The following is a 54,752-nucleotide window of genomic DNA, read 5'->3' on the forward strand; positions in this document are numbered from 1 at the left end:
CGCGCAGGACGGTGGCGGTGAAGTAACGGTGCTGGGTGCCCTTGTCGTAGACCTTCGCCGTCAGGCCGCCGTCGAGCTCGACGGTGCGGACCAGGACGTCGGCGTCGGCCTCGGCGTCGGCCTCGGCGGCGGGGGCGGCCGTCGCCGGGGCCGTCGCCGCCGGGGCGGTGGTGGCCGGGGCGGGGGCGGCGGGGGCGGCGGTCGCGGGAGTCGTGGCGGCGGCCGCCGGCTTCGCGGCGCCCTTCGCGGGCGCGGCGGGCACGGCGGGCGCGGCGGGCGCGGCGCCCTTCGCGGGTGCGGCGGGCGCGGCGGTCGCGGCAGGCGCCGGGGTCGTACCGGCGGCGAAGGCGCTGCCGGCCGTGAGGACCGGGGCGGCGGCGACGCCTGCGACGAGCGCGGTGGCGAGGGCGGTGCGAAGGGCGGTGCGCATAACGACTCCCGAGAAGTTGCGTGGCGGATGAGGAAGAGCCGCATGCCTGGCTGATGTCTCGATCGGGGAGGGCCGGTGAGTTCTCGCTGGCTGCTGATAAAGAATCTAAAGATCTTGTATGGGGGACCGGTCCGCTCCGTGTCACGGGCGCGTGACAGCCGTCACGGCCCCCGACGGACCTTTCAGCTCCCCCTTCCGCGCCCTCCTTCCGCGCCCCGCCCGCGCCCGCGTGAAGCCCTTGTGCCGCCCGGGCACCACGCCGTCCCGGGGCCGTGACCTCGGCCTCCTCGGGCGCCCTCCCCTGTACAGGTCGCTACGCGCGTAGATATGCTCGACTGGTGACCATGCCCACCACCGCATCCGCAGCAGCGGCCTTCGCCGACGTGACCGCGTCCGAGAGCACGCTGCGCCGCTTCCTCCACGGGCTGCCCGGCGTCGACGCCGTGGGCCTGGAGGCGCGCGCCGCGTCCCTCGGCACCCGCTCGATCAAGACCACGTCCAAGGCGTACGCCATCGACCTGGCCATCTCCATGATCGACCTGACCACGCTCGAAGGCGCGGACACCCCGGGCAAGGTCCGGGCCCTCGCCGCCAAGGCCGTCCACCCCGACCCGACCGACCGCACGACCCCGACGACCGCCGCCGTCTGCGTCTACCCCGACATGGTGGCCACCGCCAAGGCCGCCCTCGCGGGCTCGGACGTCAAGGTCGCCTCGGTCGCCACCGCCTTCCCGGCGGGCCGCGCCGCCCTCCCGGTGAAGCTGGCCGACACCGCCGACGCGATCGCCGCGGGCGCCGACGAGATCGACATGGTCATCGACCGTGGCGCCTTCCTCGCCGGCCGCTACCTGGAGGTCTACGAGCAGATCGCCGCGATCAGGGCCGAGTGCGGCGACCGCGCCCGCCTCAAGGTGATCTTCGAGACCGGCGAGCTGTCCACGTACGACAACATCCGCCGCGCCTCCTGGCTCGGCATGATGGCCGGCGCCGACTTCATCAAGACCTCGACCGGCAAGGTCGCGGTCAACGCCACCCCGGCGAACACCCTGCTCATGCTGGAGGCGGTGCGCGACTTCCGCGCCCAGACCGGCGTGCAGATCGGCGTGAAGCCGGCCGGCGGCATCCGCAACACCAAGGAAGCCATCAAGTTCCTGGTGCTGGTCAACGAGACCGCGGGCGCGGACTGGCTGGACAGCCACTGGTTCCGCTTCGGCGCCTCCAGCCTGCTCAACGACCTGCTGATGCAGCGCCAGAAGATGGCGACCGGCCACTACTCCGGCCCCGATTACGTGACGGTGGACTGATCGACATGACCTCCCCCTTCGAGTACGCCCCCGCGCCCGAGTCGCGCGCGGTCGTCGACATCGCCCCGAGCTACGGCCTGTTCATCGACGGCGAGTTCACCGACGCGGCCGACGGCAAGGTCTTCAAGACCGTCTCCCCCTCCACCGAGGAGGTCCTGTCCGAGATCGCCCAGGCGGGCGAGGCGGACGTGGACCGCGCGGTGAAGGCCGCCCGCAAGGCCTTCGAGAAGTGGTCCGCGCTGCCCGGCGCCGAGCGCGCCAAGTACCTCTTCCGGATCGCCCGGATCATCCAGGAGCGCAGCCGCGAGCTGGCCGTCCTGGAGACCCTGGACAACGGCAAGCCGATCAAGGAGACCCGCGACGCGGACCTCCCCCTGGTCGCCGCCCACTTCTTCTACTACGCGGGCTGGGCCGACAAGCTCGACCACGCCGGCTACGGCGCGAACCCGCGCCCGCTCGGCGTCGCCGGCCAGGTCATCCCCTGGAACTTCCCGCTGCTGATGCTGGCGTGGAAGATCGCCCCGGCCCTCGCGACCGGCAACACGGTCGTCCTCAAGCCGGCCGAGACCACCCCGCTCTCCGCCCTCTTCTTCGCGGACGTCTGCCGCCAGGCGGGCCTGCCGAAGGGCGTCGTCAACATCCTCCCCGGGTACGGGGACACCGGCGCCGCGCTGGTCGCGCACCCGGACGTGAACAAGGTCGCCTTCACCGGCTCCACCGCCGTCGGCAAGCAGATCGCCCGCACGGTCGCCGGCACCGACAAGAAGGTCACCCTGGAGCTGGGCGGCAAGGGCGCCAACATCGTCTTCGACGACGCCCCCATCGACCAGGCCGTCGAGGGCATCGTCAACGGCATCTTCTTCAACCAGGGCCAGGTCTGCTGCGCGGGCTCCCGCCTGCTGGTCCAGGAGTCGATCCAGGAGGAGCTCCTGGACAGCCTCAAGCGCCGCCTGTCGACGCTCCGCCTCGGCGACCCGCTCGACAAGAACACCGACATCGGCGCCATCAACTCCGAGGAGCAGCTGACCCGCATCACCTCGCTGGTGGAGCGGGGCGAGGCGGAGGGCGCCGAGCGCTGGACCGCCGCCTGCGACCTCCCGGAGGCGGGCTACTGGTTCGCCCCGACGCTCTTCACGAACGTCACCCAGGCGCACACCATCGCCCGCGACGAGGTCTTCGGACCGGTCCTGTCGGTCCTCACCTTCCGCACCCCGGACGAGGCCGTCGCCAAGGCCAACAACAGCCAGTACGGCCTGTCCGCCGGCATCTGGACGGAGAAGGGCTCCCGCATCCTGGCGGTCGCGAACAAGCTCCGCGCCGGTGTCGTCTGGGCCAACACGTTCAACAAGTTCGACCCGACCTCGCCGTTCGGCGGCTACAAGGAGTCGGGCTTCGGCCGCGAGGGCGGCCGCCACGGTCTGGAGGCCTACCTCGATGTCTGAGCAGACCCGACTGAACGTCTTCAAGACCTACAAGCTGTACGTCGGGGGCAAGTTCCCCCGCTCCGAGAGCGGCCGGGTGTACGAGGTGAGCGACTCCAAGGGCAACTGGCTGGCGAACGCCCCCCTCTCCTCCCGCAAGGACGCCCGTGACGCGGTCGTCGCCGCCCGCAAGGCGCAGGGCGGCTGGGCGGGCGCGACCGCCTACCTGCGCGGCCAGATCCTCTACCGCGTCGCCGAGATGCTGGAGGGCCGCCGGGACCAGTTCGTCCGCGAGGTCGCGGACGCCGAGGGCCTGTCGAAGTCGAAGGCGGCCGCCCAGGTCGACGCGGCCGTCGACCGCTGGGTCTGGTACGCGGGCTGGACCGACAAGATCGCCCAGGTCGTCGGCGGCGCCAACCCGGTCGCCGGCCCCTACTTCAACCTCTCCACCCCGGAGCCGACCGGCGTCGTCACCGTGCTCGCCCCCCAGGAGTCGTCCTTCCTGGGCCTGGTCTCGGTGATCGCCCCGGTCATCGCGACCGGCAACACCGCCGTCGTCATCGCCTCGGAGAAGGCCCCGCTCCCCGCCCTCTCCCTGGGCGAGGTCCTGGCCACCTCCGACCTCCCCGGCGGCGTGGTCAACATCCTGTCCGGCAAGGCGTCCGAGATGGGCCCGCACCTCGCGGCCCACCTGGACGTCAACGCCATCGACCTGACGGGCGCGGACGCCGACCTGGCCCGCGAGCTGGAGGTCGCGGCGGCGGAGAACCTGAAGCGCGTCCTGCGCCCCCGTACCGAGGACTTCGCCGAGTCCCCCGGCACGGACCGCATGACCGCCTTCCTGGAGACGAAGACCGTCTGGCACCCCACGGGCTCGCTGGGCGCGAGCGGCTCCTCGTACTAGGCGCCGCCGTGCGGACGGCCCCCGACCGGCAGCACCGGTCGGGGGCCGTCGTCATGCCCTCGCTACGGCAGCAGCTTCTGCGTCAGCGGTCCGGCGACCGGCAGGTCGGCCACCGCCCCGCCCTCGGTGAGGTGGCCGGTGACGAGGTCGGTGCCGACCGGCTTGAAGTCGGCGACCTGGGCGCCGATGCCGTTGGCGAGCGGGTCGACGCCGGTCTTGGCCAGCGGGTCGAGCTGCAGCCTCGTCAGCGGGCCCACGCCGTGCGTGACGCCGGCCAGGGCGCCCGCACCGGCCGCGCCGGCGTCCGTGCGGGTCAGCGAGTCCACCGGCAGCGGCACGGCGGCGCCCGGGGCGGCCTGCGCCGCCACCGACGCCCCGAACACGGCGGCACCGGCCGCGGTGACGCCGAGACCGGCCTTGAACAGGAGGCCGCGGCGGGGGGCCTTCGGCTCTGCGTGACGCGCCATGGGGATCCTTCCGAGGGGTGAGCGGGCGGCCACCGACAGTAGTGGAGGTGTGATGCTCGATACCAACGGCCCTCCTCGGTGGTCCCCTGGACGGGGTAATGCCTCACACTGGTGTTCCGTGAGTTCCCAATCGATCCCCGCCCGGGTCGTCCTGCTCGCGGGCCCCTCCGGCTCCGGCAAGTCGTCCCTCGCCGCCACCGCAGGTCTTCCGGTGCTGCGCCTCGACGACTTCTACAAGGAGGCGGGCGACCCGAGCCTCCCGCTCGTCGACGGCAGCGACGACGTCGACTGGGACTCCCCGCTCTCCTGGGACGCGGACGCCGCCGTCGCCGCGATCGTCGAGCTGTGCCGTACGGGCCGGACCGACGTCCCCGTGTACTCCATCGCCACCAGCTCGCGCACCGGCAGCGACCGCCTCGACATCGAGCGGACCCCGCTCTTCATCGCCGAGGGCATCTTCGCCGCCGAGATCGTCACCCGCTGCCGCGAACTCGACGTGCTGGCCGACGCGCTCTGCCTGCGCGGCCGCCCGTCCACCACCTTCCGCCGCCGGCTCCTGCGCGACCTGCGGGAGGGGCGGAAGTCGGTCCCGATGCTGCTGCGCCGCGGCTGGCGCCTGATGCGGGCCGAGCGCGCCATCGTCGCCCGGCAGACCGAGCTGGGCGCCCACCCGTGCGCGAAGCCGGAGGCCCTGGGCCGCCTCGCCGCCGCCGCGGCGGGCCGTCACCGGACCCCCGCGGGCCGCTGAGACGCCCCGCGCACGCGCGAAGCGGGCCCTACGAGACCCCCCGGACTCGTACGACCCGCTTCGCTTTTCCCCCGTGGGCCCCAGATCCCCCCTGGAGCCCTCCCCCGTTGTTCCCCCGTGTTCCCCCGATCCTCAGGCGACCAGTTCGCCGAAGGACTCCTCCTGGTCACGGCCGAAGCTCAGCACCTCGTCCTCGCGCAGTCGCCGCAGCGACCGCCAGATGCTCGACTTCACCGTGCCGACACTGATGTCCAGGATCTCCGCGATCTCCGGATCGGTCCGGCCCTCGTAGTAGCGCAGCACCAGCATGGTCCGCTGGAGCTCGGGCAGGCGGGCCAGGGCCTGCCACAGCACCGCGCGCAGCTCGGTGCCGCGCATCGCGTCCGTCTCGCCGACCGTCTCCGGCAGCTCCTCGGTCGGGTACTCGTTGACCTTCCGCCGGCGCCAGGCGCTGATGTGCAGATTGGTCATCGTGCGGCGCAGGTAACCGCCGACGGCGGCCTTGTCGCTGATCCGCTCCCAGGCGCGGTACGTGGAGAACAGCGCGCTCTGGAGCAGGTCCTCGGCCTCGAAGCGGTCACCGGTCAGGTGGTAGGCGGTGGCGTACAGGGAGGCCCGGCGCTCCTGGACGTAGGCCGTGAACTCGGCCTCCGAGCAGGAACGCTCCCCCGTGGCCTCCCCGTACGCCGCTCCCCCGTCAGCGACGGCGACCATGTAGGGCGCCTTGCGCTGACGCCCGACGGTACGAACGCACCCCCGTCCGTTCGCGAGACCGCCGGACTTCTCGTTGCTCCGCACGACGTCGTGGAGACGCGTGACAACTGCGCTGTTGGTGGTGCCGTGCAGTGTGTTCATTTCGCGCCCCCCGTCGTTCGGAGTGAGTGTTTCGGTCCGTGTGCCAAGAAGCTTGCCCGGCGGACTTCATGGCGTTGTCCGCCGACTGTCACAGACGTGTCACAGGGGCGGCTGCGGAAGCGCGCCTCCGGGCGGTCGAACTCGGACGGCTCATGAGCCAGAATGACGTCCGTGCCTTTTCTGCTGCTGATCGAGGACGACGACGCCATCCGCACGGCCCTCGAACTCTCCCTGTCCCGGCAGGGCCACCGGGTGGCCACCGCCGCGTCGGGCGAGGACGGCCTGCTGCTGCTCAAGGAGCAGCGGCCCGATCTGATCGTGCTGGACGTGATGCTGCCCGGCATCGACGGGTTCGAGGTGTGCCGGCGGATCCGCCGCACCGACCAGCTCCCGATCATCCTGCTCACCGCGCGCAACGACGACATCGACGTGGTCGTGGGGCTGGAGTCGGGGGCCGACGACTACGTGGTGAAGCCGGTGCAGGGGCGGGTGCTCGACGCCCGCATCCGGGCCGTGCTGCGGCGCGGTGAGCGGGAGTCGACGGATTCGGCGAGCTTCGGCTCGCTGGTGATCGACCGGGCCGCGATGACCGTGACGAAGAACGGCATGGACCTCCAGCTGACCCCGACCGAGCTGCGGCTGCTGCTCGAACTGAGCCGGCGGCCCGGACAGGCGCTGTCCCGGCAGCAGTTGCTGCGGCTGGTCTGGGAGCACGACTACCTGGGCGACTCGCGTCTGGTGGACGCGTGCGTGCAGCGGCTGCGGGCGAAGGTGGAGGACGTGCCGTCCTCGCCGACCCTGATCCGCACGGTGCGGGGCGTCGGTTACCGGCTGGACGTCCCTGCGTGACGAAGGGGAACAAGGGGGTGTTCGCCCGGCTGCGGCTGTCCAGCCTGCGCCTGCGGCTCGTCGTGGTGTTCGCGCTGGTGGCGCTGACGGCCGCGGTGTCGGCGTCGGGGATCGCGTACTGGCTGAACCGCGAGGCGGTGCTCAAGCGCACCCAGGACAGCGCGCTGAACGACTTCCGGGGCGAGATGCAGAACCGGGCGGCGACGCTGCCGCTGCGGCCGACCCAGGAGGACCTGCGGCGCACCTCCGAGGAGATGACGGCGGGTGCCGCCGGCTACCAGGTGCTGCTGCTGGGCGAGCGGGCGGCGGGGAAGCCGATCGTGGGCGCCTCGGACCCGGACGTGTTCACGCTGGCCGACGTGCCGGCGTCGCTGCGGGCCGCGGTGGACACCCGGCGCCCGGTGACGGACGCGAACCCGTATCCGTACCACCTGTTCTGGCAGCGGACGGAGCGGGGCGGGACGCCGTACCTGGTGGGCGGGACGCGGATCGACGGCGGCGGTCCGGCCGGCTACATGTTCAAGTCGCTGGCGGCGGAGAAGGCGGACCTCAACTCGCTGGCGTGGTCGCTGGGGATCGCGACCGGGCTCGCGGTGATCGGCTCGGTGCTGCTCGCGCAGGTGGCGGCCTCGACGGTGCTGCGGCCGGTGCGGCGGCTGGGCGAGGCGGCCCGGCAGCTCGGCGAGGGCAAGCTGGACACCCGGCTGCGGGTGACCGGCGCGGACGAACTGTCCGATCTGTCGCGGACGTTCAACAGCGCGGCGGAGAACCTGCAGAAGAAGGTGGCGGACATGAGCGCCCGGGAGGAGTCCTCCCGGCGGTTCGTCGCCGACATGTCGCACGAGCTGCGGACCCCGCTGACGGCGCTGACGGCGGTGACGGAGGTCCTGGAGGACGAGCAGGACTCCCTGGACCCGATGATCGCCCCGGCGGTGGCGCTGGTGGTGAGCGAGACCCGGCGGCTCAACAACCTGGTGGAGAACCTGATGGAGGTGACCCGCTTCGACGCGGGCACCGCCCGGCTGGTCCTGGACGACGTGGACATCGCCGACCAGATCACCGCCTGCATCGACGCGCGGGCCTGGCTGGACGCGGTGGACCTGGACGCGGAGCGCGGCGTCGTGTGCCGGCTCGACCCGCGCCGGCTCGACGTGATCCTGGCGAACCTCATCGGGAACGCGCTGAAGCACGGCGGCTCCCCGGTGCGGGTCTCGGTGCGCACCGAGCCGGGTGAGGACGGCGAGGAGGACCTGGTCGTCGCGGTGCGGGACCACGGTCCCGGCATCCCCGGCGAGGTGCTGCCGCACGTCTTCGACCGCTTCTACAAGGCGAGCGCGCAGCGGCCCCGCTCCGACGGCTCCGGCCTCGGTCTGTCGATCGCGATGGAGAACGCGCTGATCCACGGCGGGACGATCACCGCCGACAACTCGGTGGACGGGGACGGCGCCGTGGACGGCGCGGTGTTCGTGCTGCGGCTGCCCCGGGACGCGTCGGCGGTCGCCCGCGCCCTGGGCACCGGCACCCGGCAGGGCAAGGGAGAGGACGAGTGAGGCTGCGTACGGTGGCGGCGGTCCTGCCGGCGGTGGCGCTCGCCGCGCTGGTCACCGGCTGCGGGATCAGGACGACCTCGGTGCCGGTGGACGCGGGCGCTGCCCCGTCGCGGGTGCCGTGCAACGTGCCGGAGGCGCAGGCGCCCGCGCCGGGGGTGCCGGTGCGGGCGTTCCTGGTGTGCGGTTCGCAGCTGGAGCCGGTGGACCGCAGGTCGCCGCAGCCGGAGGACAAGGCGAGCGGCGATCCGGTGCGGACGGCGTCGGCGCTGCTCGCGCAGCTGCTCGCGGAGCCGTCGGAGGCGGAGCGGCAGGCCGGTTTCACCACGGCGGTACGGGCTCCGCTGTCGGTGGCGCGCGGCCGGGCGGGCGATCCGGAGGGCACGCTGCGGCTGAGCCGGCAGCCGGAGGACCTGGCGCCGGCGGCGCTGTCGCAGCTGGTGTGCACCTTCGCGGAGAGCTCGGCGGGCGCGGGCGGGCACACGGTGCTGCTGGCGGGCCCGGGGGCGTACCCCCCGAAGCGCTACCGCTGTACGACGCAGCTGCGGGAGCGGCCCGAGTCGGCGCCGCCGACGGCGCCGGCCGCCCAGGTGACGCCGGCGGGCTGAACCGGAACCGTTTCCGGCGCGGGCCGCGTCTTGGGGGGCGTGCAGCGTCAAGGTTCGGGCGGGAACGCCGCCGTGGTCGTCCGCGTGATCGGGTTCGTGCTCCTGATCGCGCATCTGCTGCTCGTCGCCTGGACCGGCCTGCTCCCACGGGACGTGGCCTGGGTGACCGCCCCGAACACGGTGCCGCTGGCCGGGCTGCGGGCCGATCTGGCGCTGGGGCCCGCCGCGGCGGCCCGGCCGATCGCCGGGGGCCTGCTGCTGCTCGCCCCGCTCGGGGTGCTGCTGCCGATGTGCGACGGGCGGCTCGACGCCTCGCGGTGGGGGTCGCTGACCCGGACGACGGCGGCGGGGGCGCTGGTGTCGCTGGCCCTGGAGCTGCTCCAGACCGCGGTGCCGGGGCAGGTCGTGGACGTGGACTCGGTGCTCCTGAACACGCTCGGGGTGGCGCTCGCGCATCTCCTGGTGGTGCCCGCGGCGCGGGTGCGGCTGCGGCGCCGGCGGGAGTCCCCGGAGGGCCGCTCTCAGGGACGTGTCGTGACCGGGAACGAGCGGGCTCAGGGTGGTACCCCGAGGATTCCCAGGGTTCCGATCGCCCGGTAGACCGACGTCGAAGGGACGGCGGCGAGGGCACCATGGAGTCGTCGGGAGGCCCGGAGGAGCGGCTTCCCGGAACCGACGAAGGAGCCCACCATGGCCGCACTTGTCCGCCCTCGCGACGGCCGGATGCTCGGCGGTGTGTGCGCGGCGCTCGCCCGGCGCTTCGGCACCTCCGCCCTGACGATGCGCTTGATCTTCCTGGCCTCGTGCCTGCTGCCCGGCCCGCAGTTCCTGCTCTACCTGGCGCTGTGGCTGCTGCTGCCGAGCGGGGATCGGGCCACGAAGGCGGCGGCCTGGTAGGAGGCCGCGGAGCACGCCGAAGGGGCGCGGACCCGGATGTTCCGGGTGCGCGCCCCTTCGGCGTGGGGTGGTGCGGGTCAGATCGGCAGGCCGGTGGCGCCGAGCGGGAGGCCGCCGAGCAGGCCGGTGGCGGCGCCGAGCGGGGTGGCGCCGAGGGCGCCGGTGGCGGCGTCGGTCGGCAGGTTCTGGGTGGCCTGGCCGGCCGCCCCGGGGAGGGTCTTGACGCCCTGGTCGAGGCCCTGGCCGAGGGCGCCCTGGCCGGCCCCGAGGGCCTCGCCGGCTCCGTCGGGCAGCTCGGTGAGGCCGTCGCCCAGGGGGGCGAGCTGGGTCACGGAGCCCAGCGCGTCGGCGCCGTCGAGCGGTGCCGGGAGCGGGGCCGCGGAGGCCGTGCCGGCGGCGGCAGCGGCGAATGCGGCGCCGAGGGCGGCGACACCGAGCTTCTTGGCGGCAGACTGCTTCATCTGAGAATCTTCCTTGGGCTTGGGGGCTGAGCTTCGGGACATCAGGAGAACAAATCCGGAACAGGGAAATCCGGATATGCAGAGCAGCTCCGCAAACTAACCGCCCCGCCTCCGCTCCGCAAACACCGGAAAGCCGCCGGGTGTCGCGCCTCCCGGCGGCTCCGTGCCCCTCCGTGGCCCTTCCCTCAGCCCGCCTGACCGGAAGAAGCGCTGGTCGTGGCGGTCTGCCGGAAAAGCCACTCGGATTTCAGTTCGGCATATCCGGGCTTGATCACGTCGTTGATCATGGCCAGTCGTTCATCGAAAGGAATGAACGCCGATTTCATCGCATTGACCGTGAACCACTGGAGGTCGTCGAGCGTGTAGTCGAATGCGTCGATCAGCAGCTCGAATTCCCGGCTCATGCTGGTGCCGCTCATCAGCCGGTTGTCGGTGTTCACCGTCGCCCGGAAGTGGAGCTTGCGGAGCAGCCCGATGGGGTGCTCCGCGTACGAGGCGGCGGCGCCGGTCTGGAGGTTGGAGGTGGGGCACATCTCCAGCGGGATCCGCTTGTCGCGGACGTACGCGGCGAGCCGGCCGAGCCGCACCGAACCGTCCTCGGCCACCTCGATGTCGTCGATGATCCGGACGCCGTGGCCGAGCCGGTCGGCGCCGCACCACTGGAGCGCCTGCCAGATCGAGGGCAGGCCGAAGGCCTCGCCGGCGTGGATGGTGAAGTGGTTGTTCTCCCGCTTGAGGTACTCGAAGGCGTCGAGGTGGCGGGTGGGCGGGTAGCCGGCCTCGGCGCCCGCGATGTCGAAGCCGACCACGCCGTCGTCGCGGTAGCGGTTGGCCAGCTCGGCGATCTCCAGGGCGCGGGCCGCGTGCCGCATGGCGGTGAGCAGGGCGCCGACCCTGATCCGGTGGCCGGCCTCGCGGGCCCGGCGCTCGCCCTCGCGGAAGCCCTCGTTGACCGCCTCGACGACCTCCTCCAGGGTCAGCCCGGCCTCCAGGTGCTGCTCGGGGGCGTACCGCACCTCGGCGTAGACGACGCCGTCCTCGGCGAGGTCGACGGCACATTCGGCGGCGACGCGGAAGAGCGCCTCGCGGGTCTGCATGACGGCGCAGGTGTGCGCGAAGGTCTCCAGGTAGCGCTCCAGGGAGCCGGAGTCGGCGGCCTCGCGGAACCAGATGCCGAGCTTGTCGGGTTCCGTCTCGGGCAGCTTCGAGTAGCCCTGCTCCCGGGCGAGTTCGATGATCGTGCCGGGGCGCAGACCGCCGTCGAGGTGGTCGTGGAGCAGCACCTTCGGGGCACGGCGGACCTGGTCCGCGGTGGGGACGTGGGATGTCTGGCTCGTCATTGCCGCACTCTAGCCCCTACGCGCGTAGAACGCGCCTCGTCGACGCCGGGGACGACGGGGTTTTCCCGGGTGCGCGGCCGGACCCCGGTTGCCTACCCTGACCGCATGAGCACCGCGTCCGAGCCCGCCCCGCCCTTCGCCGTCGACCCCGCCGAACTCCGGCGCATCCACGGCTTCGTGTCCGCCTTCACCCGCCGGCAGGCGGCCCGGACCGTCGACTTCCCCGGCGGATTCGCCGCGCTCGACGACGCCTACGCCCTGTCCCACGGCAACAACCACCTCCTCGTGGACGGCCCGACCGACCCCGGGGCGCTGCCCGGCCGGGCCGACGAACTCCTCGCGCACCTCCCCCACCGGGCGGTGTACGTGCTCGACGGGCCGACCGCGGCCGCCTGCGCGGGGCCGCTGGCCCGGGCCGGGTACACCTGCGCGACCGTCCTCCTCATGCGCCACCAGGGCCCGGTGCCGGAGCTCGGCGGGGCGCGCGAGGTGGACCTGCCGTCCCTCGCGGGGCCGGTCGCCGACAGCTGGCGCCGCTTCCTGCCGGAGGCGGGGGACGAGGTGGTCCGGGACCTGGTCGACCGCCGGGCGGCCCGTCTGCGGGGCGCGCCCGACGTCCGCTTCCTCGCCTCCCACGACGAGTGGGGCGAGGTGGCCGCCTGGGGCGACCTCTACCTGGACCCGGCCTCGGGGGTGGCCCAGATCGAGGACCTGGTGACGGCCGCCTCCCATCTGCGGCGGGGTCACGCCGGGGTGGTCCTGGACACGGCGCTGCGCACGGCGGCCGGCGCCGGCTGCGCCACCGTCTTCCTCACCGCGCTCGCGGACGACTGGCCGCGCCACTGGTACGAGCGGCGGGGCTTCGCGCCCGTCGGCACCGTCCACTGCTTCGAACGCGCGTAGAGCGGAAGGCAGTTCGCCGGGGCGGCGATACGTAACAGAGACCGCGCGTACGACTGCCGTACACCTCGGCTTCTGAGACTGTTCTGTCATGGCGCAGTACGCACTCGTGGGGACTGCCGACGGCCGGAGACCCCGGCTCGGTCGGCCTGTCGGGGTTTCTCGGTCCGCGGCGGCGGTGGGCGGCGTGGCGCTGCTCCTGCCGGACGGGGAGCCGGTGTCCGGCCGCCGGGCCTCGGCCCGCGCGCACGCCGCCGTACTGCCGCTGGGGCGCGAACTCGCCCGCGCGGGACGGTCGGAGGGGCTCGTCCCGCAGGTGGTGCGCTACCGGGGGCGCGGCTGGAACGGCACCGACGCGGAGCTCGCGGCGGACGCCTCCTGGGCGGTCGCCGAGGCGGTACGGCGCTACGGCGACGTCCCGGTCTGCCTGATCGGCCACGGGATGGGCGGCCGGGCGGCGCTGCGGGCTGCCGGGCACCCGGCGGTCGGCGCGGTCCTGGCGCTCGCGCCCTGGCTGCCCGAGGAGGACGTGGCCGCCGAGCCCGAGCCCGTACGGCAGCTGACGGGGCGCCGGGTGATGATCGTGCACGGCACCGACGACGCCAGGACGGACCCCGAGCTGTCCTTCCGCTACGCGGCCCGCGCCAAGAAGACGAACCGGGAGACCTGCCGCTTCGAGGTGCACACGGACGGGCACGGGCTGCGCCAGTACGCCGACGAGGTGCGGGCGCTCGCCGCCGACTTCGTCCTCGGCGCCCTCTTCGGCCGTCCGGTCACCCGCCCGCTGACGGACGCGATGGCGGCCCCGCCGCCGATCGGCCTGCGGATGCCGCTGGCGGCGGGGTTCGGGAGCGGCTCACGCCGGCGCTGAGTCGTCCCGCGGCGGCTGCGACCCCTTCGGGAGGAGGTGGCCGCGGCGGCTCAGCAGGAACTTCTTGAAGGCGGCGACCGGAGCGGTGTCCGGATGGCCGTCCAGCCAGGCGACGCCGATCTCGCGGACGGCGCGCGGGGCGGTGACGGTCAGCTCGACGACACCGGGGCGGGCCACGGCGGGCGGCGGGAGCAGCGCCACGCCGAGCCCGGCCGCGACCAGGCCGCGCAGCGTCTCGGCCTCCTCGCCCTCGAAGGCGACCCGGGGCGTGAAGCCGGCCTCCGCGCACAGGTCGTCGGTGATGCGGCGGAGCCCGTAGCCCGGTTCGAGGGTCACGAAGGTCTCCTCGGCGGCCTCGGCGAGCCGGATGCGGCGGCGGCCGGCCAGCCGGTGGTCGTCGGGCACGACCAGCCGGAGCCGCTGCTCGTCGAGCCGGCGGCCGACCAGGTCGGGGGCGTCCGGCACCGGGGAGGTCAGGCAGAGGTCCAGCTCGCCGGAGCGGAGCCGCTCGATCATCGCCTCGCCGTAGTTCTGCACCAGGGTGAAGCGGACCTTCGGGTGGTCGACGCGGAAGGCGCGGATCAGCGCCGGGACCGTCTCCGAGCCCATGGTGTGCAGGAAGCCGAAGGCGACCCGCCCCGCGGTGGGGTCGGCGTCGGCCCGCACGGTGTCGGCGGCCCGCTCGACCTCGGCGAGGGCCCGCTCGGCGGCGGTCAGGAAACGGCGGCCGGCCGGGGTGAGCGCGACCGTGCGGCCCCGGCGGGCGAAGAGCGCCACCCCGAGGTCCTCCTCCAGCCGGACCATGGCCCGCGAGAGCGTCGACTGGGGCACGCCCAGCTCGGCCGCCGCCCTGGTCACGTGCTCGTGCCGGGCGACCGCGGCGAAGTAGGCGAGCCGCGGCGCGAGCAGCGGTCCCATGTCTTCTTCGTTACTGTTCGGTGACAGCCGGGGCCGTGACCTGTACTCATGCACCACGGGAACGATTACAGCAGATCCATGCATTGGACGCATGAAGCGGAGCGTCCTACGTTCGTGGCATGCCTTCCGCCAGTACCAAGGCGGACGCCGCCACCCCCGCGTCCGCCGACACCGCAGCCGACACCCGCCTCGCCCCGGGCGCCCCCGGCCACCGCCGGATGAGCCTCGCGCTCTTCGCCGCCGGTCTCGCCGCCTTCGCGCTCCTCTACTCCACCCAGGCCCTCCTCCCGGCGATCTCCGCCGAGTTCGGCGCCACCGCCTCGGCCGCCTCCTGGACCGTCTCCGCCGCGACCGGCGCGCTCGCCCTGTGCGTGCTGCCGCTCAGCGCGCTGTCGGAGCGCTTCGGCCGGCGCACGATGATGACCGCCTCCCTCACGGTCGCGGTCGGCGTGGCGCTCCTGGTGCCCTTCGCGCCCAGCCTGGAGGTCCTGATCGCGCTGCGGGCGCTGCAGGGCGCGGCACTGGCCGGACTGCCGGCCTCGGCGATGGCGTACCTGGCCGAGGAGGTGCGGCCCCGGGCGCTGATCGGCGCCATCGGCCTCTTCGTCGCGGGCAACTCGATCGGCGGCATGAGCGGCCGGATCGTCACCGGCTGGGTCGCGCAGATGTGGGGCTGGCGGGCCGGTCTGGCCGCCGTCGGCCTGACCTCCCTGCTGTGCGCGCTCGCCTTCCGGGCGCTGCTCCCGAAGGCACGCCACTTCACCCCCGGCACGCTGAACCCGAAGGCGCTCGCCGCCACGGTGAGGGGCCACCTCGCGGACCCGCTGCTCATGCGCCTGTACGGGATCGGCGCCCTGTTCATGACGGTCTTCGGCGCCGTGTACACGGTGATCGGCTACCGGCTGGCGGAGGCCCCCTTCTCGCTGCCGCAGGGCGTGATCGGCTCGGTCTTCCTGGTCTACCTGGTGGGCACGGCCTCCTCCGCGGCGGCCGGGAGGCTGGTCGGCCGGCTGGGCCGGCGCGGGGCGCTCTACCTGGCGGTCTCCACCACCACGGCGGGCCTGCTGCTCTCGCTCTCCGACGCGCTCGCCGCGGTCCTCGCGGGCCTGGTCCTCATCACGGCCGGCTTCTTCGCGGGCCACGCGGTGGCCTCCTCCTCGGTGAGCCGGACGGCGAAGACGGGCCGCGCGCAGGCCTCGGCGCTCTACCAGTCCGCGTACTACCTGGGCTCCAGCGCGGGCGGCACGCTCGGCGCGATCGCCTTCCACGCGGGCGGCTGGGCCGGGACGGTGGCGATCGGTCTGGTGGCGGTGCTCGGCGTCGTCTCCATCACGCTGTACGGCTCGCACAGCGCGCGCGTCGAGGCGCGGCGGATCCGTCCGGTGACGGCCTGAGCACGCCCGGATGACCGTACGGTCACAGGGCCGGTCGCGGTGCAACCGGTCCGCTCCCCCGGCCGTCCCCTATTTCAGGACTCTAGGGGGAGTTGACGATCATGAACCGATTCGCGAACCGGGCGGGGAAGAGAGCCGGCATAGCCGCCGGCCTCACCTCGCTGCTCGTGCCGGCCGCACTCGTGCTGGGCGCCGCGCCGGCCCAGGCCGCGTCGTGCAACGTGACGACGGGGCCGTACCAGAAGCAGGTCGAGAAGTTCCTCGGCCGCACCGTCGACGGCCGCCAGTCGTCCGCCGACTGCAAGGCCATCCAGGACTTCCAGCGCAAGCACGGCATCACCCCGACCATGGGGTACGCCGGCCCGCTGACCTGGCGCACCATGAACACGATGATCCAGCAGAAGGCGGCCGGGACCAACCCGAACAAGGACCGCAAGTGTCCGACCAACAAGGGCCGGATCGCCTGCGTGGACCTCACCCGCCAGCTCAGCTGGATCCAGGACGGCTCGCGCCTCAAGTACGGCCCGGTGCCGGTGCGCACCGGCAAGGACGGCACCGAGACGCGCACCGGCCTGAAGAAGATCTACTGGCGGAACATCAACCACTGGTCGACGATCTACCACGTGTCGATGCCGTACTCGCAGTTCTTCGACGGCGGCCAGGCCTTCCACTCCACCACCAAGTCCATGTGGAACCCGCCCGGTTCCGGCGGCTGCGTCAACATGCGCTCCGCCGACGCCAAGGCGTACTGGAACCTGCTGCGCAACGGCGACGACGTCTACGTCTACGGACGCAAGCCGGGAACCTGACCACGGCTGTCGGCGCGCTGCGGTAGCTTCGCTCTCACCGGTGCCGGACGGGTGCCGGTGAGGGGCGACTGGGGACGCGATGAGCGAGACCGCCGTGGTGACGACCGATGAACTCGACAAGTACCGGCGCGAGCTGACCGGTTACTGCTACCGGATGCTCGGTTCCTCCTTCGAGGCCGAGGACGCGGTGCAGGACACGATGGTGCGGGCCTGGAAGGCGATGGACTCCTTCGAGGGCCGCTCCAGCCTGCGGTCCTGGCTGTACCGGATCGCGACCAACGTCTGCCTCGACGCGCTCAGCGCGGGCAACAGGCGGGCCCGGCCGATGGACCTCTCCGGGCCGACGCCGGTCGCGCAGGCGCAGCTCGTCAAGCAGCCGGAGATCACCTGGCTGGAGCCGATCCCGGACGGGCGCGTGATGCCGACCGCCGGCGACCCGGCGGAGACCGCGCTCAGCCGCGAGACCGTGCGGCTCGCCTTCGTCGCCGCGCTCCAGCACCTGGCGCCCAAGCAGCGGGCCGTGCTGATCCTGCGCGAGGTCCTCGCGTGGAAGGCCGCCGAGGTCGCCGAGCTGCTCGACACCTCCGTCGCCTCGGTGAACAGCGCGCTCCAGCGGGCCCGGGCGACCATCGCCGAGCAGGCCCCCGCCGAGTCCGACGCGGCGAACCCGCTCGACGAGGAGCAGCAGGCGCTCCTGGAGCGGTACGTGGCGGCCTTCGAGGGCTACGACATGAAGGCCCTGACCGCGCTCCTCCACGAGGACGCGACCATGACCATGCCGCCGTTCGACCTGTGGCTGCGCGGGCACGACGACATCGTCGGCTGGATGCTGGGCGTCGGCGACGTGTGCCGCGGCTCGAAGCTCGTCCCGACGGTCGCCAACGGCTCGCCGGCCTTCGCGCACTACCACCCGGACCCGGAGGGCGGTTACAGCCCGTGGGCCCTGATCGTCCTGGAGCTGCGGGACGGCAAGGTGGCCGGGATGGACTTCTTCCTGGACACCCCGCGCTGGTTCCCGCTCTTCGACCTGCCGGAGCGGCTGGAGGCCTAGCTCAGAGCAGCTCGTCGAGGCCGGTGAGGCGGAGCAGGGCCGTGAGGTCGGGTCCTGCTCCGTGGAAGGTCAGCCGGTGGCCGTGGCGGCGGGCGGTGAGCGCGAGCCGGGCCAGGGCGTCGACGGCCGCGAGGCCGTGCGCCTCGGCGTCGACCAGGCACCGCACCTCCCCGGGCGGGGCGGCGGCCAGGTCGGCGCAGAGCCGGGCGACCTCCTCGCGGGTCGGTCCGGCGGGGAGGCTCATGACGAGGGGCTGACTGGTGTCCACGCCATGGTGACCGCCGGGACGGGCGGAACTCATCGCGCTAGGCTCGCGATCATGACTTCTCACCCCGTCGAACTGGTGATCTTCGACTGCGACGGCGTTCTGGTGGACAGCGAGCGGCTCTACTGCCGGGTGGACCGGGAGGTCTTCGCGGAGCTGGGCGCCGAGTTCACCGAGGCGGAGATGGTGGAGCACTTCGTGGGCTCCTCGAAGGACATGCTCACCGCGATCGTGGAGGAGCGCAGGGGCCGCCCCCTGGAACCCGGCTGGGACGCGCCGTTCGAGCAGCGGTACGAGGACGTGCTGGACGCGGAGCTGACGGCGGTCGAGGGCGTCACCGGCGTGCTGGACGCGCTGTCCGTCCCGTACTGTCTCGCCTCCAACGGCAGCCACGCCTCCATCCGCAAGAACCTGGGCCGGGCGGGGCTGCTGGACCGCTTCGAGGGGCGGATGTTCAGCGCCCGTGACGTCGGGCGCGGCAAACCGGCCCCGGACCTCTTCCTGCACGCCGCCGCCGCGATGGGCGTCCCGCCGGAGCGCTGCGCGGTGGTCGAGGACAGCCGCTACGGCGTCCGGGCGGCCCGCGCGGCCGGCATGCGCGCCTTCGGCTACACCGGCGGGCTGACCCTGCCGTCCCACCTCGAAGGCCCGGGCACGGTGCTCTTCGACGACATGCGTCTGCTGGCCGGCCTGCTGGCCGGCTGAGCCCGGAGACGCGGAAGGGCCCGGCGCGGGTGCGCCGGGCCCTTCCGCGAGCGGTCCACGATCAGGCGATGCGGTCCAGGACGATCGGGGCCGGCGTGAAGTCGGTGCCCGCCGGGGCGATGTCCCAGGCGCCCTCCAGGGAGCCGAGGGCGTAGTCGAACTTCTCCGGGGTGTCCGTGTGGAGGGTCAGCAGGGGCTGGCCCGCGGTGACCGTGTCGCCGGGCTTGGCGTGGAGTTCGACGCCCGCGCCGGCCTGCACCGGGTCCTCCTTGCGGGCGCGGCCGGCGCCGAGGCGCCAGGCGGCGATGCCGATGTCGTACGCGTCGAGGCGGGTCAGGACGCCGGAGGACGGGGCCGTCACGACGTGCTGCTCGCGGGCGACCGGGAGGGTCGCGTCCGGGTCGCCGCCCTGGGCCGCGATCATCCGGCGCCAGACGTCCATCGCGGAACCGTCCTTGAGGGCCTTCGCCGGGTCGGCGTCCTTGATGCCGGCCGCGGCCAGCATCTCGGCGGCCAGGGCGATCGTCAGGTCGACGACGTCCTGCGGGCCGCCGCCGGCGAGGACCTCGACGGACTCGCGGACCTCCAGGGCGTTGCCTGCGGTGAGGCCGAGCGGGGTCGACATGTCGGTGAGGAGCGCGACCGTCTTCACGCCGCTGTCGGTGCCGAGCGCGACCATGGTGGAGGCCAGCTCGCGGGCGTCCTCGATGGTCTTCATGAAGGCGCCGGTGCCGACCTTGACGTCGAGGACGAGGGAGCCGGTGCCCTCGGCGATCTTCTTCGACATGATGGAGCTGGCGATGAGCGGGATCGCCTCGACGGTGCCGGTGACGTCGCGGAGCGCGTACAGCTTCTTGTCCGCGGGGGCCAGGCCGTCGCCGGCCGCGCAGATGACCGCGCCGGTGGTGTCGAGGACGTGCAGCATCTCCTCGTTGGAGAGCAGGGCGCGCCAGCCGGGGATGGACTCCAGCTTGTCGAGGGTGCCGCCGGTGTGGCCGAGGCCGCGGCCGGAGAGCTGCGGGACGGCCGCGCCGCAGGCGGCGACGAGCGGGGCGAGCGGCAGCGTGATCTTGTCGCCGACGCCGCCGGTGGAGTGCTTGTCGGCGGTCGGGCGGGAGAGCGCGTCGAAGTTCATGCGCTCGCCGGAGGCGATCATCGCCGCCGTCCAGCGGGCGATCTCGTCGCGGTTCATGCCGTTGAGCAGGATCGCCATGGCCAGGGCCGACATCTGCTCGTCCGCGACCGTGCCGCGGGTGTAGGCGTCGATGACCCAGTCGATCTGCTCCGGGCTCAGCTCGCCCTTGTCCCGCTTGGTGCGGATGACGGAGATGACGTCCATGTCGTGGTGCCTCTTTCTACGCGCATAGAGGGGGGAACGGGAGGAGCGGCCCCTCCCATGGTGCCGGAAGGGCCGCTCCGAGGTGTTACTTGGCGAGATGGTCCGGGCCGAAGGCCTGCGGCAGCATCTCCGCCAGGGTCAGGAACCCGGCGGGCGTCTCCAGGACGAGCTCGGGCCCGCCGAACTCGTACAGGAGCTGCCGGCACCGGCCGCAGGGGACCAGCGACTCGCCCCGGCCGTCCACGCACACGAAGTGGGTGAGCCGGCCGCCGCCGGTGGCCTGGAGCTGCGAGACCAGGCCGCACTCGGCGCAGAGGCCGAGCCCGAAGGAGGCGTTCTCGACGTTGCAGCCGGAGACCGTCCGGCCGTCGTCGACCAGGGCGGCCGCGCCGACCGGGTAGCCGGAGTACGGGGCGTAGGCACGGCCCATCGCGGCCCGGGCCTCCTCCCGCAGGGCCTCCCAGTCGGGCTCGGCGGCGGGCGTCGTCACTTGCCCTGGCCCTTCCGGTAGGGCAGGCCGTCCGCCTTCGGCATCCTCAGCCGCTGCGCGGACAGGGCCAGCACGAGCAGGGTGGTGATGTACGGGGCGGCGTCGACGAACTGGCTCGGGACCTGGTCGGTGAGCGCGTACCAGAGGAAGAAGCCGACCGCGAAGACGGCGGCGATCACGGCGGGCACGTACTTCTTCTTGTACAGCTGCCAGGCGGCGGCGAGCACCAGCAGGATCGCGACGAGCAGCAGCAGCGCGTGGACGTTCTCGGCGCCGCCGCGGATCTTCAGGCTGTCGGTGAAGCCGAAGAGGCCGGCGCCCATCGCCATGCCGCCGGGCATCCAGTTGCCGAAGATCATCGCGGCGAGACCGATGTAGCCGCGGCCGCCGGTCTGGCCCTCCTGGTAGATGCCGGTGGAGACGATCGCGAGGAAGGCTCCGCCGAGGCCGGCGAGGGCGCCGGAGATGGTGACCGCGATGTACTTGTACTTGTAGACGTTGACGCCGAGGGACTCGGCGGCGACCGGGTTCTCGCCGCAGGAGCGCAGCCGCAGGCCGAAGGCCGTGCGCCACAGCACCCACCAGGTGGCCGGGATCAGCAGGATGGCGACGACGGTCAGCAGCGACAGGTTGGTGACCAGGCCGCCGACGATGCCGGCGAGGTCCGAGATCAGGAACCAGTGCTTCTGCTGGAGGTCGGCCAGCGCGTCCGAGAGCCCCGGGACGGTGATGTCGGTGATCGGGTCGATGCGCGGGGACTGCTTGGAGGAGCCGCCCTCGGCCTCGCCGAACGTGAAGTTCGACAGGTACTGGGTGAAGCCGACCGCGAGGATGTTGATCGCCACACCGGAGACGATGTGGTTCACGTTGAAGGTGACCGTGATGATCGCGTGCAGCAGGCCGCCGATCGCGCCGCCGAGGAGACCGACGACGACGCCCGTCCAGGGGCCCCACTGGTAGCCGGCCCAGGCACCGAACCAGGTGCCGAGGACCATCATGCCCTCGAGGCCGATGTTGACGACGCCCGCGCGCTCGGACCACAGGCCGCCGAGGCCGGCGAGGCCGATCGGGATGGCCAGCTGGAGCGCGCCGGAGACCTGGCCGACGGAGGTCAGGTCGTCGGCGCCGGAGACGACGCGGACCAGCGAGAAGAGGACGAGTCCGGCCGCGACGATCAGCAGGATCCACGGCCAGGTGAGCTTGCGGCGCCCGGTCTTCTTCGGTGCGGCGCTCGGCTTGGCGGCGGTGGCGGTGCTCATGCCGAGACCTCCTTGTCGGTCTTGAGGGCACCGCCGGCGGCGAGCTCCTCGCCGACCTTCTGCTGCTGGCGGCGGGTGCCGTAACGGCGGACGAGTTCGTAGGAGACGACCACGGCGATCACGATGATGCCCTGCATGATCTGCGTGATCTCCTTCGGGTAGCCCTCGACGTCGAGCGACGAGGACGCCTTGTCGAGGAACGCGAAGAGCAGGGCCGCGAAGAGGATGCCGACCGGGTTGTTGCGGCCGAGCAGGGCGATCGTGATGGCGGTGAAGCCGACGCCGACCGGGAAGGACAGGCTGTACGTGTGGGTGTCGCCGAGCAGCGTGGGCATGCCGGAGAGGCCCGCCAGACCGCCGGAGATGAGCATCGAGGTGAGGACCATCTTCTTGGCGTCGACGCCGCTGGCCTGGGCCGCCGACTCGCTCTCGCCGGTGGCGCGCAGGTCGAAGCCGAAGCGGGTGCGGTTGAGGACGAACCAGTAGACGACGCCGAGGGCGAGGGCGACGAAGGTGAAGCCGTAGATCTCGCCGTTGCCCTGGCCCATGTCGATGCCGGGGAACCAGCCGGACTCGGCGATCTCACCGGTGGTGAGGTCGTTGGAGCCCTCGGGCTGGACGCCGAGGTTCTTCGGCAGGATCAGCCAGGCGATCAGCGAGGTCGCGATGGCGTTGAGCATGATCGTCGAGACGACCTCGGAGACGCCCCGGGTGGTCTTCAGGATGCCGGCGATGCCGGCCCAGAAGGCGCCGGTGAGGATCGCGACGACGACGATCAGCAGGATGTGCAGCGGACCCGGCAGCTCGACCGAGGCGCCGACCACGGCCGAGACCATCGCGGCGAGGCGGTACTGGCCGTCGACGCCGATGTTGAAGAGGTTCATCCGGAAGCCGATGGCGACGGCCAGGGCTGCCAGGTAGTAGATCCCCGTCTGGTTGACGATCAGGACCTGGATGTCCGAGTAACCGGCGTTCTCGATCATCAGCTGGATCGGCTCGATCGGGTCGAGACCCGTCGCGAGCAGCACCAGCATGGTGAGCACGAACGAGGTGACGAGCGCCAGCACCGGGCCCGCGGCCCCGATGATCAGCTTGTCCTTGTCGATCTTCATCATCGGGCGTCACCGTCTTCGGACTGCTCGGACTGCTCGGGCCGCTCGTCGCCGCCTTCGAGGCGGCCGGTGGCCGCTCCGGTCATGGCGGAGCCCAGCTGCTCGGGCGTGATGGTGGCGGGGTCCGCGTCCGCGACGAGCTTGCCGCGGTACATGACCCGGAGGGTGTCGGAGAGGCCGATCAGCTCGTCGAGGTCGGCCGAGATCAGGAGCACCGCCAGGCCCTCGCGGCGGGCGTCGCGGATCGCGTCCCAGATCTGCGCCTGCGCGCCGACGTCCACGCCGCGGGTGGGGTGGGCGGCGATCAGGAACTTGGGGTCGTGGCTCATCTCGCGGCCGACGATCAGCTTCTGCTGGTTGCCGCCGGAGAGGGAGGCCGCGGTCACGTCGATGCCCGGGGTGCGGACGTCGTACTCGCGGACGATCCGCTCGGTGTCCTTGCGGGCGGCCTTCGGGTCGAGGATGCCGCGCTTGGAGTTGGGGGCCTCGGTGACGTGGCCGAGGATGCGGTTCTCCCAGAGGGGGGCTTCCAGGAGCAGGCCGTGGCGGTGGCGGTCCTCGGGGATGTAGCCGATGCCGCCTTCGCGGCGCTTGCGCACCGACACCTTGGAGATGTCCGTGCCGTCGAGCGTGATCACGCCCGCGTCGGGGGTGGCCATGCCCATCAGGGCCTCGATGAGCTCGGTCTGGCCGTTGCCCTCGACGCCCGCGATGCCGAGGATCTCGCCCTTGTGGATGGTGAGCGAGATGTCGTCGAGCAGCTTGCGGCCGGCCGCGACCTCCTCGTGGACCGTGACGGCGGCGGCCGGGTCGGCCGGGGCGGCGGTGGTCAGCGGGGCGCCGGTGCCGCCGCCCTCGAACAGGGTGAGGTTCTTCACCTGGAGCATCGCGACGTCCGTGACGGTCGACTCGCGGGTCTCCGGGGAGGGCAGCTCGCTGCCGACCATCAGCTCGGCGAGCTGCTTGGTGGTGGCGGTCTTCGGGTCGGCGGTGCCGACGGTGGTGCCGCGCCGGATGACGGTGATGTCGTCGGCGACCTTCAGGACCTCGCCCAGCTTGTGCGAGATGAAGATGACGGTGAGGCCCTCGGCCTTGAGCTCGCGGAGGTTGTCGAAGAGCGCGTCGACCTCCTGCGGGACGAGCACGGCGGTCGGCTCGTCGAGGATGAGGATCTTGGCGCCGCGGTAGAGGACCTTGAGGATCTCCACGCGCTGGCGGTCGGCGACGCCGAGGTCCTCGACGAGGGCGTCGGGGCGGACGCCGAGGCCGTACGCGTCGGAGATCTCCTTGATCTTCTTGCGGGCCTTGGCGCCGATGCCGTACAGCTTCTCGCCGCCGAGGACGACGTTCTCCAGGACGGTGAGGTTGTCGGCGAGCATGAAGTGCTGGTGCACCATGCCGATGCCGCGCGCGATGGCGTCACCGGGGCTGGAGAAGCTGACCTGCTCCCCGTCGATGGCGATGGTGCCCTCGTCCGGCTTCTGCATGCCGTAGAGGATCTTCATGAGGGTCGACTTGCCGGCACCGTTCTCACCGATGAGGGCATGCACGGTGCCCTTCCGGACGGTGATCGCGATGTCCTTGTTGGCGACGACGCCGGGGAAGCGCTTGGTGATGCCGTGGAGTTCCACGGCGGGGGGGCTGGACGCGTTGATGACGCACTCTCCTTGGCCGAAAGGAGTGGGAGGCGAGGGCAGGGCGGGGCGAAGTTATCGTGCCGGTGCGACATCTACACGCGTAGCGCTGCCGAAAAATGAAAACCTGTACGGGAATGGGCCCGGGGCCCGGTCCTGGTGGGAGTCCCACCGGGGCCGGGCCCGCGGGCAACTAGGTCGTGAGCCGCGCCTTACGGGGCGGTCTTGACCGTGATCTTGCCGTCGATGATGTCCTGCTTCGCCTTGTTGACCGCGGCGATGAGGTCCGTCATCTCCTTGTACTTCGGGTTCGAGTCGGCGAGGCCGACACCGTCGGTGGCGAGGCCGTAGCGGACCTCACCGGTCTGCGGCTTGCCGTCCTTGACCGACTTGATCAGGTTGAAGACGGAGTCGGAGACGTCCTTGGTGACCGAGGTCAGGATCGAGTCCTTGTACGCGGCGAGACCCGCCTGGTTGTACTGGTCGGAGTCGACGCCGATGGACCACTTGCCGGCCTTGGAGGCGGCCTCGATCGCACCGGAGCCGGCGAGACCGGCGGCGGCGTAGATCACGTCGGCGCCCTTGTCGAGCTGGCCCTGGGCGGCGGCCTTGCCGAGGTCGGGCTTGGCGAAGCCGTCGAAGTTCGGCGGCTGGGTCAGGTACTGGGTGAGCACCTTCGCCTTGGGGTTGGTGTCCTTGACGCCCTGGACGTAGCCGGCCTCGAACTTCTTGATCAGCGGGACCTCGACACCGCCGATGAAGCCGACCGTGCCGGACTTGGACGCCTTGGCGGCGGCGACGCCGGCCAGGTAGGAGCCCTGCTCCTCGTTGAAGACGAGGTTGGCGACGTTCTTGCCGGTCACCGAGGTGTCGTCGATGATGCCGAAGGTCGTGTCCGGGAACTGCGCGGCGACCTTCTTGATGGCCGGGGCGTAGGCGAAGCCGACGCCGATGACCGGGTTGTTGCCGGCGCGGGCCAGCGAGGTGAGGCGCTGCACCTTGTCGGCGTCGCCCTCACCGGAGGACGGCTCGGCCTCGGAGCCCTTGACGCCGAGCTCGTCCTCGGCCTTCTTCAGGCCCGCGTAGGCGGCGTCGTTGAAGGACTGGTCACCGCGGCCGCCGATGTCGTACGCGATGGCGGCCTTGGTCGCCTTCGAGTCCGAGCTGGAGCCGCCGTCGGAGGAGGACTTGCCACAGGCGGTGGCGGAGAGCGCGAGCGCCGCGGAGGCGATGCCCACGGTGGTGATCCTGGTGATCCGGCGCAAGAGGAGGGTCCCTTCAAGACTGACCGAAAGCGCCTCTTCCGGCGCTGGCTTTGCGGCGATCGTAACGCGCGTAGATGTCAGTTAAAGACCCGTTCATGAGTCGTTACCGTATCGACGCGAACCCACGGGTCAGAGTACCCGTACACGCTTCGCGATCAAGGCGCAACCCCGTGTCATCAGCCGGGACGACGGCGCCGCCCCCACGTCTGGCGGGGGCGGCGCCGGTACGGCGGGGGGTCAGCCGGCGTCGCCGCCGGCGTCGATCAGGGCGGCGGCGGTGAAGAGCTCCACGGCGGTCCGGATGGACCTCTCGTCCACGTCGAAGTCCCCCGCGTGGAGGTCGCGGACGCGCGGGTCGCCGGGGGTGCGGACGCCGAGCCGGGCCATCGCGCCGGGCACGTGCTCCAGGTACCAGGAGAAGTCCTCGCCGCCCAGGCTCTGCTCGGTGTCCTCGACCGCGTCGGCGCCGTGCCGGGCGGTCATGGCGTCCCGGAGCAGCTCCACGACCGCCGCGTCGTTGACGACCGGGGGGACGCCCCGGACGTAGTTCACGGTGGACTTGGCGCGGTGCAGCGCGGCGACCTCGTCGACGGCGGCGTGCACCAGGTCGGGCGCGTCGCGCCAGGCGGGCAGGTCGAGGCAGCGGACGGTGCCGGAGAGCTCGGCGTGCTGCGGGATGACGTTGGGCGCGTGACCGGCCTCGATCCGGCCCCAGGTGAGGGAGAGGCCGGAGCGGGCGTCGACCCGGCGGGCGAGCACGGCCGGCACGTCGGTGGCGATCCGGGCGGCGGCGGTGACCAGGTCGGTGGTGAGGTGCGGGCGGGCGGTGTGGCCGCCGGGGCCGTCGAGGGTGATCTCCAGCCGGTCGCAGGCGGAGGTGATGGGGCCGACGCGCAGCCCGATCTTCCCGGCGTCGACCTTGGGGTCGCAGTGGACGGCGATGATCCGGCCGACGCCGTCGAGGACGCCGGCCGCGACCGCGTCGGCCGCGCCGCCGGGCAGCACCTCCTCGGCGGGCTGGAAGAGCAGCCGCACCGGGCGCGGCAGCCGGCCCTCGCGCTCCAGCTCGGCGAGGACGAGCCCGGCGCCGAGGACGGTGGTGGTGTGCACGTCGTGGCCGCAGGCGTGCGCGCGGTTGGGCACGGTGGAGCGGTACGCGACGGTCTTGGCGTCCGGGATGGGCAGGGCGTCGAGGTCGGCGCGGACGGCGAGCATGGGGCGCCCGCCGTCCCAGGTGCCGATGTCACAGATGAGTCCCGTACCGCCCGGGAGTACGCGCGGCGCCAGGCCGGCCGCCTCCAGGCGGGCCTTGAGCGCGGCGGTGGTGCGGAACTCCTGGTTGCCGAGCTCGGGGTGCATGTGCAAGTCCCTGCGGAAGGCGATCAGTTCGCCGCGCAGGGAGGAGGACAGCGTTCCGGGCAGGGTGACGGAGCCGGGCTCACGGGACTTCAACTGGTTCACCCTTTGAAGCGTAGGCCCATCTGGTGATCAACTGCCCGTTGATCACCAAAAGTTCAGCCCGTTAGGGGAAAGAATCTCGGTTTGCCGTGCATGGGCCACGCTCCGTGTGGGTAAGCTCACCCGATTTCAGGCCGGGCGATCGTATACGAACCGGGGGTTCCGGCCCGCGCCGGTCAGCGGGATTCGAGCCGTCAGCCGAATTCGAGCCGGTCCGCCCCGGACGCCGTGCCGACGATGCCCGCGAGGAAGCCCTGGGCCCGCGGCGAGGCGGTGGCCTTCAGCCACTCGGGCGCGATCTCGCAGACCACGACCTTCACCCCGGTGCCCGCCAGGGCGAGCGGCAGGGTGTGCACGACGGTGGACGGGAAGCTGACGACGGTGGCGCCGACCGGTCCGCGCCGGGCGATCAGCTCCAGCGGCAGCTCGGGCCGGACCACCTGGAGGCCGGTCTCGACCGCGACCCGGTGCAGCTTCTCCGGGGTCTCGCGGCGGTGGGCGAAGTAGCGGGTGGCGCCGTGGGTGCGGGCGAGCCGGCCGACGACCCGCAGGTAGTGCTCCACGTCCACCACGCCGGTCTCGACGAGCGAGGTGCCGACCAGGTCGGCGCCGCCGGTGAGCGCGGGCGGTCCGAAGCGGGCCCGGGTCCACGCGTAGGCGTTCTCGGTGACCTCGGTGCCGGGCGGGGCCTGCACGGGCAGCGAGGTGAAGATCTCGACGGTCCGGTGGGGCCCCGGGGCGAGCCGGCGCCGCGCCAGCGAGGTGACCGGGGCGAGCAGCAGCTCGCGCGGTCCGAGGTCGCCCTTGCGGTGCCAGCGGACCAGCCGCTCCCCGCCCGCGAGCTGGGCGGCGAACTCCATGGTCGCGGTGCCGTCGTCGACGACCGTGACGTGCCGGGGCCCGAAGAGGGTGAGCAGCAGCTGGACGTAGCGGGAGAACGGGTCGCCGATGATCACGCGCTCGGCGGCGCGCAGCGGCCCGCCCAGCTCCCGCAGGGTCCGCACCAGCGCGCCCCGCCCGGCCCGCGCCTCCTGCCAGTGGACCGTGAACCCCTCGTCGCGGGCCAGCTGGGCCATCCGGCGCAGCTGGCCGCGCGACATGGGGTCGTTCGGCGAGAGGACGACGATGCCGAGGTCCTCGCCGGCCGCGGGGGCGGGGCCGGACGCCGCGGCGGGGGCCGCCGCGGCGTCCGGCCCGGGGGCGGCGGCCGGGGCGGGGCCCCGGCCGCGCGCGTGCGCCCACTCCAGGACGTTCAGGAGCTGGACGGGGCTCTCGACGAACGCCAGCCGGCCGGTCATACGGCGGCGGGCGCCTGGACCCGGCGCAGCTTCTTCATCGGGCCGAGCTCCGACTCGTACACCTTCTTCACGCCGTCGCCGAGGGCGGTCTCGATGGTGCGGATGTCGCGGACGAGGCGCTCCAGGCCCTGCGGCTCGACGGAGGCGGCCTGGTCCGAGCCCCACATGGCGCGGTCGAGGGTGATGTGGCGCTCGACGAAGGTGGCGCCGAGGGCGACCGCCGCGAGGGTGGTCTGGAGGCCGGTCTCGTGGCCGGAGTAGCCGATCGGGACGTTCGGGTACTCCTCCTGGAGCGTCTGGATGACGCGCAGGTTCAGCTCCTCGGCCTTGGCCGGGTAGGTGGAGGTGGCGTGGCAGAGCAGGATGTTGGAGCTGCCCAGGACCTCGACCGCGTGGCGGATCTGCTGCGGCGTCGACATGCCGGTGGAGAGGATGACGGTGCGGCCGGTGGCGCGCAGCTCGCGCAGCAGCTCGTCGTCGGTGAGGGAGGCGGAGGCGACCTTGTGGGCGGGGACGTCGAACTTCTCCAGGAAGGCGACGGCCTCGGTGTCCCACGGGGAGGCGAACCAGTCGATGCCGCGCTTCTTGCAGTGCTCGTCGATCTGGCGGTACTCGTCCTCGCCGAACTCCACGCGGTGGCGGTAGTCGATGTAGGTCATCCGGCCCCAGGGGGTGTCGCGCTCGATGTCCCACTGGTCGCGCGGGGTGCAGATCTCCGGGGTGCGCTTCTGGAACTTGACGGCGTCGCAGCCGGCCTCGGCGGCCACGTCGATCAGCTTGAAGGCGTTCTCGAGGTCGCCGTTGTGGTTGATGCCGATCTCGCCGCAGATGTAGACGGGCTGACCCGGACCGGCGGTCTTCGGGCCGAGGGTGCGCAGACGGGTGCTCATGGTGGTGCTTCCTTCGGTTCAGTTCGGGAGAGGGGCGGGGGTGTTCAGCTCGGGTCCGAGGAGCCAGGCGGCGATCTCGCGGATCGCTCCGAAGCCGCCCGGGGTGACGGTGACCGCGCGGGCGGCGGCCCGGACGGAGTCGTGGGCGCTGCTCACCGCGACGGGCCAGCCGACGAGGTGGAAGCAGGGCAGGTCGTTGACGTCGTTGCCGGCGTAGAGGACGCGCGCGGGGTCGATGCCCTCGGCCTCGCACCACTCCTTGAGCGCGAGGTCCTTGCGGTCGATGCCGTGCAGGACGGGGATCTTCAGCTTCCGGGCGCGGGCGGCGACGACGGCGTTCTGCTCGGTGGAGAGGATGAGGACGGGCAGTCCGGCGCGGCGCAGGGCCGCGATGCCGAGGCCGTCGCCGCGGTGGGCGGAGACGAACTCCCGGCCCTCCGCGTCGAGGTGGACCCGGTCGTCGGTCTGGGTGCCGTCGAAGTCGAGGACGACCGCGTCGACGTCGGCGAAGGACGGGGTGACGGGCTCGTCGAGGAGCGGCGCGAGGGCCTTGGCGCGGGCCAGGTCGTGCGGGTCGTCGATCTCCAGGACGCGGGCCGGGTCGGTGACGACGAGGGCGGTGCGGCCGAAGAAGCGGTGGCCGTGGGTGCGGAACCCGGCCGCGTCCATCGCGTAGACGGCGCCGGTCTCCAGGTACTCGGGCTCGCGGTCCTGGCGGCGCGGGCGGTGCGCCTTGTCGTGGTTGACGCCGGTGGCGCCCGTCGGGCCGTCCTGGGGATCGCGCCAGAGGAAGCCGTGCGAGGGGGCCGCGGTGAAGGCGGTGTCGGCGGCGCCGGAGGTGATCCGGGCGACGGCCTCGGCGACCTCGGCGGAGGTGAGGAAGGGGCTGGTGCACTGGACGAGGAGGACCACGTCGGCGGTGCGGCCGCGGGTGGCCTCGAAGGCGTCGAGGGCGTGCAGGACGGCGGACTCGCTGGTGGCGGTGTCGCCGGCGATCGCCGCGGGGCGCTGGACCGCCTCGGCGCCGAAGGAGCGGGCGGCGGCGGCGATGGCGCGGTCGTCGGTGGAGACGACGACGTCGGTGACGCCGGCCGCGCCGAGGCAGGCCCGGACGGCCCGGCCGACCAGCGGGACCCCGGCGACCGGGGCGAGGTTCTTGGCGGGGACGCCCTTGGAGCCGCCCCGCGCGGGGATGACGGCGAGCACGGTGGGGCTCGGCTTCGAGGTGGGCATCACAGTTCTCCCAGGCGTCGTACGACGGGGGCCACGCGCTGGACGCCGTGGCGGTAGGCGCCGCGCGCCGCCTCGCGGACGATCCGGCGCAGCCCGCTGTCGCGGACCGGGGGCGCGGTGACGTCCAGGCGGTGGCGGGCGAGGATCCCGGGCAGGTAGCCGGGGGCCGTCTCCGCGGTGTAGTAGGGGCTGATCGGGGGGAGTTCGGGCAGCGCGAGGAGCCGCGCCACCCGCTCGCGGGCGGCGTCGAAGGCGGAGTCGTAGCCGCCGTCGGCTCCGACGCCCTGCCGGGCCAGCCACTCCTCGTCGGGCCCGGGCGTCTCGCCGCGGTCGAGCCGGTCGAAGGAGGTGAGCAGCCCGGAGCCGATGAAGTGGTGGTTGCCGTTCACCTCGCGGACCCCGCAATCGGTGAGGACCGCGGTGGGGATCCGGCGGTGCAGGGCCTCCAGGGCGGCCGTGGAGGAGACGGTGACCAGCAGGTCGGTGCGGTCCAGGACCTCGCCCATGTGTCCGTACACGAGCCGGAAGTTGGCGGGCGGGTCCAGCTCGCGCACCAGCTTCTGGTACGGGTGCTCCTCCAGGTGCGTGGTGTGCTCGCCCGGCTTGGAGCGGAGCTTGAGGAGGACCTCGCGCCCGGGGTGCAGCCGGGCGTGCCGGACGAGCCGCTCCAGGACGTACGCCCGCTCGGTCCGGGTGACCGGGACGGACGGCTGGGCGGCGAACACCAGGGTGTCGCGGCCCTCCTCGGGGCGGTACGGGGCGCCGCCGAGGAACGGCAGGGCGGCCTCGACGACCGACCCGGCGCCCGCGCCGACCCCTTCGTACACGGCGCGGAAGCGGTCCGCGTCGTGACGGGAGTTGGCGAGGACGACGTCGGCGCCGTGGCGCAGCAGCAGTCCGTCGGCCAGCTTCTCGTAGACCACCCCGACGTAGCCGGTGACGACCACCGGCCGGCGGTCGAGACCGAGGTCGGCGAGGCCCTGGAGGACGGCCCGGACGGTGCCGCCGACCAGCGCGAGGACCACGACGTCGTACCGCTCGCCGCGCGCCTCGGCGTCCCGCACCTCGCGCAGGAACTCCGCGCCGGTCACCTCGCGCGGGGCGGCCGTGGAGGCCCCCGTCTCGGCGAGCTGGCGGGCGGTGGGCGTGGCCCGGCCGCGCAGGACGAAACCGGCGGGCTCGGCGTCTGCCGCGGTGATGCGGCGCGCGGTGAGCGCACCCCATTTCCACCGGGTGTCGGAATCCGCGAGTACGGCGACCCGTACCGCTTCACTGGAACTTGCTGGCACGTCGAGGACGCTAGAAGGGCATTCCGGTCTACGGCCCAACTGAGCGGCAACAAACGGTGAACAGCATCTCTCCGCGATCTGAAGCGGCCCGGGATTCAGCCGTTGGACCGCCCGAAATCCCCTTGGGTAAAGGCGGTTAAGAATCCCGCCGCTTCGTGTTCACCGAAAGTCCCCCGGACGGTCGGCGAAGCGGCCGGGGCGGCGCCTAGCGTCGGCCGCGTGGTCAAGCTCTCCGTCGTCGTGCCGTTCTTCAACGTGCAGACATACGCCCCCGACACGCTCGCCAGTCTGCGCGCCAACGCCCGCGACGACGTCGAGTTCCTCCTCGTCGACGACTGCTCGTCCGACGACACCCCGGACATCCTGGAACGGGCCGCGCGCGAACTGCCCGGCGCCGTCCTGATCCGGCACGAGCGGAACGAGGGCCTGGCGACCGCCCGCAACACCGGCCTCGACGCGGCCCGCGGCGAGTGGATCACCTTCCTCGACGGGGACGACTGGCTCTCCCCCGGCTATTACGGGCGCCTGGTCGCCGCCGCCGAAGGGCTCGGCTGCGACTTCCTGCGCACCGACCACACCTCGGTCACCGGCCGGGCCCGCTCGGTCCGCCGGGTGCCCGTGCCGCGCCGCTCCGAGGTCCTCGACCCGCGCGGGGCGATCCTCCCCGCCCACCGCACCACCTCCGTCGACTACCCCTTCGCGTGGGCCGGGATCTACCACCGCCGGCTCCTCGACCGGGGTCTGCTGCACTTCCCGCACGGGCTGCGCACCGCCGAGGACCGGCCGTGGATCTGGCGGCTGCACCGCGAGGCGGAATCCTTCGCCGCCATCGGCGAACTCGGCGTCTTCTACCGGCGCGGAGTGGCGACCTCGCTCACCCAGATCGGCGACGTCCGGCAATTGGATTTCATCCGCGCTTTCGACCAGGTGGTCGAGGAGACCGCGAAGGACAAGGACGCGGCCCTTTTCCTCCCGAAGGCCGTCCGCACCTATTGCGCGGTGATCGCCCATCACGTCGGCTCCATCGAGAAGTTCGAGCCCGAAGTGGCCCGGCAGCTGAAGGCGATGAGCGCGGGCGCGCTGCGCCGCATGCCGCAGGACGTCCTCGACGAGGCGCTGACCGCGATGGGCGGCGAGCGCGCCGCGGTCCTGCGCAAGCTGCGCCGCCGGCGCCCCGCACCGCCGCCGCCGGCCCCGCCGGGCGGCCGCGGCCCGGTCGGCACGACCCCCTCGGAGGTGGCCGCGTGAGCACGGCCCGTACGACCCAGATCTTCGCCGCGTCCACCCTGTACGGGGCGGTCACCCTGGCCGCCGCCATAGACAGCGGCTGCTTCGACGGCGCCGCCCGCCGGATCCTCCTCGTCACGAACAACGCGCCCGTCCCGGAGACCACCCCGGCCTTCGACGCGTCCGAGGGCTTCGGCCGGATCCGCGACCGCTTCGACGAGGTGGTGTCCTGGAACGAGACCGTCTCCCCGCTCCACCCCGGCGGCTGGACCCCGCGCGGCCAGGACGTGCCGATGCTCCAGCGCCACCTCCACAAGCTGTGGGGGCTCGGCGACGACCGGGTCGAGCTCGTCCTGGAGTCCATCCAGGTCACCCCGGCCCTCGCCATCGCCACCCTGCTCCCGGAGGCGGCGATCACCGTCTACGCGGACGGCCTGATGAGCTACGGCCCGACCCGCAACAAGATCGACCCGCTGATCGGCGGCCGGGCCGCCCGCCTCCTCCACCTCGACCTGGTGCCGGGCCTGCGGCCGCTGCTGCTCGGCGAGTTCGGCGCGGTGCCGGAGACCGTCCCGGTGGAGGCCTTCACCAAGGCCGTCGAGGAGCTGGCGGGCACCGACGCGCAGGCCGGCGGCGAGGGCCCCGCGCTGCTCCTCGGCCAGTACCTGGCCGCGCTGAACCTGATGACGGCCGCCGAGGAGGAGGAGCTGCACCTGAGCATGGTGCGCGGCGCGGTCGCCCGCGGCCACCGGCGGCTGGTCTTCAAACCGCACCCCACCGCCCCCGACTCCTGGACGCGCTCGCTCGGCGAGGAGGCGGCCCGGCTGGGCGCCGAACTGTCCGTGGAGACCCGCCCGGTGCTCGCCGAGGTGCTCTACCGCGAGCTGCGGCCCGCGCTGGTCGTCGGCTGCTTCTCGACGGCGCTGATGACCGCCCGCACCTTCTACGGCCTGCCGGTCGCCCGGGTCGGCACCCGGCAGCTGCTCCAGCGGCTCACCCCGTTCCAGAACAGCAACCGGATCCCGCTGACGGTCGTCGACGCGGTCGTCCCGCCGCTGGTGCCGGGCCCGGAGGACGAGGAGCCGGTGACGGACGCCGCCCGCCTCGACGACCTGGTCGCCGCCGTCGGCTTCGCGATGCAGCCGAACATAAGGGCCGACCTGCGGGCGGCGGCGGTGCGCCACCTGTCCGGGCCGTACGCCGAGCGCACCCGGCACCACTTCAGCCGCCGCCGGCTGACCGTCCTCGACCTGCCGGGCGGCCTGCCGGTCCCCCGGCACCCGAAGGTCCGGCGCCTGGCCCGGCGGGCCCTGCGGCTGCGCAGGGCGCTGAAGAAGTAGGGGCCGGGGCGCGGCCCGGGACCCCCGCGGGGGTCCCGGGCCGCGCCGCACGCCGCCGTCAGGAGCGGCGGATCGGCTCCTGGATCTCGGTCACCCAGCCGGCCGGGTCCTCGGGGCACTCCAGGTACAGCTCGCGGGCGTAGCCGGCGGAGGCGTAGCCGTTGGTGTCGATCCAGGCGGCGAGGGCCTGCGAGGTGGCCAGGACGTCGTCCATCGACCCCCGGTGCACGGCGGTCGCGGCCTCCTCGATGCCGGCCAGCACGTGCACCCGCACGCCCTCGGCCGCGGTGCCCTCCGGCACGGTCATGCCGGCGTGCACGACGACCGAGCCGTCGCCCTTGCCGGCGTCCTCGTAGTACGCGATCCCGGGCCCGAAGCCGGTGACCCCGGCGGCTTCGAGCCGGCCGCACAGCTCCTCGTACAGCGGACCGATGACGGGCGTGATGGCCTCGGGCTCGAAGCCGGCGGCGGACGCGCTCAGCTCCGCGATCCGCACGGCCGGGACCTTCTTGACGACGACGTCCTGCGTGGACATGCGTCCCTCGCTCTCGATGGCTCGGAGCCTCGCGCCGACCTGGGCGAGCCGGGCCCGCGCCGCCTCCAGGGCCGCTTCCAGCTCGGCCTGGCGCAGCCGCAGCATCCCGCGCAGCTCCTCCGCGCCGATCTCGTCCCCGAGGATGGCCCCCACCTGTTCCAGGGTGAAGCCGAGGTCCTTGAGCGCGATGACGCGGTTGAGCCGCGCGAGCTGGTCCGCCGAGTAGAAGCGGTAACCGCTGTGCGGGTCGACGTGGGCCGGGCGCAGCAGTCCGATGGCGTCGTAGTGGCGCAGCATCCGGACCGACACCCGCCCGTGCCGGGCGAAGTCTCCGATGGTGAACATGACGCCCCCTACGGAACGGCCTCACACGGTGTGAGGGTCAACCGGCGCGGTCCTGGTGTCAGGCGGTGCTGCTCAGGGAGAGCTTCACGGCGAAGCCGAGGAAGAGGGCGCCGGCGGCGGAGGTGGCGCCGGCGGAGAGGCGCTTGCGGCGGCGGAAGGCGGCGGAGAGGCGGGTGCCGCTGAAGATCAGGGTGGTGAGGTAGAGGAAGCTGCCGAGCTGGAGCAGGGTGCCGAGGACCAGGAAGGAGAGCGCCGGGTAGGCGTAGGAGGGGTCCACGAACTGCACGAAGAAGGAGATCAGGAAGAGGATCGCCTTCGGGTTGAAGAGGCTGATGACGAGGGCCCGGCGGTACGGGCGCTCGGTGGGACCGCTCGCGGCCGGCGCCCCGGACGCGTCCCCGGCGGGCTCGCGGCGGGAGCGCCACATGTCGAGGGCGGCGCGGAGCATGCCGTACGCCATCCAGGCCAGGTAGCCGGCGCCCGCGTACTTGACGACGGTGAAGAGCAGCGGCGTGGTCTGGAGCAGGGAGGCCGCGCCGAGGGCGGCCAGGGTCATCAGGATCGTGTCGCCGGTGAAGACGCCGGCCGCGGCCTTGTAGCCGGTCCTGGTGCCCTTGCGGGCGGCGACGGACAGCACGTAGAGCGAGTTCGGCCCCGGCAGGAGGATGATGAGGACGAGCCCGGCGAGATAGGTCGGCAGATCGGTGACACCCAGCATGGGCGGAGTGTCGCACACGAGTGCGACACTCCGCTGTGACCTGCGTCTACGGCCGCTTTCCGGGGGTCAGAAGACGTCGCTGGGGACGTAGGTGCCCCAGACCTCGCGCAGGGCGTCGCAGACCTCGCCGACGGTGGCGCGGGCCTTGAGCGCGTCCTTCATCGGGTAGAGGACGTTGTCCGTGCCCTCGGCCGCCTTCTTCAGCTCCGCCAGCGCCGCGTCGACCGCCGCCTGGTCGCGCTCGGCGCGCAGCTTCGCCAGCCGGTCGGCCTGCTGGGCCTCGATCGCCGGGTCGACGCGCAGCGGCTCGTAGGGCTCCTCGACGTCGATCGTGTACCGGTTGACGCCGACGACGACCCGCTCGCCGGAGTCCGTCTCCTGCGCGATCCGGTAGGCGGAGCGCTCGATCTCGCTCTTCTGGAAGCCGCGCTCGATGGCGTTGACCGCGCCGCCCAGCTCCTCGACCTTGGCCATCAGCTCCAGCGCGGCGGCCTCCACGTCGTCGGTCATCTTCTCGACGACGTACGACCCGGCGAAGGGGTCCACGGTGGCGGTGACGTCGGTCTCGTAGGCGAGGACCTGCTGGGTGCGCAGGGCGAGGCGGGCGGACTTGTCCGTCGGCAGGGCGATGGCCTCGTCGAAGGAGTTGGTGTGCAGCGACTGCGTGCCGCCGAGCACGGCCGCGAGGCCCTGGACGGCGACGCGGACGAGGTTGACCTCGGGCTGCTGGGCCGTCAGCTGCACGCCCGCGGTCTGGGTGTGGAAGCGGAGCATCAGCGACTTGGGGTTCTTCGCGCCGAACTCCTCCTTCATCACCCGCGCCCAGATCCGGCGGGCGGCGCGGAACTTCGCGACCTCCTCCAGGATCGTCGTGCGGGCCACGAAGAAGAAGGAGAGCCGGGGGGCGAAGTCGTCGACGTCCATGCCGGCGGCGACGGCGGTGCGGACGTACTCGATGCCGTCGGCCAGGGTGAACGCGATCTCCTGCGCGGGCGAGGCGCCGGCCTCGGCCATGTGGTAGCCGGAGATCGAGATGGTGTTCCACTTCGGGATCTCGGCCCGGCAGTACTTGAAGATGTCCGCGATCAGCCGCAGCGAGGGCTTGGGCGGGAAGATGTACGTGCCGCGGGCGATGTACTCCTTGAGCACGTCGTTCTGGATCGTGCCGGTCAGCTTGTCGGCGGGCACGCCCTGCTCCTCGCCCACCAGCTGGTACATCAGCAGGAGGAGGGAGGCGGGGGCGTTGATCGTCATCGACGTCGACACCTTGTCCAGCGGGATGCCGTCGAACAGCACCCGCATGTCGTCGACCGAGTCGATCGCCACGCCGACCTTGCCGACCTCGCCCGACGCGATCGCCGCGTCCGAGTCGTGGCCCATCTGCGTCGGCAGGTCGAAGGCCACCGACAGGCCCATCGTGCCGTTGTCGATCAGCTGCTTGTAGCGGGCGTTCGACTCCACGGCGGTGCCGAAACCGGCGTACTGCCGCATCGTCCACGGCCGTCCCGTGTACATCGAGGGGTACACACCGCGCGTGAAGGGGTAAGCGCCCGGCTCCCCCAGCTTCTCCGCCGGATCCCACCCCTCCAGAGCGTCCGCGCCGTACACCGGCTCGATGGGCAGTCCCGACTCCGACTCGCGCGCCATTGCTTGTGCCTCCCGATTGACCTGCTGCTGCCGCTCTTCGGCGGTACCGACCCTCGCGACGGACTGTAGCGGCGGGTGTGCGGCCCGGTGGAGGCCAGCACGCTGGGACCTTCCTCACAGCATGGGCGCTTCCTCGTACGGGTGCGCAACCGCAGGCGTACGGGAAGCATCCCTATGGGCACAGTTCATTCTTCGGGGGGCCACCATGAAGCGTTCTTCCGCCATACGCAGAGCCGTTCTCGCGACCGCCGCCGTCGCGCTCGTCGCCACGGGCTGTACGGCCCAGGCGACGGGGTCGGGGGGCGGGAAGCCGCCGGCGACCTCGGTGCCGACGGCCACCGCGTCCGCGGGCACCACTCCTCCGGCTCCGTCGGCCTCGGCGTCGGCGTCCACCTCGCCGTCCGCGTCCGGTGCGGCGACGCCGGACGGGAAGCCCTCGTCACCGGCGCCCACGCCCGCCGCGAAGGCGCTGATGAAGGACGGCGACGAGAACGAGCAGGTGCGGGAGCTCCAGGCGCGGCTGCGGCAGCTGGACCACTTCGACCGGGCGCCGACCGGGTTCTACGGCTCGATCACGGGGAAGGCGGTCTCGGCCTTCCAGAAGAAGCGGGGGCTGCCGGCGACGGGTTCGGTGGACGGGACGACCTGGCAGCGGCTGCTCGGCCTGACGAAGAAGCCGACGGCGGACGAGCTGAAGCCGTCCACCACCAACAAGCTGGACACGCCGGCCGCGGCCTGCATGAAGGGCCGGGTGCTCTGCATCAGCAAGGAGAGCCGGACCCTCGCCTGGATGGTCGACGGCCGGGTGGTGTCGTCGATGGACGTGCGCTTCGGCTCGGAGAACACGCCGACCCGTGAGGGCACCTTCGCGGTGGGCTGGAAGGCCAAGGACTGGACGTCGACGATCTACCACACGCCGATGCCGTACGCGATGTTCTTCAGCGGCGGCCAGGCCGTGCACTACTCGGCGGACTTCGCGGCGCGCGGCTACAACGGGGCCTCGCACGGCTGCGTCAACGTCCGGGACCGGGCGAAGATCTCGGCCCTCTTCGACCAGGTGAAGGTCGGCGACAAGGTCGTCGTCCACTGGTAGCGGACGGGGGGAGGAGAAGGGGCGCGGGTGGGACCGGGGGAACGTGCCCCACCCGCGCCGGGTGCGCGGAGCCGTAGGTACGGGGGGAACCCCGGCTCTCTGCGCGGGCCGATGACCAGTCGGCTCACTCTGTACTGCGCCGACGGGTCCGAAAGTGTCACACCCCCGTGTGGGGGGCTCCCGTCGGGCAGGGCTCCGGGGCGCGCGCGCCCGCCACGGCCGGGGTCTCCCGCCGCGTCTCCCGCCGTGCGTCCGGCCCCGGCTCCGCCTCCGACCGCGTCTGTGCCTCGGACCGCGTCTGCGCCTTCGGCCTGGGCTTGGGCCGGTCCTTCGGGCCGGGCTTGTCCGTGCCGTTGCCCCTGGCGCGCTTGCGGCCGGAGTCGGCGGGGGTGGGGACGGTGCCGTGGCCGGCGTCCGGGGCGTTCCCGTCCTTCTCCTCGTCGCCCTTGTCCCCGCCGTTGTCCCCGCCCTTGCTCTCGTCCTTGTCCTCGTCCCCGCCCTTGTCCCTGCCCTCTCCGTCCCCGTCCGCGGCCGTCCCGTTCGCGAGGAGCCGGTCGCAGTAGCCGCGCAGGGACTCGCCGGCGCGCAGGGCCCCGGAGAGCTGCCGGCGGCCGGCCGCGTCGAGGCGGCCGGCACGGTAGTCGCGGCAGGCCTCGGCCCGGCCCCCGCCGGGGGTGTCGTCCCGGTCCCCCGCGGTCGGGTCGGCGGGACCGCGGCCGGGGGTTTCGGAGGGGGTGCCGTCGGGCCGGGCCGTGGGGCTGGCGCCGGGCGCGGGCGTGCCGTCGGGGCGGCCGGGGCCGGCGCTCCGGGAGGGGTCCGGGCGGCGTTCGATCCCGGTGGAGGGCGTGCTCGGTCCGGGCGGGGTGGCGGTCTCGGCGGCGGTGACCGTGCGGGAGGGTTCCCGGTCGACCAGCGGGAGCACCCCGGTCCCCGCCGCGACGGCGACCCCGCCGACGGTGACGGCGGCGAGCGCGGCGGCCAGTCCGTAGCGCAGGGAGCGCCCCCACTGCCGGCCGGCGGCGGGGACGGCGGCGAGCCGCACCCGTCCGAGGTCGGCGGAGGCGGCGGGGGACGCTTCGGCGGCCGTGCCGGCGCGGGCGGCGGCACGGGCGGCGGTGGCGGTGCGGAAGGCGGCGAGGGCGGCCTCCTCCCCGGCGAGCGGGGCGCCGGGGGCGGGGGCGGCGACGCGGGCCGCGTCGAGGGCTTCGGCGAGGGCCGCGGCCCGGGCGCGGGCCGAGGGGTCCGCGGGGTCGACCGGCTCGCCCCGGAGCAGCCGTTCCGCGGCTTCCGGGTCGAGCCACTGGTACCGCTCGTCGGCCATCACATGTCCTTCTGCGTACGCGGACGCCAATGCGTCACACCGCCGGGGGCTATGAACCCCGGGTTCCGGCCGCGCTGGGGTGGCATTCCGCCGAGTCCCTGCAGGCCGTCGGCGGGCTCCTCGCCGGGCTCCGCGCCGGACGTGCCGTCGACGCCGAGGAGTTCGGCGAGCTTCTTCAGGCCCCGGTGGGCGGCGGTGCGGACGGCGCCGGGGCGCTTGCCGAGGGCCTCGGCGGCGGACTTGGCGTCGAGGCCGACGACGACGCGCAGGACGACCGCCTCGGCCTGGTCCTGCGGGAGGCGGGCGATGAGGCGGAGGGTGTCGCCGGTGGTCAGCGCCTCCATGGCCTCGCGCACGGTGTCGGAGTCGGCCGGCTTGTCGGTCAGTTCGGTCTCGTCGCCGCCGGAGGCGGGCCGGCGGCCGCGCATCCGGAGGTGGTCGAGGGCGCGGTTGCGGGCGATCCGGGCCGCCCAGCCGCGGAAGCGGTCCGCGTCGCCGCTGAAGCGGTCGAGGTCGCGGGCGATCTGGAGCCAGGACTCCGAGGCGACGTCCTCGGCGTCGGCCTCTCCGACCAGTGTGCGCAGGTAGCCCAGCAGACGGGGGTGCACGGCGCGGTACACAGTACGGAAGGCGTCCTCGTCCCCGTCCTGCGCAGCGAGCACCGCGGCCGTCAGCTCCGCGTCGTCCCCCAGCAACTCCCCAAACCCTGTCCGTCGGTCGCGTTCCGCGTGCGCGTCAGCGTGTCGGTCGCGGAGTCGGGGCTGGTCATCGCCGCCGAGTCCGCCTCGCGCTCCAGCACGCTACGTGGAGTCCGGGTGCCGCGTCCACGTGGTACGTGCACCTTGTACAACTTGCAACCTTCGCTCCCCGCGCGGGCGGTGTGACAGAAACCGCACCCTTGGCGCTGTATGGAGTACGGAGCCGTGCTGCGGCTCCGTGGATGACGACCGGGGCCTCTCCTGTGGGGGGTGGCGGCCCCGGTCGTCTCCCTTTTCCGGGCCGCCCTCCGGGCCGCCGCCCGCCCGATTCCTCCGCTCTTCATGCGATACGACGCATCACCCGAAAGAAGTCATGTCCCGATGACTGTCAACCGACCGTTGACAGTACGCGAGTGTCAACCTAGGGTTGCCTCATGACGCATCCCGCGGTTCCGCAGATCAGCATCCGTCTCGACGAACTCATCGACGCGATCAAGAAGGTCCACCCGGACACCCTGGACCAGCTCTCCGGCGCGGTCATCGCGGCGGACTACCTCGGCGAGATCGCCGACCACCTCATCGGCCACTTCGTCGACCAGGCCCGTCGCTCCGGCGCCTCCTGGACCGACATCGGCCGCAGCATGGGCGTCACCCGCCAGGCCGCCCAGAAGCGCTTCGTCCCCAAGGACCCCGACGCCGAGAAGATGGACCCGAACGCCGGGTTCGCCCGCTTCACCCCGCGCGCCCGCGCCGTCGTCGTCGCCGCGCAGAACGAGGCGATCGCCGCGCGGAACGCGGAGACCGTCCCCGGCCACCTCGCGCTCGGTCTGCTCGCCGAGCCCGAGGGGCTCGCCGTCCTGTGGATCACCTCGCAGGGCGTCACCGCCGAGCAGGTGCGCGAGGCCGTGACGCCGACGCTGCCGCCGGCCGCCGAGGAGGTGCCGGCGCTCCTCCCGTACGACGCGGCGGCCAAGAAGGTGCTCGAACTGACCTTCCGCGAGGCGCTGCGCCTCGGGCACAACTACGTCGGCACCGAGCACATCCTCCTCGCGCTCCTGGAGCACGAGGACGGCCGGGGCGTGCTGAGCGGCCTCGGCCTGGAGAAGGCGGTGGCGGAGCGGCAGCTCGCCGAGCTGATCGCCTCCGCGACGGTCGGGGCCCCCTCGGAGGGCTGAGCCTCAGGCGGTACGGGCGCGGCGCGAGACCACCGCGCGCAGCACCCGGCCGCCCTCGGTGGAGAGCTCACGGGCCCGGCGCAGTCCGGTCGGGCCGTGGGCGGCCGCGTCGAGGACGGCCAGCTGACGGCGGAGCTCTCCGGCGTGCAGCGGGCCGTCCTCGTTCACGTCGTACAGGCGGTGCACGGTGAGCGCCACGGTCGAGCACCGCTCGGCCCAGGCGCGCAGGGGTTCCTCGGCCCAGGCGGCGGGCGCCCCGTCGAGCATCGCGCGGACCATCGTGACGACGCCGCCGTCGCCGGCGGCCCCGCCGCCCGCGCCGTCCAGTTCGACCAGCGCCTTGCCGACGGCCTCGGCCCAGGCCCCGCCGTCCCCGCGCGCCACCGCCGCCCACACCGGGCGCAGCACCTCGGTGCGGTCGGGCGCGAGCAGCGGCAGGCACCGGTCCAGGCAGGCGAGGCCCGCCGCGGCGAGGCCACGTTCGTCGGCCCCGCCGATCAGTTCCAGCAGACTCCGGCCCGTACTCGACGTCATGGACGCCTCCTCGCCACCCGATGCGGACGCTCTACGTCCACTTCTGCGCCGACAGGCGCTTTCTCGTCACTAGGCGGCCGAAAGCATGCCAGTGGCCTTGGCGTGCTGCATAGAGGTCAGACGGCGGACGAACAGGATGGCGAGCACGCCCGCGGCGATGGTGAGGAGGTACCCCGCCAGGGACCAGGCCGCGGCGGTGGTCCAGGCGTCCAGCGTCTCGGCCCGCTTGTAGAGGGTGCTGGAGATCCGGTCCACGACCGCCCCCGCCGCGAAACACGTCCACCAGGAGTTGAGCAGCGTGAGCTCCCGGGCGCCGTCGGTGGCGTACGGGTCCGGACGGCTGGCGCGCCAGACGTCCACCGCGATCTGGCGCGGGATCCACAGGTTGGCGAACGGGATGAACCAGGCGCCGATGGCCCAGCCGGGCGTACGGCTGTGGATGTCGAGGGCCCAGACGTCGCTGTTCTTCCGGACCCGGTGGAACCAGACGAGGAAGACGACGACGGTCGCCAGATAGGCGATGCCGGCGGCGAGCGCCGTCAGCACCGGGTCGAGTCCGGCGACGGTGGTCGCCTCGTAGGCGGCCTCCGGGTCGACGAGCGTCCGGACCTCGTCGCCCGCGAGCACCAGATCGAAGAGGACGTCGACGCCCAGCAGGGCCATGACGGCGTACGCCAGGCCGTTGGGATTGCGCAGCATGAAGCGGTTCCCCCCAGGAACGATGTGCGATCGGGACGCCCCTCCCCCGGGGGGCTGCGCGAACCTACGTCAGGCGGAACCGCCCCGTCCAGGGAAAACCGCAGCTCAGTCGCGTACCTTCGCCGTCAGGGCGCGGAAGTCGGCCCAGCTCCGGGTGGGTTTGCGGGAGTCCCACACCTTCTGGGAGAGGGCGGCGAGCGGGAGGCGGATCCCGGCGGCGACCTGGGCCTGGGTCTGGGCGTCGGAGAGGTCGCACCAGACGGCGAACCGGGCGCCCTGGATCTGCGCGTCGTAGCGGGCCGGGACGGGGGTGGTGCCGCGGACGACCAGGGGGGTCCACTGCTCGTAGATGCGGCGGCCGGTCGGGTAGGTGAAGTCGTTGGGCTCGCCGAGCACGTAGTAGAGGTACTCGTCGTTGAGGTTGACCAGCCGGCGGCCCGCCTGGAGGTAGGGGAGCGGGGGCCTGGCGCCGAACTCCTTGCCCGTCCAGTACTCGACCTCGATGTCCTTCGCCGCGCTCACCACGCCGCCGGCGAAGAAGCCGTCGTTCCACGCCTTGAGGGTCTTGCCGGTGGGCCGGACGGTGGCGGCGCGGTCGTTGAGCCAGGCGGTGGCCAGGTCCTGGACGCGGCCGGAGGGCCCGTACTCCGCCCGCGCCGCCTTCGCGAGCTGCGGGTAGCTGGCCTCCGGGTCCTTCGCCATCAGGGCCACGTACTCGTCGGCGCCCAGGTGCCAGTAGGCGCCGGGGAAGAGGGCGGCGTACTCGCGCAGCAGGTCGTCGACGATCCGGGCCGCGTCCGGGTCGGAGATGTCGACGGCCCCGCGCGGGGTGCGGCCGCTGACGCTCACCAGCTGGAGGTCCGGGTGGGCGTCGATGACCGCGCCGAGGTGTCCGGGCGAGTCGATCTCGGGGACGACGGTGACGTGCCGGCTCGCCGCGAGCGCCAGGATCCGGCGGACCTCCGCCTTGGTGAGGTGCTGCTTCGACACCACCTCGGGGTGCGAGTCCGACTCGATCCGGAAGCCCTGGTCGTCGGAGAAGTGCAGCCCCAGCTGGTTGAGCTTGAGGTCGCCCATCTCCCGGATCCGGTCCTCCAGCCAGGCGGCGGTGAAGTGCTTGCGGGCGATGTCGACGTTGAGCCCGCGCTGCGGCTTGGCCGGGCGGTCGGTGACGGTGCCCTCGGGCATCGCCCCGCTCGCCTTCACCGACTGCTTGAGGGTGCGGGTGCCGTAGAAGACGCCGGCCTCGTCGGGCCCGGCGATCCGGACCCGGCCGTCCCCCACGGTCAGCGTGTACGACTCGGCGGCGCCCTTCCCGCCGAGCGCCAGCTCGACGTCACCGGGGCCGGCGGCGGCCTCGCCGCGGTAGCGCAGGCCCAGCTCCCCGGCGAGCAGCCGGGCCTCGTCGGCGAGGCCCGCGCTGTCCGCGCCGAGGACGACCCCGGCGCGCGGGCCGGGCTTCCAGCCGGGACCGCGGGCCGGCTCGTGGGAGCGGACGGCGGGGACGGTGCGGGGGGCGGAGGAGAGCGGGTACGTCCGGGTGGGCGTGGGGCTCGGCGTCGGCGTCGGGGACGGCTTCGCGGCCGAGGTGGTCGCCGCCGGGCCCGTACCGGAGGGGGCCGGGGACGGGGAGCCCGCACCGGAGGGCGAGCCGTTCGAGCAGGCCGCCACGGTGGTCAGGGCCACCGCGGCCGCCAGGAGTGCCGGGCCGCGCAGGGGGCCCCGAGAGGAGTACCGCATCCCCCGTATCCTCCCGCACCCCGGACGGACCGGCCAATCGTCCGTGCCCGGGTCCTCACCCGGAAGAACGGAACCTTCACGTCCATCACACGTTCCTAAACTCTCCCTTCCGGGTGAAATTCGCGCACTCGTCGGACACTTCCCCCGTCCCGTCGATAACGTTGCGTCACGTCCACCCCACTCGTCCCGCCGTCCCGGAGCCCACGCTGACCAGCGACACCCACGTCCCCTGCCGCAAGCCGGGACCGGCGGACGCGCCTGCCATACCCGCCCAGAAGTCCTCCGGCGCCCCGCACGGCCTGGCGCCGTTCAACGCGGCGGCCCCCGACGGGGCCGTGGAGCTGCTGCTCGCCTGCTGCCACAGCCGCCGCTGGGCCGAGCGGATCGCCGCCCACCGGCCCTACCCCACGGTGGACGCCCTGCTGGCCGCCGCCGAGGAGGCCGGGTACGACCTGGCCGGCGGCGACCTCGACGAGGCGCTGGCCGCGGAGCGCTCCGCGCCGCCGCACCCGGACGCGCCGCCGGCCGCCCGGACCGCGCTGCGCGCCGCCCACGCCGCGTACGAGAGCCTTTTCGGCCATGCGTTCGTCATCAGCCTGGACGGGGTGCGGCCGGGCGAACGGCTCGACGCCGTCCTGGCCGGAATCCGGTCACGTCTCGGCAACGAAGCGGAGGAGGAGCGCGCCGTCGCGGCCGACGAACTGCGCCGGCTGGCCCGCTCGCGGCTCGCCTTCGCGCTCGCCGGAGGGCTCACCTCCACCCGGGGGAACCTGTGATTCTCCCCGTAATGGTCCGAATTCGCCTCGGACGATAGCCCGTCCGTGCCTGTTTGATCACACTGAAGGACCCCGCGCGAGCGAACCGACAAGTCGTCGCTACGATGACCGGGGCCGGTGGACCGTACCCGGCCGGGTCTGACCGACAGAGAAGCCGGCCGGCCCTGATCCCCGCTCCCGGAGGGTTTTTCCGTGCCGGCTGGAACGCTGTACCGCGGCCGGGAAGGAATGTGGTCCTGGGTGGCTCATCGAGTCACCGGCGTCCTCATCTTCTTCTTCCTGTTCGTACACGTGCTGGACACCGCTCTCGTCCGCGTCTCCCCCGAGGCGTACGACGAGGTCGTCGCGACCTACAAGACGCCGATCGTCGCTCTTCTGGAGTACGGCCTGGTCGCCGCCATCCTCTTCCACGCGCTGAACGGCCTCCGGGTCATCGCCGTGGACTTCTGGTCCAAGGGCCCGCGCTACCAGAAGCAGATGCTCTGGACCGTCGTGGGCATCTGGGTCGTGCTGATGGCGGGCTCGCTGTACCCCGTCCTCGGCCACGCCGCACGTGAACTGTTCGGGAGCTGACGCCAGACATGTCCGCTGACACCTCCTCCGCGATCGGTCCCGTCGAAGGCGCCGCCTACGACGTGGACAACCCCGCCCCCTACATCGAGGCGCCCCGCAAGCGCACGGGCAAGACCCCGCGCGCGACCCGCGGCAACTTCGAGATGGCCGCCTGGCTCTTCATGCGCCTGTCGGGCGTCGTCCTCGTGGTCCTCGTCCTCGGCCACCTGCTGATCCAGCTCTTCCTGGACGGCGGCGTCTCCAAGATCGGCTTCGCCTTCGTGGCCGGCCGCTGGGCGTCCCCGTTCTGGCAGGTCTGGGACCTGCTGATGCTGTGGCTCGCCATGCTGCACGGCGCCAACGGCCTCCGTACCGTCATCAACGACTACGCGGAGCGTCCCAACACGCGCCTGTGGCTCAAGGGCCTGCTGTACACCGCCACGGTGTTCACCATCCTTCTGGGCACGCTGGTGATCTTCACCTTCGACCCGAACATCCGCTAGGCACGGGGCTGAGGTAACCACCCAATGAAGATCCACAAGTACGACACCGTCATCGTCGGCGCCGGCGGCGCCGGCATGCGCGCCGCCATCGAGGCGACGAAGCGCAGCCGCACCGCCGTGCTGACGAAGCTCTACCCCACCCGCTCCCACACGGGCGCAGCGCAGGGCGGCATGGCCGCCGCGCTGGCGAACGTGGAGGAGGACAACTGGGAGTGGCACACCTTCGACACGGTCAAGGGCGGTGACTACCTGGTCGACCAGGACGCCGCCGAGATCCTGGCGAAGGAGGCCATCGACGCCGTCCTCGACCTGGAGAAGATGGGCCTGCCCTTCGGCCGTACGCCCCAGGGCGACATCGACCAGCGCCGGTTCGGCGGTCACTCCCGCAACCACGGCGAGGCCCCGGTCCGCCGCGCCTGCTACTCGGGCGACCGCACCGGTCACATGATCCTCCAGACGCTGTACCAGAACTGCATCAAGGAGGGCGTGGAGTTCTTCAACGAGTTCTACGTCCTGGACCAGCTCATCGTCGAGGTCGACGGCGTCAAGAAGTCCGCCGGCGTCGTCGCGTACGAGCTGGCCACCGGCGAGATCCACATCTTCCAGGCGAAGGCCGTGATCTACGCCTCCGGCGGCACCGGCAAGTTCTTCAAGGTGACGTCGAACGCCCACACCCTGACCGGTGACGGCCAGGCCGCCTGCTACCGCCGCGGCCTGCCCCTGGAGGACATGGAGTTCTTCCAGTTCCACCCGACGGGCATCTGGCGCATGGGCATCCTGCTGACGGAGGGCGCCCGCGGTGAGGGCGGCATCCTCCGCAACAAGGACGGCGAGCGCTTCATGGAGAAGTACGCGCCGGTCATGAAGGACCTCGCGTCCCGTGACGTCGTCTCCCGCTCCATCTACACGGAGATCCGCGAGGGCCGCGGCTGCGGTCCCGAGGGCGACCACGTCTACCTGGACCTGACGCACCTCCCGCCGGAGCAGCTCGACGCCAAGCTCCCGGACATCACCGAGTTCGCCCGTACGTACCTCGGCATCGAGCCGTACACGGACCCGATCCCGATCCAGCCCACCGCGCACTACGCCATGGGCGGCATCCCGACCAACGTCGAGGGTGAGGTCCTGTCGGACAACACCACCGTCGTCCCGGGCCTGTACGCGGCCGGCGAGGTCGCCTGCGTGTCGGTGCACGGCGCCAACCGCCTGGGCACCAACTCGCTGCTCGACATCAACGTCTTCGGGCGCCGCGCGGGCATCGCCGCCGCCGAGTACTCCCACAAGCACGACTACGTCGAGCTGCCGGAGAACCCGGAGTCGCTGGTCGTCGCGCAGATCGAGAACCTGCGCAACTCCACGGGCACCGAGCGGGTCGCCGACCTGCGCCGCGAGCTCCAGGAGACGATGGACGCCAACGTGATGGTGTTCCGCACGGAGCAGACCATCAAGACGGCCGTCGAGAAGATCGCCGAGCTGCGCGAGCGCTACAAGGACGTGTCCATCCAGGACAAGGGCAAGCGCTTCAACACCGACCTCCTGGAGGCCATCGAGCTGGGCAACCTGCTCGAACTGGCCGAGGTCATGGCCGTCTCGGCCCTGGCGCGCAAGGAGTCCCGCGGCGGTCACTACCGCGAGGACTACCCGAACCGCGACGACGTCAACTTCATGCGCCACACGATGGCGTACCGCGAGGTCAGCAAGGACGGCTCCGAGACCGTGCGTCTCGACTACAAGCCGGTCGTCACGACCCGCTACCAGCCGATGGAGCGTAAGTACTGATGGCTACCCCCGTTCTGGACAAGGTGGAGAAGGAGTCCGCCGCGTCCCCGTACATCACGGTCACCTTCCGGATCCGCCGCTTCAACCCCGAGGTCTCGGACGCGGTGGTCTGGGAGGACTTCCAGGTCGAGATCGACCCGAAGGAGCGCGTGCTCGACGGTCTCCACAAGATCAAGTGGGACCTCGACGGCACGCTGACCTTCCGTCGCTCCTGCGCGCACGGCATCTGCGGTTCGGACGCCATGCGGATCAACGGCAAGAACAGGCTCGCCTGCAAGACGCTGATCAAGGACCTGAACCCCGAGAAGCCGATCACCGTCGAGCCCATCAAGGGCCTCACGGTGCTGAAGGACCTCGTGGTCGACATGGAGCCCTTCTTCCAGGCGTACCGCGACGTCATGCCCTTCCTCATCACCAAGGGGAACGAGCCGACCCGCGAGCGCAAGCAGTCCCCCGAGGACCGCGAGCGCTTCGACGACACCACCAAGTGCATCCTGTGCGCCGCGTGCACGTCGTCCTGCCCGGTCTTCTGGAACGACGGCCAGTACTTCGGTCCGGCCGCGATCGTCAACGCGCACCGCTTCATCTTCGACTCGCGCGACGAGGGCGGCGAGCAGCGCCTGGAGATCCTGAACGACAAGGACGGCGTGTGGCGCTGCCGCACCACGTTCAACTGCACGGACGCCTGCCCGCGTGGCATCGAGATCACGAAGGCGATCCAGGAAGTGAAGCGCGCGCTGATCACGCGTCGCTTCTGACCCCTTCCGGGCGTCGTGGAAGGCCCCGTCTCCCCTCCGGGAGGCGGGGCCTTCCCGCGTGTGCGGGGGCGGAGTCAGCCGCCGACCAGGGGGACCAGCTTCAGGAAGACGACCTCGGTGGCCGGGCCGACCGTCACGGTCTCGTCCGGGTCCTCGATCTGGCGGTCGCCGACCAGGACCAGGAAGCCGTTGCGGGCGAAGGCGTCCAGGGCGCGGGCGAGCGCGGCCTCGTAGCCCTCCGGGCAGGTCTCCAGGGCGACCCGGCGGGCTATCAGCTCGCGCAGCGGCAGGCGCTCCTCGGAGACGGCGAGGGGCGCGGAGGCGGTGCGGGCGCCGAGGGTCGTCTCGTCGACGAAGGTGACTGTTCCCATGGACGCCGAGCGTAGGGCCCGGCACCGACAGCGGGCCGGTGGCGATGGGCCGGTGCCGGTGGGTCAGTGGCGGTGGGTCAGTGGCGGTGGGCCGGGGCCGGAGGGTCAGTGCCAGTGCGGGGTGGCGGGGTCCTCCTCGGCGGCGAGCATGACGCGGCGGAGCAGGTCGTTGAGGGTGGTGCGCTCGGCGGGGGTGAGGACGCCCAGGAGGCGTTCCTCCTCGTGGCCGAGGACGTCCATGGCGCCGAGCCAGGTGGTGCGGCCGGCGTCGGTGAGCTCGACGACGACCCGGCGGCGGTCGGTGGTGGAGGGGGTGCGGCGGACGAGGCCGCGCTTCTCCAGGGCGTCGAGGCGGCCGGTGACCGAGGCGGGGGCCAGGTCGAGGTCCTGGGCCAGCTCGGAGGGGGCGGCCGAGCCGCCCCGGCCGGCCAGCTTGTGCAGGGTGTCGAACTCGTGGCGTTCGAGGTCGAAGTCGACGAGGGACTGCTCGCGGACCCGGCGGAGGTGGACGGAGAGCTTCTTCATCCGGGTGACCGCGCCCTCGACGACGGGGTCGAGGGCGGGCAGGACGGGCTGCCAGCGGGCCACGTGGCCGTCGGTCCAGTCCTGTTCCCTGGGCGCTGCGGGGTCCGGCTGGTTCATGGGGCGATCGTACGTGCGGGGGCCCGGCCGGCCCCGCATCGATATTTCGTTGCCGAATTATTCGGTACCGAAATACTCTGCGCGCGTGACCTCTTCCGCCGCCGCCCCGCCCGCCGTCCGCCACCCCCTGCGCACCCGCCCCTTCCGGCTCCTCTTCACCGGGCGGGTGCTCTCGCTCACCGGGGACGCCGTCATCCCCGCCGCGCTCGCCCTCGCCGTCCTGGAGGCCACCGGCTCCACCGGGGCGCTCGCGCTCGTGCTCGCGTGCGCGATGGTGCCGAAACTGGTGCTGCTGCCGGTCGGCGGCGTGCTCGCCGACCGCTTCGACGCCCGGACCATCGCCCTCGCCATGGACCTCGTCCGCTGCGCCGCCCAGCTCCTCGTCGGCGTCCAGCTCCTCGGGGGCAGCCCCGCCCTGTGGCTGATCGCCGCCGCCTCGGCCGCCGGTGGCGCCGCCGGGGCCTTCGCCGTGCCGACCGCCTCCCCGCTGGTGAAGGGGACCGTGGCCCCGGAGGCCCTGGCCCGGGCCAACGCCGCCATGGGGATCGCGTCCGGCGCCACGCGCGTGGCCGGGCCCGCGCTCGCCGGCGCCCTCGTCCTCACCGTCGGCCCCGGCTGGGCCTTCGTCCTCGACGCCGTCTCCTTCGCGGTCAGCGCCGCGCTCCTCGCCGCGCTCCGGGTCGAGCGGGTGCCGGTCCCCCGCCGGTCCTTCGTCGCGGACCTGCGCGAGGGCTGGCGGGAGGTCAGGTCCCGCGACTGGTACTGGAGCAGCCTGGTCGCGCACAGCGCCTGGAACGGCGCCGCCGCCGTCCTGATGACCCTCGGCCCGGCGATCGCCGTCGACCGGCTCGGCGGCGCGGGCACCTGGGTGCTGCTGCTCCAGACGGGCGCGGTCGGGCTGCTCGCCGGCTCGCTCCTCGCCGACCGGCTGAAGCCCTCCCGGCCCGTCCTCACCGCCAACCTGGCCCTCGCGAGCTACGCGCTGCCGCTGCTGCTGCTCGCCGCCGGGGCGCCCGCCTGGGCCGTCATCGCCGCGTACGGGCTCGCGCAGGCCGGGCTCGGCTTCCTCTCGCCCGTCTGGGACACGGTCGTCCAGCGCGCGGTGCCCGAGCGGGTGCTGGCCCGGGTGGTCTCGTACGACTGGCTCCTCTCGCTCGCCGCGATGCCGGTCGGCTACGCGCTGGCGCCGCTCGCCGCCGGCGCCTGGGGGCCCGAGGTCCCGCTGGTCGCGGCGGCCGTCCTGGTCGGCGGCTGCTGCCTGGCGACGGCGCTGGTGCCGGGGGTGCGGAGGGTGCGCTGAGGGCGTTGTCGGCGGGTGGGCCTACCGTGGGCGGCATGGTGGGGATCACGGGCCCGGTGGCCGGGCTGGACGAGGCGGTGGCCCGCGAGCGGGCCGGGGCGACGGGGACGCTGGAGGGGTTCCTGGACTCCCTGGACGCGGCGGGGCGGCGCGCGGCGGCGTTCGCGCTCCAGCGTCCGGGGACGCACCGGGGGGCCGCGGAGCGCGGGCTCGCCCACCTGGCCGGGCAGCGGCTGGGCTGGTCGGCCGCCGAGTCCGACCTGATGCTCGCGCGCCTCCTCGGCCGGGACGCGGTGTTCGGCCCGTCCGAGCTGCGTGAGGCGTTCCTGGTCGTGGTGCCGATCGCCCTGTCGGCGGCCGAGCAGGTCGAGGAGTACGACCGGACGCGGCTGCGGACGCTCCGTCACCTGGCCGAGTCCTACCGGTGGTACGGGGACACCGAGGGGTACGGGCGGATCCGGCGCCGGATCGACGCGCTGCTGGCCCGTGAGGCCCCGGCCGCCGACGGCCGGCTCCCCCGGCACCTGCTCGACGAGCTCGACGACTACGGCCCCGCGATGCGGGCCGCCCACGAGGAGCTGCTGTCGGGTGCGGGCGTGGCCGCGTTCCTCGGGCACTGCGCGCTGCTCGACAAGCCGCGCGCCACCCGGGTCTGGCGGAGACGGGCGGCGGAGCTGCTGGCCGGGGCCGGGCGGGGCGCGGAGGTGGTGCGGCGGCTGCTGGAGGGGATCGCCGCACAGCCCGAGCACCGGGTGCACGACATGAACCCGTTCGGGATGGGGGCTCCCTCGCTCGCCGGGGACGCCAACACCTCCCTGGTGCGGGGCCTGTTGTGGGCCGCGCTGGAGGTGCCGGAGGAGTGGGTGGTGCCGCTGGTGGGGGCCGTGGCGCTGCAGGCGGGGACGGGGCTGGGCGGGCACGGGGGGATGTGCCGCAGCCAGCCGATCGCGACGGCCGCCGTCGCGGTGCTCGGGGAGTGCCCGGCCGGGCGCGCCGAGGAGGCCGTCGCGGAGCTGGGGCGGCTGCCGAGGCGGGTGGTCAACCGGACGGTGGCCAAGGGGATCGCCCGGGCCACGGAGACGGTCGCCGCGCGGGCCGGGATGACCGCGTCGATGCTGCGGGAGCGGGCCGTGCCGGACCTCGGGCTCGACGGGCGCGGGGTGCGGGAGACGGCCCTGGGGGCGTACACGGCGGAGCTGGCGGTACGGGAGCCGGGCACCGCGCTGCTCTCCTTCAGGGGCCCGGAGGGGAGGCTCCTGAAGACCGCGCCGAAGGAGGTGCGGGAGGCGCGCGCCGAGGAGTTGAGGGAGGTGCGGGCGGGGCTGCGGAAGGTGTCGGCGCTGCTGTCGGAGGAGCGGGCCCGGCTGGAGGAGCACCTGGCGGCGGGCACCGCCTGGCCGGCGGAGGACTGGCAGCGGTACTACGCGGACCCTCCGGTGACGGGGGCGGTGGCGCGGGCGCTGGTGTGGGAGGCCGGGGACGGCGGCGGGGAGTGGACGGCGGGGCTGCCGGAGCGGGCGGGCGGCGGCTGGGTGCTCGCTGCGGCGGACGGCACCGCGCGGCCGGTCGGGGCGGGCGACCGGCTGCGGCTGTGGCACCCGCTGCGGGCCGGGGACGAGGAGGTCGCCGGGTGGCGGGCGGCGCTGCTCGACCGGGAGGAGCGGCAGCCGTTCAAGCAGGTGTTCCGGGAGGTGTACCCGCTGACGCCGGCGGAGCGGGAGACCGTCTCGTACTCGAACCGCTTCGCGGGGCACGTGCTGCGGTACGGGCAGGCGCGGGCGCTGATGACGGGCCGGGGCTGGGCGGGGCGGCACCTGGGGTACTTCTCCGAGGGCGGCTCCTCGGAGATGGTGAAGGAGCTGCCCGCGCCGGGCGAGCTGCCGGCGGCGGAGGGGGCCAGGTGGCGGGCCCGCTTCTTCGTGGACCTGGTGGACGGCGGGGCGGTGTCGGACGGGGTCGCCGTGCTCTGCTCGACCGACCAGGTGCGGTTCGAGCGGCGGGCCGGTGCGGCGGGGCCGCGCGGGGCGTGGGAGCAGGCGGAGCTGACGGAGGTGCCGGCGTTGGTGCTGTCGGAGGCGCTGCGGGACGTGGACCTGTTCGTGGGGGTCGCGTCGGTGGGGGCGGACCCGGAGTGGCGGGACCGGGGCGAGGACCGGGGCTACGGCGACTACTGGCGGAGCTGGGGCTTCGGGGAGCTGACGGCGGGGGCGCGGGTGCGGCGGGAGACGCTGGCCCGGCTGCTGCCGCGGACCCGGCTGGCGGACCGGGTGGAGCTGACGGACCGGTTCCTGCGGGTGCGGGGGGAGCTGGGCGCGTACCGGATCCATCTGGGCTCGGGGAACGTGCTGATGGAGCCCTCGGACGCGTATCTGTGCGTGGTGGTGGACCGCTCGCGGGAGGTCGGACGGGCGGCGGGGAAGGTGTTCCTGCCGTTCGAGGAGGACGGCGGGATGCTGTCCGTGATCCTGTCGAAGGCCTTCCTGCTGGCCGCCGACGACCGGATCACCGACCCGACGATCACCGCCCAGCTGCGCCGGGGGCGCTGAGCCCGGCCAGGTAGTCCGTCAGGAGGGCCAGGGTCTCCTCGGGGCGTTCCAGGGACGGCAGGTGGCCGGCCCAGTCGAGTTCGACGTGGCGGGCGTCCGGGAGGAGGGCGGCGGTCTTCCCGCCGATGGCGCGGAAGTCGGGGACGTCGTGGGCGCCGGTGACGACGAGGGCGGGCACGGCGACCCCCTTGAGGTCGTCCTCGGTGACGCCGGAGGGCCGGGGGCCGTGCTCCTCGGGGGCGGCGAGCTGGAGCTCGAAGGCGCGGCGCTGCATGGCGTGGACGAGGGCGCGGGCCCCGGGGCCGGCGTCGGGGCCGCACCACAGCTCGACGTTGAGGGCGGTGGCGGCCTCGACGTCGCCGGCTTCGAGGAGGGCGTCCTCCTCGCCGAAGAAGGCGCGGAGCGCGGGGCTCGCCTCGTGTTCGACGGGGGCGGCGGGGCA

55 protein-coding genes (2 of these 55 cut by a window edge) are annotated in these 54,752 nt (G+C 73.0%); 26 read left to right on the forward strand and 29 right to left on the reverse strand.

Annotated elements, in window-relative coordinates:
- Positions 1-430: the 5' portion of a hypothetical protein gene (locus ACF1ED_RS06635; RefSeq protein WP_391757274.1), read on the reverse strand. It extends 1,160 nt beyond the left edge of the window; only the first 430 of its 1,590 coding nucleotides appear in the window; it begins with the start codon at positions 428-430; the stop codon falls past the left edge of the window.
- A 338-nt stretch (positions 431-768) separates the two neighbouring features.
- Between ACF1ED_RS06635 and deoC the strand changes: the two genes are divergently transcribed.
- Genes deoC through ACF1ED_RS06650 form a run of 3 tightly spaced genes read left to right on the forward strand, consistent with a single transcriptional unit; the run spans position 769 to position 4,059 of the window.
- Positions 769-1,734, forward strand: a complete 966-nt coding sequence (gene deoC / locus ACF1ED_RS06640; RefSeq protein WP_391757275.1) for a deoxyribose-phosphate aldolase — start codon at positions 769-771, stop codon at positions 1,732-1,734.
- Between the two features lie 5 nt (positions 1,735-1,739).
- The gene (locus ACF1ED_RS06645) at positions 1,740-3,176 is read left to right on the forward strand and encodes an aldehyde dehydrogenase family protein (protein WP_391757276.1); all 1,437 of its coding nucleotides are present in this window, start codon (positions 1,740-1,742) and stop codon (positions 3,174-3,176) included.
- Entirely contained in the window at positions 3,169-4,059 is an 891-nt protein-coding gene (locus ACF1ED_RS06650) for an aldehyde dehydrogenase family protein (protein ID WP_391757277.1), read from the forward strand. The genes ACF1ED_RS06645 and ACF1ED_RS06650 overlap by 8 nt, the downstream gene beginning before the upstream one ends.
- 62 nt (positions 4,060-4,121) lie before the next feature.
- On the opposite strand, the gene ACF1ED_RS06655 is transcribed toward ACF1ED_RS06650, so the two are convergent.
- Positions 4,122-4,526 (reverse strand): hypothetical protein, encoded by a 405-nt coding sequence (locus ACF1ED_RS06655; protein ID WP_391757278.1) that lies wholly within the window; start codon positions 4,524-4,526, stop codon positions 4,122-4,124.
- A gap of 52 nt (positions 4,527-4,578) precedes the next feature.
- On the opposite strand from ACF1ED_RS06655, the gene ACF1ED_RS06660 reads away from it, so the two are divergent.
- Positions 4,579-5,274 (forward strand): ATP-binding protein, encoded by a 696-nt coding sequence (locus ACF1ED_RS06660; RefSeq protein WP_391757279.1) that lies wholly within the window; start codon positions 4,579-4,581, stop codon positions 5,272-5,274.
- 132 nt (positions 5,275-5,406) lie between these two features.
- Here ACF1ED_RS06660 and ACF1ED_RS06665 read toward each other — a convergent pair whose 3' ends face one another.
- Complete coding sequence (locus ACF1ED_RS06665; RefSeq protein WP_391757280.1) at positions 5,407-6,129, reverse strand: SigE family RNA polymerase sigma factor; 723 nt, start codon at positions 6,127-6,129, stop codon at positions 5,407-5,409.
- 171 nt (positions 6,130-6,300) lie between these two features.
- Between ACF1ED_RS06665 and afsQ1 the strand changes: the two genes are divergently transcribed.
- The 5 genes from afsQ1 (at position 6,301) to ACF1ED_RS06690 (ending at position 10,030) form a co-directional block, all read left to right on the forward strand.
- Positions 6,301-6,978, forward strand: coding sequence for a two-component system response regulator AfsQ1 (gene afsQ1, locus ACF1ED_RS06670; protein ID WP_391757281.1), 678 nt, complete (start codon positions 6,301-6,303; stop codon positions 6,976-6,978).
- Complete coding sequence (locus tag ACF1ED_RS06675) at positions 6,975-8,528, forward strand: ATP-binding protein (RefSeq protein ID WP_391757282.1); 1,554 nt, start codon at positions 6,975-6,977, stop codon at positions 8,526-8,528. Before afsQ1 ends, ACF1ED_RS06675 begins: the two co-directional genes overlap by 4 nt.
- A complete protein-coding gene (locus tag ACF1ED_RS06680) occupies positions 8,525-9,133 on the forward strand; it encodes a hypothetical protein (protein WP_391757283.1) in 609 nt (202 codons plus the stop codon). The genes ACF1ED_RS06675 and ACF1ED_RS06680 overlap by 4 nt, the downstream gene beginning before the upstream one ends.
- Before the next feature lie 39 nt (positions 9,134-9,172).
- Positions 9,173-9,733, forward strand: coding sequence for a VanZ family protein (locus tag ACF1ED_RS06685; RefSeq protein ID WP_391757284.1), 561 nt, complete (start codon positions 9,173-9,175; stop codon positions 9,731-9,733).
- Positions 9,734-9,823: 90 nt separating this feature from the next.
- Positions 9,824-10,030, forward strand: coding sequence for a PspC domain-containing protein (locus tag ACF1ED_RS06690; RefSeq protein ID WP_391757285.1), 207 nt, complete (start codon positions 9,824-9,826; stop codon positions 10,028-10,030).
- A 77-nt stretch (positions 10,031-10,107) separates the two neighbouring features.
- Here ACF1ED_RS06690 and ACF1ED_RS06695 read toward each other — a convergent pair whose 3' ends face one another.
- Both ACF1ED_RS06695 and ACF1ED_RS06700 read right to left on the reverse strand, forming a co-directional pair.
- Positions 10,108-10,491 carry a hypothetical protein gene (locus ACF1ED_RS06695; RefSeq protein WP_391757286.1) on the reverse strand — a complete coding sequence of 128 codons (384 nt, stop codon included), beginning with the start codon at positions 10,489-10,491 and terminating at the stop codon, positions 10,108-10,110.
- Between the two features lie 185 nt (positions 10,492-10,676).
- Complete coding sequence (locus ACF1ED_RS06700) at positions 10,677-11,831, reverse strand: adenosine deaminase (RefSeq protein ID WP_391757287.1); 1,155 nt, start codon at positions 11,829-11,831, stop codon at positions 10,677-10,679.
- A gap of 105 nt (positions 11,832-11,936) precedes the next feature.
- On the opposite strand from ACF1ED_RS06700, the gene ACF1ED_RS06705 reads away from it, so the two are divergent.
- Both ACF1ED_RS06705 and ACF1ED_RS06710 read left to right on the forward strand, forming a co-directional pair.
- Entirely contained in the window at positions 11,937-12,734 is a 798-nt protein-coding gene (locus tag ACF1ED_RS06705; protein WP_391757288.1) for a GNAT family N-acetyltransferase, read from the forward strand.
- Between the two features lie 88 nt (positions 12,735-12,822).
- Positions 12,823-13,602: an alpha/beta hydrolase gene (locus ACF1ED_RS06710; protein ID WP_391757289.1), complete on the forward strand. Its 780-nt coding sequence runs from the start codon at positions 12,823-12,825 to the stop codon at positions 13,600-13,602.
- On the opposite strand, the gene ACF1ED_RS06715 is transcribed toward ACF1ED_RS06710, so the two are convergent.
- Positions 13,588-14,577, reverse strand: coding sequence for a LysR family transcriptional regulator (locus ACF1ED_RS06715; protein WP_391757290.1), 990 nt, complete (start codon positions 14,575-14,577; stop codon positions 13,588-13,590). The genes ACF1ED_RS06710 and ACF1ED_RS06715 overlap by 15 nt on opposite strands.
- A 62-nt stretch (positions 14,578-14,639) precedes the next feature.
- Here ACF1ED_RS06715 and ACF1ED_RS06720 point away from each other — a divergent pair, with 62 nt between their 5' ends.
- From ACF1ED_RS06720 to ACF1ED_RS06730, 3 genes are all read left to right on the forward strand, one after another.
- Positions 14,640-15,914, forward strand: coding sequence for an MFS transporter (locus ACF1ED_RS06720; RefSeq protein WP_391757291.1), 1,275 nt, complete (start codon positions 14,640-14,642; stop codon positions 15,912-15,914).
- Positions 15,915-16,015: 101 nt separating this feature from the next.
- Positions 16,016-16,723 carry a L,D-transpeptidase family protein gene (locus ACF1ED_RS06725; protein ID WP_391757292.1) on the forward strand — a complete coding sequence of 236 codons (708 nt, stop codon included), beginning with the start codon at positions 16,016-16,018 and terminating at the stop codon, positions 16,721-16,723.
- 79 nt (positions 16,724-16,802) lie between these two features.
- Entirely contained in the window at positions 16,803-17,774 is a 972-nt protein-coding gene (locus tag ACF1ED_RS06730) for a sigma-70 family RNA polymerase sigma factor (protein ID WP_391757293.1), read from the forward strand.
- Position 17,775: 1 nt separating this feature from the next.
- Here ACF1ED_RS06730 and ACF1ED_RS06735 read toward each other — a convergent pair whose 3' ends face one another.
- Positions 17,776-18,042, reverse strand: coding sequence for an STAS domain-containing protein (locus ACF1ED_RS06735; protein ID WP_391757294.1), 267 nt, complete (start codon positions 18,040-18,042; stop codon positions 17,776-17,778).
- Between the two features lie 51 nt (positions 18,043-18,093).
- Here ACF1ED_RS06735 and ACF1ED_RS06740 point away from each other — a divergent pair, with 51 nt between their 5' ends.
- Positions 18,094-18,744 (forward strand): HAD family hydrolase, encoded by a 651-nt coding sequence (locus ACF1ED_RS06740; protein ID WP_391757295.1) that lies wholly within the window; start codon positions 18,094-18,096, stop codon positions 18,742-18,744.
- 61 nt (positions 18,745-18,805) lie between these two features.
- Here ACF1ED_RS06740 and ACF1ED_RS06745 read toward each other — a convergent pair whose 3' ends face one another.
- The 11 genes from ACF1ED_RS06745 to ACF1ED_RS06795 all read right to left on the reverse strand — a co-directional run bounded on the left by ACF1ED_RS06745 (position 18,806) and on the right by ACF1ED_RS06795 (position 32,011).
- The gene (locus tag ACF1ED_RS06745) at positions 18,806-20,083 is read right to left on the reverse strand and encodes a thymidine phosphorylase (RefSeq protein ID WP_391757296.1); all 1,278 of its coding nucleotides are present in this window, start codon (positions 20,081-20,083) and stop codon (positions 18,806-18,808) included.
- 85 nt (positions 20,084-20,168) lie between these two features.
- Entirely contained in the window at positions 20,169-20,573 is a 405-nt protein-coding gene (locus ACF1ED_RS06750) for a cytidine deaminase (protein ID WP_200427462.1), read from the reverse strand.
- Entirely contained in the window at positions 20,570-21,832 is a 1,263-nt protein-coding gene (locus ACF1ED_RS06755; RefSeq protein WP_391757297.1) for an ABC transporter permease, read from the reverse strand. Before ACF1ED_RS06755 ends, ACF1ED_RS06750 begins: the two co-directional genes overlap by 4 nt.
- Entirely contained in the window at positions 21,829-22,947 is a 1,119-nt protein-coding gene (locus tag ACF1ED_RS06760; RefSeq protein ID WP_391757298.1) for an ABC transporter permease, read from the reverse strand. The genes ACF1ED_RS06755 and ACF1ED_RS06760 overlap by 4 nt, the downstream gene beginning before the upstream one ends.
- Positions 22,944-24,575, reverse strand: a complete 1,632-nt coding sequence (locus ACF1ED_RS06765; protein ID WP_391757299.1) for an ABC transporter ATP-binding protein — start codon at positions 24,573-24,575, stop codon at positions 22,944-22,946. Before ACF1ED_RS06765 ends, ACF1ED_RS06760 begins: the two co-directional genes overlap by 4 nt.
- A gap of 215 nt (positions 24,576-24,790) precedes the next feature.
- Positions 24,791-25,843: a BMP family protein gene (locus tag ACF1ED_RS06770; protein ID WP_391757300.1), complete on the reverse strand. Its 1,053-nt coding sequence runs from the start codon at positions 25,841-25,843 to the stop codon at positions 24,791-24,793.
- A 237-nt stretch (positions 25,844-26,080) separates the two neighbouring features.
- A complete protein-coding gene (locus ACF1ED_RS06775; protein ID WP_391757301.1) occupies positions 26,081-27,304 on the reverse strand; it encodes an amidohydrolase in 1,224 nt (407 codons plus the stop codon).
- Between the two features lie 191 nt (positions 27,305-27,495).
- Entirely contained in the window at positions 27,496-28,599 is a 1,104-nt protein-coding gene (locus ACF1ED_RS06780) for a hypothetical protein (RefSeq protein ID WP_391757302.1), read from the reverse strand.
- A complete protein-coding gene (locus ACF1ED_RS06785) occupies positions 28,596-29,489 on the reverse strand; it encodes an N-acetylneuraminate synthase family protein (RefSeq protein ID WP_391757303.1) in 894 nt (297 codons plus the stop codon). The genes ACF1ED_RS06780 and ACF1ED_RS06785 overlap by 4 nt, the downstream gene beginning before the upstream one ends.
- 18 nt (positions 29,490-29,507) lie before the next feature.
- A complete protein-coding gene (locus ACF1ED_RS06790; protein WP_391757304.1) occupies positions 29,508-30,722 on the reverse strand; it encodes a cytidylyltransferase domain-containing protein in 1,215 nt (404 codons plus the stop codon).
- On the reverse strand, positions 30,722-32,011 hold the full coding sequence (locus tag ACF1ED_RS06795) for a DUF6716 putative glycosyltransferase (RefSeq protein WP_391757305.1): 1,290 nt from the start codon (positions 32,009-32,011) through the stop codon (positions 30,722-30,724). The genes ACF1ED_RS06790 and ACF1ED_RS06795 overlap by 1 nt, the downstream gene beginning before the upstream one ends.
- A gap of 219 nt (positions 32,012-32,230) precedes the next feature.
- Here ACF1ED_RS06795 and ACF1ED_RS06800 point away from each other — a divergent pair, with 219 nt between their 5' ends.
- Together ACF1ED_RS06800 and ACF1ED_RS06805 are read left to right on the forward strand one after the other, a co-directional pair.
- Complete coding sequence (locus tag ACF1ED_RS06800) at positions 32,231-33,259, forward strand: glycosyltransferase family 2 protein (RefSeq protein WP_391757306.1); 1,029 nt, start codon at positions 32,231-32,233, stop codon at positions 33,257-33,259.
- The gene (locus ACF1ED_RS06805; RefSeq protein ID WP_391757307.1) at positions 33,256-34,578 is read left to right on the forward strand and encodes a polysialyltransferase family glycosyltransferase; all 1,323 of its coding nucleotides are present in this window, start codon (positions 33,256-33,258) and stop codon (positions 34,576-34,578) included. The genes ACF1ED_RS06800 and ACF1ED_RS06805 overlap by 4 nt, the downstream gene beginning before the upstream one ends.
- 58 nt (positions 34,579-34,636) lie before the next feature.
- Here the strand turns inward: ACF1ED_RS06805 and ACF1ED_RS06810 are convergent, their stop codons facing one another.
- The 3 genes from ACF1ED_RS06810 to ACF1ED_RS06820 form a co-directional block, all read right to left on the reverse strand.
- Positions 34,637-35,458 carry a MerR family transcriptional regulator gene (locus ACF1ED_RS06810; protein WP_391757308.1) on the reverse strand — a complete coding sequence of 274 codons (822 nt, stop codon included), beginning with the start codon at positions 35,456-35,458 and terminating at the stop codon, positions 34,637-34,639.
- A 58-nt stretch (positions 35,459-35,516) separates the two neighbouring features.
- Complete coding sequence (gene leuE, locus ACF1ED_RS06815; RefSeq protein WP_391757309.1) at positions 35,517-36,176, reverse strand: leucine efflux protein LeuE; 660 nt, start codon at positions 36,174-36,176, stop codon at positions 35,517-35,519.
- A gap of 66 nt (positions 36,177-36,242) precedes the next feature.
- Complete coding sequence (locus tag ACF1ED_RS06820) at positions 36,243-37,823, reverse strand: methylmalonyl-CoA mutase (RefSeq protein WP_043225889.1); 1,581 nt, start codon at positions 37,821-37,823, stop codon at positions 36,243-36,245.
- 205 nt (positions 37,824-38,028) lie between these two features.
- On the opposite strand from ACF1ED_RS06820, the gene ACF1ED_RS06825 reads away from it, so the two are divergent.
- Complete coding sequence (locus tag ACF1ED_RS06825; protein ID WP_391757310.1) at positions 38,029-38,916, forward strand: L,D-transpeptidase family protein; 888 nt, start codon at positions 38,029-38,031, stop codon at positions 38,914-38,916.
- Between the two features lie 157 nt (positions 38,917-39,073).
- On the opposite strand, the gene ACF1ED_RS06830 is transcribed toward ACF1ED_RS06825, so the two are convergent.
- Together ACF1ED_RS06830 and ACF1ED_RS06835 are read right to left on the reverse strand one after the other, a co-directional pair.
- Complete coding sequence (locus ACF1ED_RS06830; RefSeq protein ID WP_391757311.1) at positions 39,074-40,237, reverse strand: hypothetical protein; 1,164 nt, start codon at positions 40,235-40,237, stop codon at positions 39,074-39,076.
- Positions 40,237-40,932: an RNA polymerase sigma factor gene (locus tag ACF1ED_RS06835; protein WP_391757312.1), complete on the reverse strand. Its 696-nt coding sequence runs from the start codon at positions 40,930-40,932 to the stop codon at positions 40,237-40,239. Before ACF1ED_RS06835 ends, ACF1ED_RS06830 begins: the two co-directional genes overlap by 1 nt.
- A 437-nt stretch (positions 40,933-41,369) precedes the next feature.
- Here ACF1ED_RS06835 and ACF1ED_RS06840 point away from each other — a divergent pair, with 437 nt between their 5' ends.
- Positions 41,370-42,110 carry a Clp protease N-terminal domain-containing protein gene (locus ACF1ED_RS06840; protein WP_391757313.1) on the forward strand — a complete coding sequence of 247 codons (741 nt, stop codon included), beginning with the start codon at positions 41,370-41,372 and terminating at the stop codon, positions 42,108-42,110.
- Between the two features lie 3 nt (positions 42,111-42,113).
- Here the strand turns inward: ACF1ED_RS06840 and ACF1ED_RS06845 are convergent, their stop codons facing one another.
- The 3 genes from ACF1ED_RS06845 to ACF1ED_RS06855 form a co-directional block, all read right to left on the reverse strand.
- A complete protein-coding gene (locus ACF1ED_RS06845) occupies positions 42,114-42,644 on the reverse strand; it encodes a hypothetical protein (protein ID WP_391757314.1) in 531 nt (176 codons plus the stop codon).
- Between the two features lie 69 nt (positions 42,645-42,713).
- Positions 42,714-43,343: a DUF4328 domain-containing protein gene (locus tag ACF1ED_RS06850; protein ID WP_391757315.1), complete on the reverse strand. Its 630-nt coding sequence runs from the start codon at positions 43,341-43,343 to the stop codon at positions 42,714-42,716.
- Between the two features lie 105 nt (positions 43,344-43,448).
- On the reverse strand, positions 43,449-45,083 hold the full coding sequence (locus tag ACF1ED_RS06855) for a glycoside hydrolase family 20 protein (protein ID WP_391757316.1): 1,635 nt from the start codon (positions 45,081-45,083) through the stop codon (positions 43,449-43,451).
- A gap of 161 nt (positions 45,084-45,244) precedes the next feature.
- Here ACF1ED_RS06855 and ACF1ED_RS06860 point away from each other — a divergent pair, with 161 nt between their 5' ends.
- The 5 genes from ACF1ED_RS06860 to ACF1ED_RS06880 all read left to right on the forward strand — a co-directional run bounded on the left by ACF1ED_RS06860 (position 45,245) and on the right by ACF1ED_RS06880 (position 49,451).
- Positions 45,245-45,859: a 2-oxo-4-hydroxy-4-carboxy-5-ureidoimidazoline decarboxylase gene (locus ACF1ED_RS06860; protein ID WP_391757317.1), complete on the forward strand. Its 615-nt coding sequence runs from the start codon at positions 45,245-45,247 to the stop codon at positions 45,857-45,859.
- A gap of 192 nt (positions 45,860-46,051) precedes the next feature.
- On the forward strand, positions 46,052-46,432 hold the full coding sequence (gene sdhC / locus ACF1ED_RS06865) for a succinate dehydrogenase, cytochrome b556 subunit (RefSeq protein ID WP_015035721.1): 381 nt from the start codon (positions 46,052-46,054) through the stop codon (positions 46,430-46,432).
- Between the two features lie 8 nt (positions 46,433-46,440).
- Positions 46,441-46,914, forward strand: a complete 474-nt coding sequence (locus tag ACF1ED_RS06870) for a succinate dehydrogenase hydrophobic membrane anchor subunit (protein WP_391757318.1) — start codon at positions 46,441-46,443, stop codon at positions 46,912-46,914.
- A 24-nt stretch (positions 46,915-46,938) separates the two neighbouring features.
- Positions 46,939-48,693 (forward strand): succinate dehydrogenase flavoprotein subunit, encoded by a 1,755-nt coding sequence (gene sdhA / locus ACF1ED_RS06875; protein WP_391757319.1) that lies wholly within the window; start codon positions 46,939-46,941, stop codon positions 48,691-48,693.
- A complete protein-coding gene (locus tag ACF1ED_RS06880; protein WP_391757320.1) occupies positions 48,693-49,451 on the forward strand; it encodes a succinate dehydrogenase iron-sulfur subunit in 759 nt (252 codons plus the stop codon). The genes sdhA and ACF1ED_RS06880 overlap by 1 nt, the downstream gene beginning before the upstream one ends.
- A 74-nt stretch (positions 49,452-49,525) precedes the next feature.
- Here the strand turns inward: ACF1ED_RS06880 and ACF1ED_RS06885 are convergent, their stop codons facing one another.
- Together ACF1ED_RS06885 and ACF1ED_RS06890 are read right to left on the reverse strand one after the other, a co-directional pair.
- Positions 49,526-49,822, reverse strand: coding sequence for a hypothetical protein (locus ACF1ED_RS06885; protein WP_391757321.1), 297 nt, complete (start codon positions 49,820-49,822; stop codon positions 49,526-49,528).
- A 105-nt stretch (positions 49,823-49,927) separates the two neighbouring features.
- Entirely contained in the window at positions 49,928-50,464 is a 537-nt protein-coding gene (locus ACF1ED_RS06890) for a MarR family winged helix-turn-helix transcriptional regulator (RefSeq protein WP_391757322.1), read from the reverse strand.
- Between the two features lie 85 nt (positions 50,465-50,549).
- Here ACF1ED_RS06890 and ACF1ED_RS06895 point away from each other — a divergent pair, with 85 nt between their 5' ends.
- Both ACF1ED_RS06895 and ACF1ED_RS06900 read left to right on the forward strand, forming a co-directional pair.
- A complete protein-coding gene (locus ACF1ED_RS06895) occupies positions 50,550-51,764 on the forward strand; it encodes an MFS transporter (RefSeq protein ID WP_391757323.1) in 1,215 nt (404 codons plus the stop codon).
- 35 nt (positions 51,765-51,799) lie between these two features.
- Positions 51,800-54,310 carry a DUF4132 domain-containing protein gene (locus tag ACF1ED_RS06900; RefSeq protein ID WP_391757324.1) on the forward strand — a complete coding sequence of 837 codons (2,511 nt, stop codon included), beginning with the start codon at positions 51,800-51,802 and terminating at the stop codon, positions 54,308-54,310.
- On the opposite strand, the gene ACF1ED_RS06905 is transcribed toward ACF1ED_RS06900, so the two are convergent.
- Positions 54,282-54,752: the 3' portion of an alpha/beta fold hydrolase gene (locus ACF1ED_RS06905; protein WP_391757325.1), read on the reverse strand. 318 nt of this gene lie beyond the right edge of the window; 471 of the gene's 789 nt are visible here — the last part of the coding sequence; its start codon lies beyond the right edge, outside the window; it ends in the stop codon at positions 54,282-54,284. The genes ACF1ED_RS06900 and ACF1ED_RS06905 overlap by 29 nt on opposite strands.

This window comes from Streptomyces sp. NPDC014656 (assembly GCF_043084305.1).
Lineage (GTDB): Bacteria > Actinomycetota > Actinomycetes > Streptomycetales > Streptomycetaceae > Streptomyces.

Bases quoted from the DNA above. Each gene is read 5' to 3' on its own strand.
- ACF1ED_RS06825 (WP_391757310.1), top strand. From the start codon at position 38,029: ATGAAGCGTTCTTCCGCCATACGCAGAGCCGTTCTCGCGACCGCCGCC.
- ACF1ED_RS06850 (WP_391757315.1), bottom strand. From the start codon at position 43,343: ATGCTGCGCAATCCCAACGGCCTGGCGTACGCCGTCATGGCCCTGCTG.
- ACF1ED_RS06655 (WP_391757278.1), bottom strand. From the start codon at position 4,526: ATGGCGCGTCACGCAGAGCCGAAGGCCCCCCGCCGCGGCCTCCTGTTC.
- ACF1ED_RS06665 (WP_391757280.1), bottom strand. From the start codon at position 6,129: ATGAACACACTGCACGGCACCACCAACAGCGCAGTTGTCACGCGTCTC.
- ACF1ED_RS06810 (WP_391757308.1), bottom strand. From the start codon at position 35,458: ATGTTCACCATCGGAGACTTCGCCCGGCACGGGCGGGTGTCGGTCCGG.
- ACF1ED_RS06740 (WP_391757295.1), top strand. From the start codon at position 18,094: ATGACTTCTCACCCCGTCGAACTGGTGATCTTCGACTGCGACGGCGTT.
- ACF1ED_RS06705 (WP_391757288.1), top strand. From the start codon at position 11,937: ATGAGCACCGCGTCCGAGCCCGCCCCGCCCTTCGCCGTCGACCCCGCC.
- ACF1ED_RS06840 (WP_391757313.1), top strand. From the start codon at position 41,370: ATGACGCATCCCGCGGTTCCGCAGATCAGCATCCGTCTCGACGAACTC.
- ACF1ED_RS06730 (WP_391757293.1), top strand. From the start codon at position 16,803: ATGAGCGAGACCGCCGTGGTGACGACCGATGAACTCGACAAGTACCGG.
- leuE (WP_391757309.1), bottom strand. From the start codon at position 36,176: ATGCTGGGTGTCACCGATCTGCCGACCTATCTCGCCGGGCTCGTCCTC.
- ACF1ED_RS06700 (WP_391757287.1), bottom strand. From the start codon at position 11,831: ATGACGAGCCAGACATCCCACGTCCCCACCGCGGACCAGGTCCGCCGT.
- ACF1ED_RS06785 (WP_391757303.1), bottom strand. From the start codon at position 29,489: ATGAGCACCCGTCTGCGCACCCTCGGCCCGAAGACCGCCGGTCCGGGT.
- ACF1ED_RS06710 (WP_391757289.1), top strand. From the start codon at position 12,823: ATGGCGCAGTACGCACTCGTGGGGACTGCCGACGGCCGGAGACCCCGG.
- ACF1ED_RS06645 (WP_391757276.1), top strand. From the start codon at position 1,740: ATGACCTCCCCCTTCGAGTACGCCCCCGCGCCCGAGTCGCGCGCGGTC.
- ACF1ED_RS06745 (WP_391757296.1), bottom strand. From the start codon at position 20,083: ATGGACGTCATCTCCGTCATCCGCACCAAGCGGGACAAGGGCGAGCTG.
- ACF1ED_RS06755 (WP_391757297.1), bottom strand. From the start codon at position 21,832: ATGAGCACCGCCACCGCCGCCAAGCCGAGCGCCGCACCGAAGAAGACC.
- ACF1ED_RS06725 (WP_391757292.1), top strand. From the start codon at position 16,016: ATGAACCGATTCGCGAACCGGGCGGGGAAGAGAGCCGGCATAGCCGCC.
- ACF1ED_RS06695 (WP_391757286.1), bottom strand. From the start codon at position 10,491: ATGAAGCAGTCTGCCGCCAAGAAGCTCGGTGTCGCCGCCCTCGGCGCC.
- ACF1ED_RS06690 (WP_391757285.1), top strand. From the start codon at position 9,824: ATGGCCGCACTTGTCCGCCCTCGCGACGGCCGGATGCTCGGCGGTGTG.
- sdhA (WP_391757319.1), top strand. From the start codon at position 46,939: ATGAAGATCCACAAGTACGACACCGTCATCGTCGGCGCCGGCGGCGCC.
- ACF1ED_RS06650 (WP_391757277.1), top strand. From the start codon at position 3,169: ATGTCTGAGCAGACCCGACTGAACGTCTTCAAGACCTACAAGCTGTAC.
- ACF1ED_RS06855 (WP_391757316.1), bottom strand. From the start codon at position 45,083: ATGCGGTACTCCTCTCGGGGCCCCCTGCGCGGCCCGGCACTCCTGGCG.
- ACF1ED_RS06845 (WP_391757314.1), bottom strand. From the start codon at position 42,644: ATGACGTCGAGTACGGGCCGGAGTCTGCTGGAACTGATCGGCGGGGCC.
- ACF1ED_RS06790 (WP_391757304.1), bottom strand. From the start codon at position 30,722: ATGCCCACCTCGAAGCCGAGCCCCACCGTGCTCGCCGTCATCCCCGCG.
- ACF1ED_RS06660 (WP_391757279.1), top strand. From the start codon at position 4,579: ATGCTCGATACCAACGGCCCTCCTCGGTGGTCCCCTGGACGGGGTAAT.
- ACF1ED_RS06900 (WP_391757324.1), top strand. From the start codon at position 51,800: ATGGTGGGGATCACGGGCCCGGTGGCCGGGCTGGACGAGGCGGTGGCC.
- ACF1ED_RS06830 (WP_391757311.1), bottom strand. From the start codon at position 40,237: ATGGCCGACGAGCGGTACCAGTGGCTCGACCCGGAAGCCGCGGAACGG.
- ACF1ED_RS06720 (WP_391757291.1), top strand. From the start codon at position 14,640: ATGCCTTCCGCCAGTACCAAGGCGGACGCCGCCACCCCCGCGTCCGCC.
- ACF1ED_RS06760 (WP_391757298.1), bottom strand. From the start codon at position 22,947: ATGATGAAGATCGACAAGGACAAGCTGATCATCGGGGCCGCGGGCCCG.
- ACF1ED_RS06820 (WP_043225889.1), bottom strand. From the start codon at position 37,823: ATGGCGCGCGAGTCGGAGTCGGGACTGCCCATCGAGCCGGTGTACGGC.
- ACF1ED_RS06890 (WP_391757322.1), bottom strand. From the start codon at position 50,464: ATGAACCAGCCGGACCCCGCAGCGCCCAGGGAACAGGACTGGACCGAC.
- ACF1ED_RS06870 (WP_391757318.1), top strand. From the start codon at position 46,441: ATGTCCGCTGACACCTCCTCCGCGATCGGTCCCGTCGAAGGCGCCGCC.
- ACF1ED_RS06880 (WP_391757320.1), top strand. From the start codon at position 48,693: ATGGCTACCCCCGTTCTGGACAAGGTGGAGAAGGAGTCCGCCGCGTCC.
- ACF1ED_RS06885 (WP_391757321.1), bottom strand. From the start codon at position 49,822: ATGGGAACAGTCACCTTCGTCGACGAGACGACCCTCGGCGCCCGCACC.
- ACF1ED_RS06780 (WP_391757302.1), bottom strand. From the start codon at position 28,599: ATGACCGGCCGGCTGGCGTTCGTCGAGAGCCCCGTCCAGCTCCTGAAC.